This is a genomic window from Streptomyces sp. NPDC059851 (assembly GCF_042732005.1).
Classification (GTDB): Bacteria; Actinomycetota; Actinomycetes; order Streptomycetales; family Streptomycetaceae; genus Streptomyces.
In genome coordinates this window covers 1-53,911 of the sequence record NZ_JBHWJJ010000023.1, presented here as the reverse complement: position 1 = coordinate 53,911, position 53,911 = coordinate 1, and the positions used below count along the sequence as shown (strand labels likewise).

The window sequence follows — 53,911 nt, the reverse complement described above, 5'->3', positions numbered from 1 at the left end:
ACCGCCAACCAGGCACGAGCTCGTCAGGGCTTCTACGGCGTCAGGTCAGGCGCAGGTCGATCCAGGGCACGGTGTCGCCCTCGCGCAGCAGATAACGTTCGAATTCGACGAAGCCGTGCTGTTCTGCGAAGTGCAGGCCATCCGCATTGGAGGCCAGTACCACGGTCTCGATCACCTTGGCATCCAGCGCACGGGCCTGCCCCAGCGCACGCTCGTAGAGTTGGGTGCCGAGCCCGCGGCGACGGTACTCGCGGGCAGGACGCGGGCGATGACCGTGGCGGTGGCGCCGTTGTCCTTGATGGGCGGGCGTACGGTGGCGCAGCCGACCAGGACGTCGCCGAGGTAGGCGACCTCCATGCGGTTGCGACCTGTGCGCTCGCGCACGGCGTCGAGCGACAGCACCTCCTCCAGTAACAATCCGGAGCTCGTCAAGGTCTTTTGCCTATGGAGCCGTATCGCGCAGGTCGGGGCGGTTCCTTGGCAGTCCGAAGCCTGCCATCTCCTTCTCCTCGTAGGACAGGAAGCCCAGGCTCCGGTAGAACGCGTGGTTGCGCTTGCCCTCTGGTGACGACTCGTGGTCCGTGGACAGAAGGAAGAATCGGCAGTGGGAGTAGCGCCGCATCAAGTGCTCGACCAGTGCCCGGCCAACCCCCTGCCTGTGGTTCGCCGGATTGACCGCGACGTCCTGGACGTAACAGATGTGCTCGTCGTCGGAGATGGTCCGGGCCAGTCCGAGGAGCGTTCCCGATCCATCTCGTGCCGTGATGACGAGGTGAGAGTTCACGAGACCGCGACAGAGCTTGTCGACGTCGCTGGTGTAGCCCTCCCAGCCGACCGAGTCGTAGAGGTTCAGCATCTCAACAGGATCGAAAACGCCCTCTTCTGCTATGAACATGTCGATCCCCTATGCGCTGGTGCCACTTCTCACCGTCAACTCGACACCACACACATCGGGCACGTCAAGATCGACTACTGCCGGACCCGGCCGCCTGTCGCTGGCTCCCCGGCTCGTGGGCGGGTACTGGGGAGACGGACCGGACACGCGGCGGTCTCCTGAGACCCTCACAATCGAACGCTGGGATGACGCTCCGTGACGACTCCCCAAGATCTGTGCCAGAACCGAGTTATGAGAGCGCCTGCAGCTCAGCTGCGAGAGCACCCTCTTTCACGGGAGAGTGATGTCGCTGGGAGCGCCCGGATGCTTGCTTCGGGACCATGGCTGGGCTCTGGACAACGAGGGGGCCGGGGTCGTGTCCCGCCGCATGGTGTGGCCCGTGGCCATCTCGCGGGGTCCGGTACAGCACACACTGGCGAAGCGGCCCTTCGGGCACGCTCGGGTCCTCGAAGTCGTCGGCCGGGTCCCGGGTCATGCCGATCCGGCGCATCACTGCCTGGGAACGAACGTTGTCGACGGTCGTCGACGCAACGACCTCCGGCAGCCCGAGGACCTCGAAAGCGAAGGCCAGGGAGGCCAGGGCGGCCTCGGTGGCGTAACCGTGCCCCCACGCCGAACGGGTCAACCGCCACCCGATGTCCACCCCCGCGAACGGCATGTCCTCGTCCACCTCGTCCAAGCCGACGCGGCCGATGAACTCACCGGTCTCCCGTGCTTCGAGCGCCCACCACCCGAAGCCTCGCTCGTCGAACTCGGCCTGCATGAGTTCCACCGCGGCATCGCTCTGCTCCCGTGTCAGCAGTGCCCCCAGGTGTTCTCGGACTTCGGGGTCGGCGTTCATCGCCGCCCACGGTTCGAGGTCGGACTCCCGCCACCGGCGGAGCAGGAGACGATCGGTACGCAGTTCTGGCATGCCGGCCAGCTAACGCCATCACGATCAGGGTGTCGATCGGATATGTCGAACGCTACGGTGCTCGCCATCGCCAGCCCCCGCTACCAGTTCTTCACGGCCCCTACACCACTCGGCGGGATGCCATCCCGACCGGACTCACCGCTCTCAGGCGCTGCTACTTCTCATCGACATTCCTGGGCCTCTTGACAGCGAACCGATGCCAGGAACCACCGACATTCGCTCTTCGCTCTCACCTACGCAGCCAGTGCGGCGAGCTGGTAGAGGACGGCCTGCCGCGGCTGCCAGTGGTCAGTCGCGCTCCGGAACTCAGGGCTATGCTCACCGCCTTGCAGCCGGCGCGGGCGAGCACCGTACGGGCCTCTCGCACGAGATGCACGGGCTTCCATCGGTTGTCGGCGTCCATGCCCGTCTGTTCCCGCCGCTCGGCTTCGTGCCGCTCGGCTTCGGCCCGCCGCTCCCGCTCGGGATCTTTCCACGGCCGGGCCGGGCAGTTCTACCAGCGCTATCAGGACGGGATGGAGGACAAGATCGGCGCCCTCGGCCTGGTCCTCAACGCCCTGGTCCTCTTCAACACCCGGTACATGGATGCCGCCGTCGCCCAGCTCCGGGCCGACGGCTTCGACGTCCGCGAGGAGGACGTCGCCCGGCTCTCCCCGTTCGTGCGGCACCACGTCAACATGCTCGGCCGATACTCGTTCCAGCTGCCCGAACTGCCTGGCGGCTTGGGCCCCCTGCGCGAGCTGAGCGCCGCCGAGGAGACGTAATCGGGGGCGAGCAACCATCCTCTGTCCTCCCCGGGCCAGGTGGGTCCGTATCTTTGGCGCGAAGGCTGCTCATATGTTCGGGGGTTGGGTGCGCATCGCAGATCACGCCATGTGGGACCGGGGCTTCCCGGTGAAGTACCTCCTGGTTCAGGAGGACGAGGATGGCGTGGAACAGCTCTGGGGGAGGTGCGCGGGCGTCGAAGGATTTTTCGTCGACCCGGTCCCGCCGCCGCGGGAGGTCCTCACCCTCCGCGGATGCCGCCCCGACGGTCTCCTGAGCGAGGTACTGGCTGGGCCCGACGTCTCGCTACGGGGTCTGGGCGACGTGTGCGTCGAAGTCTGGGACGACGAGAAGCCCGTGCAGTGGTGGACTCTCGTCGATGCGGTCGTGCTGGCCCACCAGCCCCACTCAGCCGATCCGGAACGGTACGACATCGTGCTCGGCGCCGGCGTCAGGAACGAGGAGAGCTTCTTCGAACTACCTGCGACGCCGCGCTTCGAGCTCTTCGCGGGAACGACGGCTGCTGCGGCAAGTGCAGGCCAGTGCTCCGTCGTGGACGGCCTGTTCAAGGCGCGGGTGGACCCGGCCCCCGTTCCGATGGAGCTGATCGGCTGCGAGCCTGCGGAGCCCCTGCTCGCAGCGCTGCGGCGACCCAGTCGGTCGGAGCGGGACTGGGCCTACCTCCTGGTTCTGGATCGTCATGGCGCCGTGATGGCCTCCCGCTCCGTGGGCCTGGCCATCACCGGAGCACGACCGTCCGTGCTCGGCGGCGCCCTCGTCGACATCACCCTTACCGATGGTGGCGACGATCGGCCATCGCTGGCGGCCCGCCCGATCTGGGCCGAGTGGTATCAGGGCTCGCCCACCGAGCCCAACCTGTGGGCGCCGTACGACTCGCAGGGCAGGGCCGCGTGGCTCGACCTCACCACTCGTGCCTGGCGGGTGCCCGCGCCCCGGCCGGATCGGTCTGGCGGTGAGCACCATCTCGACGGCCGATTCGTCACGGACGTTGCCGGGCTGCACTGCGCAATCGCCGAGGCCCTGCTCGGGCCCGGCCGCTACTTCGGCCGGGAGTGGAACGCGTTCAAGGACTGCCTGGGCGGTGGATTCGGAGTGGCCCCGCCCTTCATCCTGATCTGGCACGACTCCGAGACCGCGCGCCGCGCGCTGGCAGACGTCGTGGAGAATCCGGAGGATGGGCTCTCCTACTTCGAGGACATCGTCCGGCTCCTCGAAAGGTGCGGCGTCACGGTCGTGCTCCGGTGAGTCGCAGGCGCCCGAGCGAATACGCCTCCGGGACAGGCTGAGCGGACTTCAGCGCCTGCTGTCGCCGGGCGCGAGCAGGCGTGACCTCGGCGATCGCTTCCGGAGACGGCTTGAAATAGCGGCGGACGTTCTCCGTCTTCTTGTGCCGCGACTTCGCCATCAGCATCAGCAGACTGGCCCCTGCCTCACCAAGGTGGGTCAGACCGGAATGGCCGTACTCGAGCAGGTCCCAGCCGGTGTCCGGCCCGCGCACCGCGGTGTGCTCGTCCAGCAGTGCGCGGGCCTGCCCGCAGGAGAGGCGGGCGAGCCCGGCGTCCGGGCAAACGTCGCGCGGGCTGACCACCTTGCCGGGGCCGGGACGGCGGTGGGCCACGAACACGGGCCCGCGGACGCGGCCCTTGAGTAGCCGGGGCAGCAGTCGGGCGGTACCGGCGTTCCAGTACACCCGCGGCCGGTCGGAGGCGCGCCGTGCTGGGCTACGAGTACACCTGCCACCAGCGGTCCGCCTCAGCGCGAGCCAGTTCGGCGTCGTACTGACCCGCATCGAAGTGGAGCTCCGGCGGCGGGTAGGGCATGGCTCTGTGGTCCTCCCAAGGAACCTCCCAGTCCGACCACTGCACGATCTCCCCAAACCGCTGCACGACGACGGCCGGGAAGCCGCAGCAGCCACCGGTGCAGTCGGGTTCCCCAGCTCCAAACGGCGTGCCTCACCCGTCGCCCGGAGAGGGCTGGGGCGGTCGGCCGGCAGCGCATGAGCCGCGTACGGTCCGCGGCCGCCGTCGCCGACCGCCGCTTCGACCACGTCCTCACCGTTGACCCAGAACCGCACCTGGGCAGGGAACAGGGGTCCCGGCGGCAACACCTTGATCTCCAAGCGATCGAACATCAGACCACACTACGGGGCGCGCTGACGTCGGCGCGCGGCCCAGCCGACGCCTACCTTCACTCGGCTGACGGGAGGGTCCACGAGGTGCCTCCCGTTCTCGTGAACATTGACCACGTCCCGGGCGGGGCGTCTGTGGTGAGGGCACGCTGAGTAACCGGTTGGGCACGGGAGTCCTGGTTGACTAGGCTCGCGGCATGAGTGGGTTGGCACACCCCGTCCCACCTACATCAATCCAGCGGCTCCGGGAACTTCTTCTCCATCCTCATCTCACTTTGAAGAGAAACGAGTCGGCGAGTTCGACCTGAACACGCCGAGACATGCGCCAAAGGGGCAACGAGTCGATCCTGAGGCCCAGTACCCAGCCCTCGGGCCGGACAGCCCATGACCTCGAACACCCTCAAAGTTCGCCTCCGCCACCTGGGCTTTCCCACCCTGCGAGGACGCACGGCAGCGATCCGCCACCTCGGCTTCAGGCGCCCGCACCCGTGGTTGCGCGCCCATTGCTCGGCTACCCGACAAGACCACCGCCCAGCTCGCCGCCGAGGCCGGAGGAGCCTGGCGCGATTATGCCCCCGGTGACCACTCACGGCAGGTCGCCAGTTCGGTTGCCAGATCACCCTTCTCTCAAGTGTCATGGCGTGACACAGATGGACCACCACCCGAGCAATAGGTTCAGCACTGTTGCTGAACTAGAAGGCGGCTGCGGCAACGCTGGCGAAGGCAGCGAAGTGCTCGGCCTTTCGTCGGCGCAGGGTTGCCCCTCTGCGACGTATAGTGCGTCGCGTGTTCAGCAAGTGGAGAGAGCCGGAAGCTCTGGAGAGCGCGAAGCCAGCGACCTACGAGAACGCGCGTGCCGAAATCCTGGTCTCGCTCGATTACGCCAACCTCGACATGGACTTCCCCCGCATCGTGCACTGGCTGAGGCAGCTGCCCGCGGATGACCGCGATCGCCTCCTGGGCGAACTGGAGGCAATCGCTGCGACTGATGCGATCCGCCGGGACGACGCGACATACCTGCTGGATGACCTGGGGCTGCGCCGCATCCCCTGGGAGCAGCCCTAAGGCGTCACCTCATGTGGCGAGTCTGCGGTAGCAGATGAGGGTGCAGGCGATGCTGGTGCAGGCGAGGAAGTGTTCGGTTTTGCGTTTGTAGCGTCGGTGGAGTTGGCGATAGCCGGCGAGTCAGGGCATGGTGCGTTCGATGGTTCAGCGGTGGTGGCCCAGTCGCTGCGAGGACTCGATGCCCCTGCGGGCGATGCGGTGTGTGATGCCGCGTTCGTGTAACCATTTCTGCAGGTGGGCGTAGTCGTTGCCTTTGTTGGCGTGGGGCTTGGCGGGCTTGCGTCGTCGGTGCCCGTGGCGGGTGCGGATGGGTGGTATTCCGCGGGCGAGGGGTTCGTGGGCCTTGCTGTCGTGCGGGTTCGCGCCCGAGATTCCGACGGAGAGGGGCAGACCGGTCCGCTCCGTGATCAAGTGGATCTTCGATCCGAACTTGCCCCTGTCGACAGGATTCGGGCCCGTCAGGTCCCCCTTTTCAGGGCCCGCATGTTCACCGAGTCGATCGCGAAGCGGGACCAGTCCAGTTCCCCACGGGCGCCGAGCTCGTCGAGGACCAGACGGTGCAGCTTGGCCCGCACCCTGGCCTTCGTCCACTCGGAGAAGCGTCGGTGGGTTGTCGCTCCCGATGGCCCGAACGATGGGGTAGCTGCTGCCAGGTACGGCCCGTGGTGGCGACGAACACGATCGCAGCGAGTGCCTCACGGTCGCCATGCCGACGCCGGCCGTCGCCCTGCGGCCGTGACGGCGCTTCCGGCACCACCCGCTGGAACTGCTCCCACAACTCATCCGGCTCCAGCCGCCCAACGATCCCCGCCCCGTTCGACGGCTACACAGGACGCCGAATGAGATGATGTTTAACTCCGACAGCAGGGAGCGTTTCCTCCGATGACCGCACAGCCCGCACGCCCTGAGCGCAGCGGTCCCGAGACCGCCTCGGTCATGGATGTCTCGCCGTTCAAGCCTTCTCTCGTCAAAGCGGTGTTCAGGGACGTGACTCCGATGCACGTCTCTCGGTCGGCCGCGTGGGCCGCCGCGTCGGTGACGCGGACAGTGCTGACGGAGATCATCGACGGCGCGAGGGGAGCGGCGGCGAAGGAGGCCCGGAAGAAGCTGATTCCCAGGGACCTACTTTCGGCGATCGACCGGAACGTCGAGCTCGAGGTGGGGGAGAAGTGGTACGATCACAGCCCGACGTTTCGAGGCCTGACCGGTGTCCTGTACGACGCCGAGGGTGTCATCGTGCCTTCTCGTAAGCGCAGCAGGTCACGCAAGCCGAGTGCAGTGGTCGGCGCCCACAGGTTCGAGGCCGGGGTCAAGAAGCTGCTGCGGAGCCAGGGGGCGACGGCCGTCCCGGCGATGGTCCGTGACCTGGACGGAATTGCGAGCGTGTTCCTGACGGACCTCGCCCGGGACGCGGCCATGGTCGTCCGCGAGGGCGGGGTCAAACGTTTCGGTACGGTCACCCTTGTGATGTCGGGCGAACCGGCCCCAACCCCCTTGCTCAAGGATTCCCTTCGGGCCTGGTCCGCCCGCACGGGGGACAGGCGGACCATCGGCACGGATGACATCCTGGCCGCCACCACGATTCAGTTGTTCGGCGGCAACCTCAGGCAGCGAGCCCTCGCCGAGGCACGCGAGGCGACACAGAACACTTCGGCCGGCTGAGCGGGTGCGACCAACATCGCCGCCTGCACCCTCGTCTGCTACCGCTGACTCGCCAAATGAGATGGCCTCTTGGGAGCGGCGGGTCCGTCGCGCGGCCCGTGCCCCCGGGCCGGGTGGGGGACCTCGGGGTGGGCGGGGTGGGCCACCGGCTGCCGGAACGGCGAGCGCGTCGGCGTCCGTTTCGGTGGACCACCCGGACGAGCACGGTCCGCCGGGCTGGCTCAGCCGCCGGGGCAGAAGCCGGTGCCGTGGAGGGAGGCGCCGGCCTGGCCGCTGTCGTAGGCGGCGAGGCTGGACCAGCCGCACACCTGCACGGCGGCCAGGTTGCCGGAGATCCGCAGGTAGTGCTTGCCGCGCAGGTCTATCCCTTTGCGGTCCTTGCCGCCCACGATGTTGACGTCGATCCAGGTCCTGTCGCCGGGGTTGTGGACCGCGCCCAGGCGGAAGGAGGTGAACGCCCCCTTGTTGCCGCTGCAGTGGGCCCGGCCGTTTCCGCTGGTGTCCGTCAGGAGGCAGTAGTCGGAGACGAACGCCGTCTCGCGTACGTCGATGCGGATGTTGTAGCTGCCGGCCGCGTGCGCGCTCGGTGCCGCCGCGGCCAGTAGGCCGATGGCCGCTCCCAAGGCGGCTGCCGTCGTTGCCGGCTTGTTGCGCAGAACCTTCATGGTGTGATGCTCCTTTGATCGGGGGGAGGGGACGAATCGTTTGCGGGGACGGGCCGTGTGCCCCGGCGGACGGGCCGGCGCCGGCCCGTACCGGCCGAGTCGGTCAGCCGGCGCCAACCACGACCCGGACGGAGGAGTGCTTGCGCCGGAGGGCTTTGAGGGGCTGGTAGGCGGGCGCATCCCAGAAGGCTTGGGCGGCGGCCCGGTCGGGGAACTCGTGGATGACGAGTGTCGACGGGCGCCAGTCGCCTTCCAGCACGACGGGAGCCCGGTCCACGACGAGGTTTCGGCCCCCCCGCCTCGCGCATCAGCGGTAACACGGCGTCGGCGTAACGCTGGAAGCTGTCGGGATCATGGATGTCGAGGTCGATCACGATGTACGCGCTCACGGGTGTCCTTTCTGGTTGTCCGTTGCGTTGCGGACTGCGCCCTGGCCGGGGCACGTCCGGAACCAGTACGCCTGCGGATCGCTGCGGCCGGTGTCTCAAGGCAGGGTCAGGACTCGCTTGCCGCGGGTGTGGCCCGATGCGCCGGCCTCGTGGGCCAGGGCGGCGTCCTCGAGCGGGTAGGTGGCGGCGACGGTGACGGTGAGCTTCCTCGAGGCAGCCTGGCGGGCCAGCGCGGCCAGGTCGGCGGGGTCGCGCAACTGCGGCCCGGACTCGAAGGCGACGCCGAGTGCCGAGGCGGTGAAGTCGGCGATGGTGACGATGCGGTCGGTGCCTCCCAGCAGCGTCACGGAGTCGGGCAGGGCGCCCTTCCCGGCGGCGTCGAAGACGGCGTGGAGGCCGCCGGGGGCGAGGGCGCGGACGCGCTCGACGAGGCCGGGCCCGTACCGGGTGGGGGTGGCGCCGAGGGAGGCGAGGTAGTCATGGTTGGCGGCTTTGGCAGTGCCGATCACGCGGACGCCCTGTTGGACGGCGAGTTGCACGGCCATCGTGCCCACCCCGCCGGTCGCCCCGTGGATGAGCAGGGTTTCACCCTCGGCGACGGCCAGCCGGCGCAGCACGCGCCGGGCGGCGTCCCCGGCCACGGGCAGCGAGGCGGCTTCCGGCCAGGACAGCTCGCGGGGCTTGGCGGCGTAGCGGGAGGCGAGGGCGAATTCGGCGTAGGCGCCGGTGTCGGCCCAGCCCAGCACCTCCTCGCCGACCGCCACGTCCTCGACGCCCTCGCCGAGGGCGTCGACGGTTCCGGCGAACTCCGAGCCCAGGACCGCGGGAAGGGGGGTGGGGAAGATGTGCTCCATTGCTCCGGAACGGATCTTTGCATCCACCGGGTTCACGCCGGCGGCACGGACGCGGACGCGGATCTGGCCGCGCCCGGGAGACGGGACGGGCTGTTCGGCTTCGTGCAGGACCTCGGGTCCGCCGAAGCGGTCGAAGACGACGGCGCGCATGGGTGTGCTCCTGAAGGGTCATGGTCGGTGGGTTCGCCCGGTGGGCCGGCCGGTGCCGGTGCCGGTGCCGGTGTCGGTGCCGCTGGTGGTGCCGGCGCGGTCGATTCCGTAGATGGACTGTTCGATGGCCACGGCCGTGGCGACGAAGGCTTCGACGGCGGCCGGGTCGAGTCCCTCGATGGCGGTGGCCTCGAGGGCGGCCCACATCCTTTCGATGGGACGCCTGAGAGCCCGCCCTTGGTCGGTGAGGTGGACGTTCATCACCCGGCGGTCGTGCTCGGACGGGGTGCGGGTCAGCAGTCCGGCTTCCTGCATGCGCTTGACCGACTTCGAGACGGTCGAGTGGTCCAGGCCGACGCTTTCGAGGAGCTCGGACTGGGATTGGCCGTCGCGGTCGAAGAGCTGCATCAGCAGCAGCTCCTGGCCGGGGTGGAGGCCGAGCTCGCGGAGCATGCCTGCGGCGTGGGCGCGGTGGGCGCGGGCAAGGGTGAAGATCGCGTAGCTGAGGCGTCCAGATCGTGCGGTGGACGGGACAGGCGGCCGGGCGGCGGCGGACATGGAAGCTCCTGGATCGGCGGTGCCAAGCGGCCATGGGGAGGCCGGAGACATACACCTAACACGCACTTAGGTGGCCGGCGAAGTATGAGCGGGGCGGATGGGACGCGCATGGGCTGCCGCGTCGCGGATGCAGGAGCACATCGGCGATTCGCCGTGGCGGCTTGCGAACGGACCGGGGTGGCATGGGGTGTGCGGTCACGGGGACACTCCGTGGCTGAGGGGGAACGAGATTTACGTTGCCAGCCACGTAAACGTACCACAAGAAAGGTGGTTGGCCACATAAATTCGCATGGTGCTGCGCGGCGGACGGCTCGGACGGGCGGCCCGGACGGGCCGTTCGCTGGCGGGCGGAGATCTTGCGGCACGGTGCAGGGATGCTTGCTTTGCCGTGGACGTCCCAGGCGCGGGCTGGAGCGCGAGGAGGGTGTTCGGGTGGTGGAGGTGTTGGCGGACAAAGATGGTGTGCGGGTGCTCAGGTGTGGGGACTTCGACCAGGACGTGCTGGCGCCGTTGGCCGCCGCGTGCGAAGCCGCGGTCGGCGACGGCGAAGTCGCCGAGGTGGTGGTGGACGTCTGCGAGGTCGGGTTCGCCGACTCCGCATCCTTGAACGAGCTGCTGCGGCTCCCGACGGCTCCCGACGGTACTCACGGGCCCGCTGCCCGCCCGGCTGCTGCGGTTGGGTGGAGCTGACCGGCGCCCTGGGCGTGTTCCCCGTCGCCGACGGAGTGGACGCCGCCCGGGCGAGGTAGGCGCGTCCATGGTGTGGCCTGGAAGACCGACGCGCGTGGCGCGGTAGGAGTGGTAGGCCCGGCCGCATGCAGGCGGCCGGCTGGCGTCGGCGCAGGAGGTGGCGGAATTGACCAGGGGCACCGTGAAGTGGTTCATCGCCGAGAAGGGCTCCGGATTCATCGCCCAGGACGGCGACGGCCCGGACGTCTTCGCCCACTATCGCGACATCGTCGGCACCGGCTACCGCGAACTCTGCGAAGGTGAGCGGGTCGTCTTCGACATCAGCCAGTCCCCGCGCGGTCTGCAGGCGCAGAACATCACCCGTCACTGACGCCGGCCACCGCTCCGAAGGGGACAAGGCAGAGCAGCGCAGTCGGCCCGCCTTCCAAGTCCGCCCCCACCTAGGGTCTGCTGCGAAAGTAGATCTTGGTCCTGAGTGAACACGTTCTGTGGGACGTGGCCATCTGACGGGCGGCCAATGGGCCCGGCTGGAGCCGCTGCTGCCGCGGGGCATCAAGCCGGGCCGCCCGCCAGTGGTGGCGCGGCGGCAGCTGATAGACGGCATACGGTGGCGGACCCGGACCGGCGGCCCCGTGGCGGGACGTGCCCGAAAGGTACGGGCCGTGGGACCGGGTCTACGACCACACTCCGGCGCTGGCAGCGGAACGGCACTTTGGCCCGGATCGTCACTCAGCTCCAGGCCGAGGCGAAACGCGAAGGGTCTGATCACCTGGGACGTGAACGTCGACTCGACGGTTTGCCGGGCTCACCAGCATGCCGCCGGGGCGGCGAAAAGGCGGATCTCCACAACGAGCCGCCCGGCGGGATCTTCGTCGAGCCGGCCGACCACGGACTCGGCCGGTCCCGAGGCGGGCTGACCACCAAGATCCACCTGGCGGTCGAGCAGGGGCAGAAGCCGCTGTCGGTGGTGATCACGCCCGGTCAGTGGGGTGATTCCCCGCAGTTCGAAAGAGTTCCGGAAGCGATCAGGGTGCCGAGGCTGGGCCTGGGGCGGCCGCGCATCAGACCGGACCGTGTGGGGGCTGACAAGGCGTACGACTCTCGCAGGAACCGCTCCTACCTGCGCCGACGAGGCATCAAGGCGACGATCCCAGTCCCTGCGGACCGCCTTCGCAACCGGCAGAAGCTCGGAGCTCGAGGGGGTCGGCCGCCGAAGTTCGACAAGACCGACTACCGCGAGCGCCACGCGGTCGAGTCCGGTATCAACCGCCTCAACCGCCTCAACCGCCACCGGGCGGTACCCACGCGGTACGACAAGCTTGCCGTCCGCTACGGGGCGACCGCGCTGGTCGCAGTGCTCAACGAGCCTTACGGCGTGCCCGGCAGGGTGTGGCCGGGGTAGTGATCGGCTGCGGTGCCCTGTGGTCAAATCGTCGATCTCCCCCGCCGAGATGATGCCGGACTGGCCGAGGACGGCCAGGGTCGGGCACGTCACCTTCGACCACTCGTCCCAGAAGGACCGCTGGGCAATCTCCGCCAGCGACCCGACCATCACGTCCCGGTCGAAGCGCGGCCACCAGCCGCCGTCGCGTGCCACCAGGCCGGCCGCCCAGCCTTCGCCGACCGGACCACCGCCGAGAAACTCGACGGCGGCCTCCCGTGAAGGGAACGGTCTGGGCCAGGCATATAGCCACGTCGGTCGCTGGTGTCGGCTCCGACGCGGATTCCGGTGCGCAGTCGAGCCGGTAGGTCAGACGTCCGGATTTACAGTCCTGTGTACTCATGCTTCGTGGTGCCGTGGATCCGGCCCGCCGGACGCGAGGTCCGTAAGGCCGTCGACGGCCAGGGCGTCGAGCACGGCGTGGCGGGTTTCCCGGCGGCGCAGCAAGTCGATGGGGGAGCAGGCGATCTCGATCTGCTTCCAGGACGCGGCGTCGCGCCGATAGGCGGGCGGCTCCTCACCGGCGGCGCCGCCTCGACGGGTGGGCGGACGGGCCGACGTGACGTGGAGGACGTGGCCGGGCCACGTCCGCGCTTCGCATTCACGTGCGGCCACCAGATGGTGCAGCCAGTCCGTGTGCGGCACGATCAGCTGGTCGACGACTTCGGAGGCTTCGTCGGGGGTCAGGGACATGTCCCACGCGGCCACGTCGGCGGCTTCACGCAGCCGAACGGTCATCTGCGCGACGTACCGGCCGGGGTTCTCCTCCAAGAGCTGATGCAGGTGGGGCCCGTACCAGCCGGCGGCATGGTTTCCCGCGAACGCCGTGAGCGCCTCGCGGCCGCCGTCGCCGTCATCTCGGCACTGACCTGGCTGGGGGTGATGGCCCTGGCCGGCACCATCAGTTCCGATGGCCACAGCCACGACCACGGCTCCACGACGGGCACACCCGCAAAGCCGGACCAGGCTCCCGCTGAGTCGGCCTCTCCGACCACGGCACCCGCCAAGCCGGCACAAGATGGCCATGCCCACAGCCACTGACCCCGACCCGGCCCCCTTGTAGCCGTCAGCGGGCTCAGCGTGGGTCACGCTGAGCCCGCTGAGCTGTGCTCCAGGTGCCAGTGGCGGCCCCTACCCTGCCGGTCATGACACGGCCTGAGTTTCAGTTCGTCAGCCGCTGTTCACGGATGTCCAGCGACTGCGTGGGGAGGGCGCCTACCAGCAGCTGCCGGCGCCGCAGCCGTCGAGCAGCCTGGCAACGGACGACGCGCCCTTGGCCATGTACGCGGCGTCGACGCTTATACGCACCTCGTACAGCGCCGGAGTGGCACACGCCGACGCGCTCCGCGGGCTGGTTGAGGCCGGCGAAGTGGATCCACAGAGCCCGTGGACGCTGATGCGCGGCGCACTGGAGAACTTCGCCACGGCGCTTTGGCTGCCGGGCGGCCACGATCGCACCGAGCGCCGACGCCGTGGGGAACATCTCGGCAAGCGTCTTGGTGGCGTTGTTGGCCCAGTCGCTGTGGTGGACCTGGTTGCCCTTGACGAAGCCGTAGGCACCCGAGCGGTGGACGTAGGCGGCGTCCAGCCACGTGGCGACGCTCAGGCCGGTTCGCGGAAGTGCTTCAGGAGCCTTTGCTGGAGCCCTTGGAGGACCGGGCTGGGTTGTTTGAGCATCGCGAGGCGCCTCACCGCGGTGGCCGCGTACTCCGCGCCCTCGTTCACTGCCGCCGCGACCACGTACCCGTCGAGTGCGTCCATGCTCGACGCCGCGCCGAATTCCTGACCCGTCGGCAGCAGGCAGCGGTCCAGCGGAGCCGAGTCGCTGGTGATCGCGTTCACGACCACCGAAGGCTGCCACTTCTCGGCATTGGTGAGGGAGTGGTGCGTGTCGAACCGGACCGTGACCGTCTCGCCCTCGCCCACTGCCACGACGTACCGGCCCTCTTCGTCGGTGAAGACGTGATCGACCTCCGACAGGTCACTGCGGTAGACACTGACCTTGATCATGAAAATCGGACTGCTGTCAGAAACTGATCGCACCTGTCCGAACACCTCAAGTCTCCTCCCGGTCGGACCGCGGCTGGAGGCCACCCCCGGTCCAGTCTGTGGGCGCCCCGCCTCCGCCGCCAGCGGTGCGCGACCCGTCCTCGCCGCGGTTCCCGGCCGCCCGGGGCGGTGCCGGCAGGCCGCGCGGGGCCGGTCGTCGTATGGTCGGGGCGTCAGGAGCCTGCCGGGGAGCCGACGAAGTGAGGCGGATGCCTTGAGCGTGCTTCAGATCGCACTCCAGGAGGACTTCCAGGGCGAGCACGTCGTGGTCAGCGTGGACGGAACCGTCGTCCTGGACGACCCCTCGGTGCACACCAGACGGCAGATCGGACTGGCCCGCTCCGTTGAGGTTCCGGTACGGGACGGCCAGGTCACGGTGGACGTCTCGATCCTGGGAGGGCCACGCGAGAGCGTGGCAATCGACACCACCGTGACCAGGGCGGTCCTGGTCGACCTCGGTGCCGACGGCGCCCTCGCCGTCCGCGCCCGCGGAGACCTCCCCGGCTACGTGTGCCCCGGTCGTCCGGCGACGGGGACGCCCCACGGCCGGTCTCGGTCGGCGAGGCACGCCCGGAGAGGGGCGGCCGGACTGCCCGACCGGCCGGCCCGAACGGACGCGGTCGAATTGCGACGCGGGGCCGCCGGACTTCCACTCGAAGGGTCCGGCTTCCAACGGCAGGGGTGTGCGCTCGGCGGCGCAACCGCTGCCTCCTGGGAGTTCGAGACCCTGCTGGGCCTGGGGCCGGACCGGCTCGACGCCATGGCCAAGCACGGGCACCCCACCCGCGAGTACGTCGTCTTCGGCACCGAGTGGTGGCTCTACGTCTGCAACCGACTCGCTGAAGACCCCCAACGACTCCTGCACGCCGTCCTCGACGCCGCCACCCCCACGCGGCACTGACACCGCGTACACCAGAAGCCGGCCGCAGCACCACAGCGGCCGACGACGGAAGCCGACCGCGGCTCCCCCTCCGAGCCAGCGCGGCGCGGCGGCCCTCCGCCGCCCCCGCACGCATGTCGGCGTGCGGCCGCCGCCGGATACGGTGGCCCGCACCCACCGTGTGAGAAGAGGACTTCCGTACCCGCCGTCCCGCCCGCCCTCCTGGCCGTTCCTATCGAAGCCAGGGAGCCCTTCGGCCGCCGCCTGGCACTCGTCGACGGCGCGGGACGGCTCGTGCGCCGCCACCCCCGGACCTCTCCGCTGTCGGCCCGTTCCACCAAGGCGGCCACGGCCGGCTGATCGCCCCCGCTGCGGACGCCCAGGGGCGGTGGGGCTCCCTGGACCACTTCGGCCAGTGGCTGGCCCCACCCAGCCTCGAATACGCCGGGGCCTTCGACGATGCCAGACTCTCACCCTTCAAGCACGCCGGCCTGTGGGGATACGCAGACGCCTCCGGCAACCACCGGGTTCCCGCCCGGTTCACCCAGGCCGCCCCGTGCCACCACGGGCTCGCCATGGTGCGCACCGACCAAGGCGCCGCCTACGCCGACACCACCGGCACGATCGTCATCGCTGGCCCCTTCGCGGCCGCCGGGCCCTTCGGCCCGGTGGGCTTGGGCAGCGTACGGCTGCAGAGCACAGGACTGTGCGGCTACGTGGACCGGCACGGCCGCCTCGCCGTCCCCGCACGCTTCGACGGAACCCACCCCTGCGGCGCCCGGTACGGGTGGGGGGACCTGTGGGGCCTGGTGGACACCGCCGGCCACTCTTCGTGGACTCCTCCGGCCGCATAGTCGTGGCCCACGAGCGGGGAGATGAACACACAATGGCGCAGCGGGCTGCTCAAAGCAGGCGACGGATACCTGCGCGGCCACCTCGATCCGACCGGCGCATGGGCGATCATCCCCCAGTACTCCTGGACCGACTGCTTCGACGCAGCAGGAGCCGCGGTCGCCCGCCACCACGCCACGTCGTCCTGGAAGTACTGCGCGCCGACGGCTCCTTCCTCCCAACACCCCACCCCGAAACGGTCACCGACGAGGAAGGCTGGGTCATCGGTGCCGCGCACGGTGTCGCTCCCTTGACGACGTGAACGTCCAGGTCGTCAAGAGCATCGTGACCCACTCGACCAGGGCGTGCGGGAGGCCGAGTGCGGCAGGATATGGAGCCAACAGGGCTTCTGTGCCGATGGGTTGAGACTTCGAACACCTCCCTCAACGGCACGGGAGCCATGTGCGTTGCGAACCCCTCCCTCACCCCGGCCCCGTCACCCGATCAGTGGCCACGCTGAAAACGCTCAATAGAAGTTTCCCACGAGACCGTTTCCGCCCTCCGCACACGCGAACGTGCCTGAACAGCACTCCTCCCAGCCGGTGGATGCTCCGAAGAGCACCAGCTGCGACCACCGATCGAGGGCCACTGGCCGCTCGCGCAGCCACAAACCCATCGGCTCCACCACGCCCGGATCCGCGATCGCTGGGCCCCACAGGCTACCGAAGGATCATCGCCAGGAGAGGGAGCGAAGTGCTCTCCAGGCGGTCAACAGAGCCACCGCGAACACGGTGATGTTGCCGATGCTGTGGGGATATTCACCTCGGGTGACATGCACGACCGCGCCGCCGGCCATGACGCAGGCAAGGCCCGCCGCGGCGGCCGGGGTGAGTACCGGGGCGATGTTCGTGGCGCGGGGAAGGATCAGCCCCACCGCACCAAGTACCTCCAGTACTCCGATCGCTTTGATCGTCTCGGGACGGAAGTCCACGACCCACGGCATGAGCGGGACCATGTCATCCGGGGACATGACCAGCTTCATCCCGCCGGCGGCGGTGAACAGTACGGCGAGGAGGGCCTGGGCGACCCACAGGACGATGGGCACGGCACACTCATTCCATAAGTGAAGGGGACCCTGCGGTTTGGTGTGAGGCCCAAGCTACCAGAACCGCAGGAGTACCTTCACTTGTAGGATTCAGGCCATGGGATCCGAGCAGAGCCGAAGGCTGCGCAGGGACGCCGAAGACAACCGGCAACGCCTCATGGCGGCTGCCCGCACGGTGTTCGCCGAGCGCGGGCTGAGTGCGCCCCTGGAGGACGTCGCGCGAAAGGCGGAGGTCAACATCGCCACGCTCTACCGGCGTTTCCCCGAGCGGGAAGCCCTGATCGAAGCGGTGCTGGCCGACCGCATGACCGATCTGGCCCGCCTCGCCGAGGAGGCGATGCACACCCCCGACCCCTGGGAAGGCTTCAAGGGCTTCGTCGAGCGCATCTGCGCCATGCAGGCCGCCGACCTCGCCGTCACCGAAGCCTTCACCACCTGCTTCCCCGACTCACCGGCGATGGAAGAACCACGTTCCCGCGCCATAGAAGCTCTTGACGCCCTGATCCGGCGCGCGCAGCAGCAGCACCGCCTGCGCCCCGAGATCACCAGCAGCGACGTCATCCTGTTCCTGATGGCCAACACCGGCGTGCTGTCCTCCACCCGCCACGCCGCCCCCGGCGCCTGGCAGCGCCTGGTCTCCCTGCTGCTCGACTCCTGCCGCCCCGACGGGCCCACGTCGCCGCTGCCGCCCGTTCCCGGCCCCGAGGAACTTCACGACGCGATGCTCGCAGCACGCCCGCGTCGCTGATCGAAGACCGTTACGCCCCGGCCGGGCGGTCCCGTGCTGCGCGCGCAGGCCCTGCTTGCCGCCTGTGGGGGCGTCCGGCCGGGGCCGGAGGCCAGCGGCCCTCGGCCGGGCCTGACTGTCTATTCTCCGGCCGGCCTTCAGCAGGCGGTGTCCTTCACCGGTTACCGGGTCCTGGGCAGCATTCCTGACGAGGAAGAGCGGTTCGCCGCGATCAAGAAACCGCCTGCGGGGAAGAGCCGGTGGACGGTCGACGAGGCCCACCGGCTGGTTGGGCGCCAGGTCGAGCACCCGGAGACGCCGCAGGAGAAGATCACCGGGATCCGCTCCCTGGCCCGGGACGAGGAAGTGGCCGCCGCGGTGACCTCGGACTTTTTGAAGCGGCCCACGGTCCCGACAGGGGTGCCCGAGAGCGAGAAGGTCCGGGTGGTGGAGGAGTTCACCCGCGATGAGGCGGTGGCGAGCACAGCGGTCACCGGCCTGCTGCGGCAGCCGGACGTCGCCTCGAGGACGCGCGGCAGATGGACGTGCAGGTGCTCGATGACGACCTCGCGGCCGCGGCCGCGGAGTTCGCGGCCGAGGAGTTCGGTGAGTCCGGATGCCCTTTTCCGGACTAGGAAGCCGCCGCTGTACCTGGGCCTCTAGGCTCGCCCGCCGTATGCCGTCAACGGCCCGTCAGCCTCGGCGGCGGTTCTGCTCGCTGCGGGCCGACCGTCGGCGGCGCCAGGACGTCCACACCACACCGAACACGGCCACGGCACCACCGGCGATGATGTCGGACGGCAGGTTTGCCAGCAGGCCGTCAAGAATGAGGCCGAGCGACTGATCGGCGGGTGCTCCTAGAACGACGAGTGGTTGAGTGTCGGAGACCCCAAGGTGCACGTGCACCACATGACGTCCATGGACGAGGGCGGGCTGCTGCACCTGCTGGACCTGCACCGGCGCGCAGAGCTGATGGGCCTGTGCGTCCTGGTGGTGGGCTGGCAGCCCCAGCCCCAGCAACTCATGGCCGGCGTCGCCGGCATTCCCTGGCCCGGAACCGCCACCGCCACCGCCACCGGGGAACGGTTCGCGCTGGCGGGCTTTCGCCGCCTCATCGAGCAGCGGGCCCAGCGCGCACGGGACCTCTCCGACTTCACGGCCGGATGGCTGCCACAACCCTGGAGGGCCCCGCCCAGGACACCCTCGTCACCCCGCGCCGCCACACACCGCCACGCCCTGGGGGGCCTTGCTCCTACCACCGGAGTGCACAGCCCCATTTCCTCCCCGTCCCAGGTCACGACGGCCGCTGCAAGTGTGCGAGTCACGGCCGAAGCCGGACACCGGCCCATGCTGAGCCCGGGGAAGTAGGGGGACGGCTTCCCCGGCCGGCGTCGCGCGGAGTCGCTGGAGGTGCTCTACTCGTACCAGCGCCTGCGCGAGGAGGGGTACGAGGTGCACGTCGCGGCTCCCGCGGTGAAGCGGCTGCGGTTCGTGGTGCACGACTTCGAGGAGGGCTTCGACACCTGCAGGGAGAAGCCCGGCTACACCTGGCCCGCCGACGTGGCGTTCGCCGACGTGGCGTTCGCAGACGTGGACCCGCAGGAGTGCGCGGCCGTGGTCGTTCCGGGCGGCAGGGCCCCCGAGTACCTGCGCAACGACCCCGAGGTGCAGCGGATCCTGGCCGCCTTCCCCGCCTCCGACAAGCCGGTCGCCCAGATCTGCCACGGTCCGCTGATCACCGCCGCGGCGGCGAAGCTGGACGGCCGGCGGGTGACCGCGTACCCCGGCCCTGGAGCCGGACATGAAGGCGGTGGGGGCGGCCTTCGAGGACTCCGAGGCCGTGGTCGACGGCACCCTCGTCTCGGCCCGGGCCCGGCCCGACCACCCGGCCTGGATGCGGGAGTTCCTCAAGGTGCTGGCCGACAAGGCGCCGCTGACCTGACCCGGGCGCGGCAAGGGGGTTTCCGGTTCTCCCTTGCCGCCGCCCCGGGCGCCGTCAGCTGCCCGCGGAGGTGACGTGCGGGGCGGGCTCGTGCTTGAAGTTGGACTGGCCGAAGTTCTTCTTCACGGCCGCGTCCCAGGAGCCGTCCTGGACCATCTTCTTGAGGGCGGCATTGATCTTGGCGTGCAGATCCTTGTTGCCCTTCTTGATCCCGATGCCGTAGCTCTCGTTGCTCAGGCTCAGCCCGACGAGCCGGAACTTGCCCGCGTTGCCCTTCTGGGCGGCGTACCCGGCCAGGATCGCGTTGTCCGTGGTCATGGCGTCGACCACGCCGTCCTGGAGGGCGATCACGCACTCCGAGTAGCCGTCGAGCTCCAGCACGCTGGCCTTCGGCGCCAGGTTCTGCTTGACGTTCTGCGCCGAGGTGGAGCCGGCGGTGGAGCAGAGCGTCTTGTTGTTGAGGTCCTCGGCCTTGGTGATTGTGGCGTCGTTGGCGCGGACGAGCAGGTCCTGGTGGGCCGTGAAGTACGGGCCCGCGAAGTCGACCTTCTCCCGGCGCTTGTCGTTGATCGAGTAGGTCGCGGCGACGAACTTGACCTCGTTGTACTGGAGCAGCAGCTCGCGTTCGGAGCTGTCGACCTTCTTGAACTCGATCTGCTCAGGCTTGTAGCCGAGCTCCTTGGCGATGTACCTGGAGACGTCCACGTCGAAGCCGGAGAAGGTGCCCCCCGCCTCGCGCAGGCCGACACCGGGCTGGTCAAAGGATATGCCGATGGAGAGGGTCCCCTTGGGTCCTTCGTCGCCGCCGCAGCCGGTGGCGGTCAGGGCGAGGCCGATCACAGCGGCCATCGCACCAGCCTTGGGGACCTTCATGTTGCAACTCTTTCCTCGGGGACGCGGGACGCGGAGCGGGATCGCCGGTGCGCGTGGAACCGCGGGAACGTAGAAGCGTCAAGACGCGTGTAAGAGGAAGCTAAGAAGGCTGCCGCCGCCGTGTCACTGGATCTGGGCGAAACTTGAGGTAACGATCCGGCTCGACCGGCGTTTCTGCGGCGATTATGGCTTCGAACGGGATGAAAGGGGACGTCCACGATGACCGGTACGGGTCGATGGAAAGGCACTGTTCCTTGGTGAAGGGGTATAGATCCGTTTTATCCGGACGTTGCGGCTGCCGGAGTCCGGCACCCACGCCCTGCCCCCGGGCCTGGGGGAGTTCCCGCTGCGCGCCGGGTCGAGGACTACCCGGACACCGTGCCGCCCGAGTGGCTGGCCAAGGGCGAGGTACGGCGGCGGCCGGGCCCTCTCCGCGCGAGCGGAGGTGTCCCGGCCGCTGAGCGGGACCGACTCAACCCAGGTTCTCCGGCAGCTCCACGCCGTCCACGCCGTCCCGCAGGAGTGGGAGTTTCACGCCCTGGCCGAGGACCACGACGGTTGCCGGATCGCCTTCCTGCGCGGCCACCGAGGCCAGCAGGGCCGCCAGTTCTGCGGGCCGGTCGCCCATGGTCAGGACCACAACCCCGATCTTCGGCATTGCGCTGTCTGTTCCTCTCACGCCTTGTTCCTCAGCAGTTCGGTGCGCGCTGGTACAGGCTTGCCGCGCCGGCCACACCGCGCTTGCGGTACCGGGCCGCCGCTGCCCGGCCACCGATCGCCCCAGGTTGGCCATGGTTAGCCCGTGCTTGAGCTGGTATGTGCCCGGTGTGCGGCCTGTCAGGGCCCGCCGGTAGTGCCGTTCGGCCGCCGTGTGGTCTTTCATCGCGGTCAAGGTCTTGCCCATGTGTGAGGGGACCGTGGCCGCTACGGGCCCCGAGGCGGCGGCGTAGGCGGGCGACCGACCACTGCCTTTGTGCCTCCTGCGTAGTGAGCGGAGGGTGGGGTGGATTTTCCTCCGCTGTCGAGGAGCTCCGTCGCGCTATAGCTGGGTCGGCAGTGGCCGTCCTCTAGCGGGCGAGCAGGTCTCCGTGTTCGATGGCGTCGCGCAGGACGGTGGAGATCTCTTCAGGGAGCAGGTTCAGGTTGGTGATGGCCTCGGTGGTGAGGGGGATCTCTTCGAGGATGTACTCGCCACGGTCGTCCCGCGCGAACTCGGGGCCGGTGCGATTGGCGAAGTTCCAGGTGCGGACGCGGGCGAGGTAGAAGAGCTCCTTCTCTCCCTTGGCGTTCTCCATTTCGTGGAGCAGGCGGATGATTTCGGCGTCGCCGGCGATCTCTTCGCGGACTTCGCGCAGGAGGGCGTCCTCCCGGGTGGCGTCGGTCTCCTCTACGCCTCCGCCAACGATCACCCAGTAGGGGTCGGAGCCGGGACGGACGCGCTTCATGAGGAGCGTGGTGTCTTTCGGGGTGATCAGGACGGCGCGGACGCGCTGCTTCATGGGGTTCCTTTTCCGTGAGGAGCTTCGAGACGCGGTCAGTGGAGCTGCCAGCCGCCGTCGATGTGCAACGACTGGCCGGTGATGAACGATGCGGACGGGCTGGCAAGGAAGGCGATGGCGGCTGCTACGTCTTCGGGCTGGCGCGGCGTGGGACCTCGACGCCCGCCCAGGCCACCTCAGCTACTCCGGCTTCCGCCCCTCGCCAGGCCTGGGCCGTCCTGGTCTGGTGACGCATTCGACCGCCGGGTTCACGCCTCGATCACGCTGTGGCCCATCGTGAAGATCGGGCGGCTGTGCCGGCTCAGCTCGGCCGCCGAGTTCCCGTACGGGAGCGAGCGGTACGGGTCGCGGGACCAGGACCAGCGCGGCCCGTCGGCATCACGCTGCTCCTTCCTGAGCATCGCCCGCAGCGGCGGCGTCTTCGTCGCCGGCGGGGTGGACGCCCTCGACTGCAAGAACATCCACCTCGTGAACGTGGAATTCTACACCGGTGTTGGCACCACGCTGGAGATGCCGGTCATGCTGGCGCCGGTGCCGGACGCGATCGACTTTTCCGACAGTCCTGATCGCCGACGACGTCGCCGACACCGGCAAGACCCTCCGTGCTGCAGTTGCAGCAAGCACGGCGATGAGAGCCACCGCCCCTATCGGCGAAGTCTTCCGACAGGGGCAGGCGTGATCACCTTGATGCGTTGCCGCGGTCGTCTTCATTGGCCTGTGCGGCGTTGGGACCGAGCTGTCGAGCGCCGTGCCGGATCAGCCTTCGGCAGACCGTCACCGCGGTCTCTTCGGGCCCGAACCCGGTGTGGATCGCGTCGATCAGTACGCGGCCGTCAGGGGAGAATGCGGCGGCGCGGACGGTGATTTGCCCGTCGTCGCCGACGGTGGCGTAGCCGGCCAGCGGGGCGTTGCAGAAGCCGCCCAGCTGGCGCAGGACGGTGCGTTCGGCGGTGGCCTGCCGTTGCGCGACGGGGTCGTTGAGGCTGGCCGCGATCTCCAGGGGGCCTCGTCGTCCTTGCGGCACTGGAGGACGATGGCGGCGGCTCCCAGTGGCGGGCAGATCAGGTGCGGGGAGATGCGCTGGCTGATGCCGTGGGCCAGGCCGAGCCGATCCATCCCGGAGGTGCCGAGGATCAGGCCGTCGAGCCTCCCGGCGTCCAGTGCCGCCAGCCTCTCGTCCGCCGGTCCCCGCAGGGCCACCACCTCCAGGTCCGGCCGCAGTCGGCGTAGGTATGCTCGCCGCCGGATTGCAGCGGTGCCGATGCGGGCGCCTGAGGGAAGGGTGTCCAGGGCCCCGCCCGCTCTCGCCTCTCTGCGCGCCGAGGTTGTGCTGCTGTGCGCGACGTCCACCGCGGAACCCTCACCCACAAGCCCGCGCCGCAGCGCCGCCTACCGCTGATCGTCCTCGACCACAAGAAGGACGGGATCGAGCCGCGGACCCTGCCCTACCGTGAGCGCCGCGCCTGCCTGGAGGCCTGTTCGCCGACCATGCCCTGACGGCTCCGTGGAACCTGTGCCCCGTGACCACCCATCCGGCCAAGGCCCATAGGGGCACCCCTGATGCTGCTGGCCGATCCCGGCACGCCTCCGTCCGCTCCCTGGAGCGGTACGCCGCCCCGGCGTCGACGCGGCCGTCCGGCACGTCGCTGGGCGTGACCCCGCTGCACGGCGCCGGCGCTGAAGCGGGTACCTCGGCGGGCGGAACGTCGTTGAGGTGGGACCGCACCCATCGCCCTTGATGCAGAGCGAAGCGGCCAAGTCGCGCCCGAACCAGTGAAAGTGTGGTGTGCGCCCTCGTCGGCGGGGACATACACCATATGACCGAGGAAGCACCCTCTGCCCCGGATCCGGGACAGCGACGCAGTATGCGGGAAATCGACTCCACCCTTCGGGCCATGGCCACCGCGGCCGTGGGGGGAACGCTTGTCATCTGGTGGCCTGCCTTCACGCTGGGTGCGTACAACGCCGTCTTCTTCACCAATGTGCTGGCCCTTTGGGCAGTGGCCACCGCAGTACTGCTGTCGGGCGTGGTGCTCCGGAACAGGGGCGCGCTGCCTTGGGGCGGCTGGATCGCGTTGTTGCTTCCTTCGGTCTGGATTCTCCTGGCCATCGTGACACCGAAGGCCCATGGGTTTCCGTACCTTCATTACATCGAAGCACTGCTCACCCTCGTGGGCGCCCCGATGCTGACTTGGCTGCTCTCGAGGATCCTTGTGCCTGACTATGCCGCACTCCCCGTGTTCCAACGCCTGGTAGCGGTTGCCGCCACGCTCGCCGTTGGAGTCCTGGCTTTCCTACTCGGCAAGTTCAATTACTTGTTTCTCACGTGCGCTGACTTTGACGTGAGTGGAAATAATTCCCCTGCTCACTGTGCCCACGGGGGACCTTTCCACCGCCGCTGAAAGGAGCGTCGCCGACAACTCGAGGAAGCGGTGAGCCGGACATGTGGGTTCACATACGGATGACCACCAAGGCGGTGTCATCAGTGGCCCCGCTGGGCGGGAGCAAATCCGTGAGCAGGCCGGTGGCCAGGACTTCGGGGTCTGTTCCGCGGTAGCTGGCGAGACCGTGGGCGAGGCGGGCCAGGCTGGTGTCGATGTCCTCGTGGCGGCGCTCGACAAGACCGTCGGTGTAGAGGGCGAGCGTGGCCCCTTCGGTGAAGCCTGTGCTCGCCTGGGGGTGGGGGGTCTGGTCCGGGAGGGCGCCGAGCGGGGGGTCGGTGGCCTGGTCGAGGAACTCGACCGAGCCGTCGGGGTGCACGAGCGCGGGCGGGGGGTGACCGGCGCTGCTGTAGGTGATGGTGCGGGCGTTGAAGTCGATGAAAGTGCTGACCACGGTGGTGGATTCCGCGCCGTCGACGGAGCGCGCGTACAGTCCGAGCACGTCCAGGGCAGCCGCCGGACCGTCGGCGACACGGGTGGCGGCGCTGAGGGCGCTGCGGAGCTGTCCCATCACGCAGGCGGCGGGCAGGCCGTGGCCTACGACATCGCCGACGGCCACGGCGACGCGGTCGCCGGGCAGCTCGACGAGGTCGTACCAGTCGCCGCACACATTCAGGGCGTTGGTGGCCGGCCGGTAGCGTACGGCGGTTTGAAGACGGGTGAGCGGTCGAGGCTCGGGCAGCATGGCCTTCTGCAGGGTCAGGGCCACCTCGCGCTCCTGGGCATGGGCCTGACGCAGACGCTCGTTGACCTCCTGGAGCTCCCGGGCACGGGTGTAGAGCTCGGCTTCGAGTGCCAGCGTGCGCTCGGTTGCGTGCTGGCCGCGTCCGCGGGCGTGGATGAGTTCCGTGACCTCCTCCACGCGGTGCACGACCAGCGCAACGTGCCCGTCGGGTCCGAGAACAGGGGCGAGGACCGGGCTCCAGTACCGTGCCCGCCATTCGCCCGGCCGCTCGGGGTCCGCGAGGTCGTAGCGCTGCAGTGCCATGGAGTCCGGCTCTCTGGTGGACAGCACGCGCTGCAGCGACGACTTGAGGTCACGCGCTGGGGTCGTGTCCGGGTCATGCGGGTTGACGGGAAAGACTTCGAACGCATGGCGCCCGATGATCTGCTCCGAAGCGAGCCCCGAGCGGCGGACGTAGGCATCGTTGGCGTCGACGTACATCAGATCGGGGGTGAGAAGCGCCACCGCGCCGGGCAGGGCCCTGAAGACGGCCGCGTAGTCGATCTGAGATGTGACCATGGTGGGTACCCGCCTGCGCGCTGCCCTTGGGGGATCTTGCAGCTCACGATAGGCGCGGGCTGGTGCTGCAGTGGTGACCGACGCCCTGACACGCAGTGTCGCACCGCAGGCGATGCATCCGAGCTGCAGACAATGGCTCGGTGACGGCGCGTCGGGTATCTGTGAAGGACATGGTTCCGCTGCTCGGGCAGCTGCGGCACTATTCGGCGCGACGGGGGTGCGGCGATGTCGTGGCCGGGTTCGCGATCGCGGTGACGCTGGTGCCGCAGGGCCTGGGCTACGGGCAGGTGGCGGGCCTGGACCCGGTCTCCGGTCTGTACACCGCGGTGGGGGCCATGGTCGTCTTCGCCCTGGTGACCTCCACACGCCTGGTGGCCGTCGGCCCGTCGTCGACCATGGCGATCATGACGTTCGCAGCGGTGAGCGGCCGGGACGGCGGCGACGCCCATCGTGCGGCGGCGCTGGCGGCGTGCCTGGCGCTGATGACGGGGGTCCTGCTACTGCTCCCCGGGCGTTTGCGGGGCCTGGCCACTTTCATGTCGGGGCCGGTGGTGCTCGGATACCTGGCCGGGACGGCCGTGCAGGTCATGGCCAGCCAGGCGGGCACGCTGCTGGGCGTGCCGACCCAGAGCGACCGTCCGATGGTGAAGCTGTGGGAGGTGCTCACCCAGCTGGACCAGATGCAGGTCGTGACGGCAGTCGTGGGCGTGTCCTCTCTGGTCGCGCTCGTCGTGCTCCAGAAGGTCCTCCACGCCGTCCCTTCCCTGCGCGCGGTGCCCGCCACGCCCGTGGTGTGCGTGCTGGCGATCATCGTGTCGGCCGCAGCGGATCTGGCCGCCCATGGTGTGGCGATGACCGGCGCCATCTCCGGCGGTCTGCCGGCACCGGCCTGGCCGGACGTGACCGCGGGGGACGTGTGGGACCTGCTGCCGACCGCGGCCGGCATGGCCATGATCGCCTCGATCGAGGGGGTGGCGGCCCTGCGCCGGACAGCGGCCTTCAAGGGACAGGTCTCCTTGGCCCGGGAGTCGGTCGCCGCGGGCGCGGCCGGCGCGGGCGCGGGCTTCCTCGGCGGCTTCGCGCCGATGGCGAGTACCCAGCGGAGCCTGTCCGCCCGGGGGGCGGGAGCCCACTCGCAGCTGTTCCAACTGGCAGGCGCGGGCTTCGTGGTGGTCGGCCTGCTCACCACCGGCCCGGTGATCGAACTGCTGCCGAAGACGGTGCTGGCCGCGGTCGTCATCGTGTCCGCTTCACACCTGATCGACGTCACAGGATTCAAGGAACTGTGGCACGGCTGGCGTACCGAGGCCCTGCTCGCAGCCGCCACCATGGTCGCTGTGCTGGGTCTCGGCGTGCTGCACGGGTTGTTGGTCGCCGTCATCCTCGCGCTGCTGCAGCTGCTCCGCCGCGTCGCCTGGCCCCACGACGCCGTGCTCGCCGTCACCGATGACGGGACGCCCCACGCAGTGGCCCCCGGCGAGTCCGCCGACACGGACGCCCTGATCTACCGCGTGGACGCCCCGCTGTTCTTCGCCAACGCGGGCCGCATCCACCACAGGATCCTGACCCTGGCGGCGGCCCGATCGCCGTACCCCCGGTACGTGGTCCTGGACGCCGAGGCCGTGTTCCACGTGGACGCCTCCGCGGCGGAAGTCCTGGCCCAGCTCGCCGTCGACCTGCGGGCGCGCGACTGCGAGCTGGTTCTCGCGCGCCCGAGCGAACAGGTCCTGGCCATCCTGCGCGCCAACCCCTACCAGGACGGCGCCACCCGGGCCCTGCGCGCGTTCCCCACCGTGCGGGAGGCGTACGCCGCCCTGCGTACCCGCTGACCACCGCCGCTGCGCCCGGGGTGAGGCGGCCGTGTCGTCGCCTGCCCGCGGTCACTCGCTGCCCCAGAATCGCGTGCAGCGATCCCGTTCCCTGTGGAGGCTGGACCATGTCCGATGGCGAGGTGCGTTCCGGCTGCTGCGGCCCTGCACATCCGTCCCCTGCGGCGGCGGCAGCGGTGGCCGAGCCGGCGCCTCACGTCACGCGTGCATCCGCCGCAGGCACCGGTCCCGGCCGGGAGGGCATGGTACGGCTGGGAGCGGCGGTCTTCCTGATGGGTTCCCAGGACCGGTGGTCGGTCCCGGGCGACGGAGAGGGGCCGGTCCACGAGGTGTCGCTCGATCCGTACTGGATCGACCGCTGCGCGGTCTCCAACGCCGACTTCGGTGCTTTCGTGGCCGCGACCGGGTACGTGACGGAGGCCCAACGGTACGGCTGGTCGTTCGTCTTCGCCGGACTGCTGCCGCCCGACTTCCCCCACACCCGCGCTGTTGCCGCGGCTCCCTGGTGGCGTCAGGTCCACGGTGCCTGCTGGCGGCATCCGGAAGGCCCCGGCTCCGACCTCGCCGGCCGCGCGGACCATCCGGTGGTGCACGTCTCATGGAAGGACGCATCCACCTACGCGGCATGGGCGGGCAAGCGGCTGCCGACCGAGGCGGAGTGGGAGTACGCCGCCCGCGGCGGCCTGGAACAGGCGGCCTTCCCGTGGGGCGATGACCTGGAGCCGAACGGCGAGCGCCGGATGAACGTGTGGCAGGGCCGCTTCCCCGACCACCACACCCGCCCGGACGGCTGGTACGGAACGGCCCCGGTGACCGCGTACCCGCCCGGTGGCCACGGCCTCTACAACGTGTGCGGCAACGTCTGGGAGTGGTGTGCCGACTGGTACGCGCCGAACTCCTACGCATGCAGCCCCCGCGAGAACCCCGCGGGCCCCGCGTTCGGAACGGCCCGGGTGATCCGTGGCGGCTCGTACCTGTGCCATGCCTCCTACTGCCGCCGCTACCGGGTGGCCGCCCGCAGCTCCAGCACCCCCGACAGCAGCACCGGCCACCAGGGCTTCCGCTGCGCCGCGGATGCCGTCCCTGCCGACGTGCGGTGACGGAGGGCGGTACCGGCCGCCGGCCCGGCAGCTGCCACACGGCCGCCCGGGTGGGCGTGACCGCCGACCGGGCGCGCCACCCGGCCCGAGGACACGGGCCCGGTGGCGCGACAGCCGGCTTCGGAGTGCGGTGTCAGTCGCGGTGGAACATGCCGATGAGCTCCTTCTCCACATCGGCGAAGGCTTCTCCGGAGACGTCCACCACCACCTGCCGGATCGTGCCGCCGAGGAAGGCGAAAGGAGTTTCGTAGTCGCTGGAGACCGGCTGGCTGCTGTCCTTGCCGACCGCGAAGCCCTCCCCGACCAGGGAGAAGTTCCCCGGCTGGGTCTTGATGTCGGCCTGAGCGACCTGGCGGTCGCCCACGTGCAGAGCGACGCTCCCATGCGTACTGCCCTGCTCGTCACGCTCGCGCGCCCGGAACACCACCGAGAAGGTGAGGTCGCCGGTGCCGACCCGCTCCGGTGAGCTGACCTTCTGCTCCATCCGCCCGAGCCAGTTGTAGACGTAGTGCAGGCGCCCGTCCATCAGGTACAGGCTGTGGCCGCCGAAACGCCCGCCGTGCGAGAAGAGCACGCCACGGGCCTCCGGCGTGTCCAGCTGCGTCTCGGCCACGATCGTGTAGGACCGGCCGCGGATGTTCACCGCCACCGCCTCGGGCACCTCCGCACAGCCCGGGTAATAGACGTACCGGTCGCGGGGCTTGGAGAGCTGTGGCCGGGGCGTGGCCAGGATCTCCACCGGGCTGCGGTCGTCCAGCGGCAAGCCGTTGTACTTGGCGGCCTCTGCCGCCCACAGGCGCTTGAGCTCTTCGAGCTTCTCCGGGTGCTCGGCGGCCAGGTCCCGGTTCTCGGAACGGTCCTCGCGCAGGTTGTACAGCTCCCAGACGTCCTGTTCGAAGTGGCTCCAGTTGGAGGGTGCCGGGGGGTGCGCGGTGGCGGCGTGCCACCCGTCGTGCCAGATCCCGCGCGTGCCGAGCATGGTGTAGAACTGCGTCTGCCGCGCTTCAGGGGCCTCGACGTCCTCGATCACCTTGCGGAAGCTGGCGCCCTCGATCGGATTCTGCGCCACGCCGCCCACCACGTCCGGCGGCTGGATGCCGAGCAGGTCGTAGACGGTCGGCACGATGTCGATGGCGTGCACGTACTGGTGCCGGACCTCGCCCTTCTGCTTGATGCCCTTGGGCCAGGCGATGATCATCGGGTCGGCGATGCCGCCCTCGTACGACACCCAGCGCTTCCAGTACTTGAACGGGGCGTTGAAGGCCCACGCCCAGCCGGTCGGGTAGTGGTTGTAGGTCTTCGGGCTGCCCAGGTCGTCGAGGTGGCGCAGGTTCTCGGCGATGTCGTCGGGTACGCCGTTGAAGAAGTTGTTCTCGTTCATCGAGCCGTTCGGGCCGCCCTCGGCGCTGGCGCCGTTGTCCGAGACCGCGACGATGATGGTGTTCTCCAGCTGCCCGGACTCCTCCAGGTAGTCCAGCAGGCGCCCGATCTGCGCGTCGGTGTAGGAGACGAAGCCGGCGAAGACCTCCGCCATGCGGGCGAACAGGCGCTTCTCGTCCGCGCTCAGCGAGTCCCACGGGCGGACGAAGTCCGTGCCCGGCCACGGCTGCCCCTGGGGCCCGGTGGCCTCCGGCTCGCCGTGCGGATTGATCGGGGTGAGCTCCGTGCCCTCGGGCAGGACGCCCAGCTCGATCTGGCGCTGCAGCGTCATGCGGCGGTAGGCCTCGTAGCCGTCGTCGAACTTCCCCGCGTACTGGTCCGCCCACTCCTTGAAGATGTGGTGCGGCGCATGGCCCGCCCCGGGGCAGAAGTACGTGAACCAGGGCTTCTCAGGCGCGATCACCTTGGCGTCGCGAATGAACTGGATCGTCCGGTCCACCAGGTCCTTCGACAGGTGGTACCCCTGCTCGGGGGTGGACGGCGGCTCGACCGGGTGGTTGTCGTAGACCAGGTCGGGGTAGTACTGGTCGGCCTCACCGCCCAGGAAACCGTAGAACCGTTCGAAACCGCGGCCCAGCGGCCAGTGTCGCTTCGAGGACGCCATGTTGGCCTCGTCGGACGGGACCAGGTGCCACTTGCCCAGCGCGTACGTGTTCCAGCCCTGTTTGACCAGCACCTCCGCCAGGCTCGCGTTCTCGAACGGGATGCGCCCGTTGGAAGCCGGGAAGCCGCTCGTCATCTCGGCGACACAGGCCATGCCGTTGCTGGTCGCGTTCCGCCCGGTCAGCAGACACGAACGCGTCGGCGAGCACAGCGCGGTGGTGTGGAAGTTGGTGAACTTCACCCCCATCTCGGCCAGCCGCCGCATCGCCGGGACCTCCACCAGCCCGCCGAAGACGTCGAACGTGCCGAAGCCGACGTCGTCCCACACCACATACAGCACGTTCGGCGCACCATCGGGGGCCTGCGGCTGCTTGTAGGGCTCCCAGTCCGGCACCGACTGCCGGATGTCCTCTTGGATCACGCCCTTGTACGGAATACCCATCCTTCGGTCCCCTCAGCACTTCACTTCACAGCAGCGGCCTCTGCTGAAGGGAACGTCCCCCGGCCGCGACGGCAGATAGACCGGGACGGACATCAGGTCATCCGATCAGCCGCACCAGTGCTGAGAGCTGCCCGGCACCGGGCGAGGATGACTACGGCGCACACGCCCCGCCGAACGGCCCCGGTCCCGCCCGGGGGCCGGCCGAGCCGCCACGGGAAGGGTCCGAGACACCGTGAAGCACGAGCTGCGTCCCGTATACCTCGGATTCACCGAGCGCGCCCCCTTCCGGCGCACCTGCACCCGAGAACTGAATGCCCCAGCCGACGCAGTCTTCGACCAGCTTGCCGGACACCCGGAGAACTGGCCCCGCTGGTTCGCCCCGGCCAACGACGTCCACTACGAGGGTCCGCCCCCGTACGGCGTGGGCACCATGCGCTTCTTCCGCCTGTACCGCCTCATCCGGGCCCGCGAGCAGGTCATCGCCTGGGACCCCGGCGAACGCTTCGCCTACCGCGTCCACGAAACCAACGCGCCCGGCGTCACGGCCATGACTGAGCAGTGGGACCTGGCCCGCTCCGCGGACACGAGGACCACCGTCACGTGGACGCTGGCCGTGGACGCCAAACCGCCCGTCGACCGGTTGCTACGGGCGGGCCGCCGCCACATCGACAAGCTCTTCCGCGAGGGGACGCAGCGACTGGAAGACCTGTGCCGACAGCCCCGCTGATAGCCCCGGCCAGCGGCGCCCCTGTGTCGAGCCACCTCAGGCGCCGAGCGGGGCGCCACGGACGACGCGCTGCCGCGCCGAGCCGAAGTGGGCGAACAGGCTGAGCGTCGAGGACCGGCGCGGCCTGACCGAGCTGTTCTGGTCGAACATTAACCCGTACGGTACTTTCCGGCTCGACATGGACAAGCGGCTCGACCTCGCGCTGACCGCAGAGTTGCCCCGTCCCCGCACCCCGGTGCAGCCCGCCCCGACGGACTTCTCGCCGGGCGATCAGCCGGTCTGCGTGGCGATTGGGTGATGCGAGTCCCAGGGCCGTGATCAATCCGGATTCGGCACGTTCCTGAGTGTGCAGGCGTCCCCGTGAGCGTGCTGCCCGACCTCGCCGGCGGCCACGCGGACCGCACCTGGGAGAAACGGATCCGCGAACTCGTCCGCCCCGACGTCCTCATCCTCGACGACTTCGCCATGCGACAGCTGTCCGCGGCCCAGGCCGATGACCTCTACGAACTCGTCTCCGAGCGGCAGGGACGCTCGCTGATCATCACCAGCAACCGGGCACCCAGCGACTGGTATCCCCTCTTCCCCAACCCCGTCGTCGCCGAGTCCCTCCTGGACCGGCTCATCAACACCAGCCATCAGGTGATCATGAACGGCCCCAGCTACCGCCCCAACAAGCGACCCAGGACTCCTGCTGCCAAACCGTCGACCAGCTAGGCCAGGCCGCTCGCGGCATATGAGAAGGTCATCCGCATGGCCGAGTCCTGGATCTTCAGCGATGGCACCGTCCCAGCGTCGCCCGCAGCGGCGCTGGCGGTGCTTCGGGAGCGAATCGACGCCGGGCAGCTGGAGACATGGCTGACCAGTTCGCATGGTCGCTCTCTGGCCGTCATCACGAACGCCAAGCGCGCGATGGTGATGCTGCTCGATGACGAGGACGATCCCGGCGAGCACGCTGTCACACCGGAAGCCGCTGGCCGGAGCAAGGGCTTCATCCTGGCCAACGGCCAGCACGACGAGTACCTCGACGAGGACACAGTGCCGCTACCCGACGCACTGCGGATCGTCGACCACATCCTCACGGCAGGCACCCCACCGGGCGACACAACGTGGTCGGTCGACAGATAGAAGACGCCAGCACCTGGGGAATTACGCACTCGTCCACACGATGTGCTGTGCGGCGGCTCTCCTCCGCTCGCGCGGATAAGACGACCACACCCACGTGATCCTGCCCGGCACTGCCGGGACACCTCCGCTCGCGCGGAGAAGACGCCTAAAGCGGCCTGTTGCCCGACAACTGGGACGTCGGCGGGCGGGTATGTGTCTGGCGTGGGGGATTGCGACGTGGGACCCGCGGCCGCTACTTGCGGTGGCGCACGGGCTTCCGGTTCGGCCGGACGTGCTGATGGTCGGGCCGGGCTGGCCGTGATTGGGCCTGTGCTCGATGCCGCTGAGCACCTTGCTTCCGAAACGGGTGCTGGTTTGCGGGCAATCCCTCAGATCCGGTCTGGTCGAAGGTCGATGCCAGGGTGTTTCTTGAAGCCGGTCAGCAGGCGTCGCGCGTGCAGGCTGTTCTCGCTGCAGCGTTTGCCCTGCCCGCCGCTTCCCGGATCGCTGTGGGAACTTCACAGGTCCGCTCGTATTTGCCGGATCTGGGGTATGGGCGGGCCTGGGAGGATGTCTACAAGGTGAAGCCGTCGCGGCTGACGTGCGGGGGGCTGCGGGTGGTTGAGCAGGGACAGGCGGGCGATGTCCTCGCTCCGGATCTGCGAACGTCCCGTACGCCTCGGCCTGCGAAACTCCACCGGCACGGGCCTCCGGCGCCGGAGGTGACCTACCAGGGCCTGTGCCCCGGCTGCGCCCGCTCCTGAACGGGGCGGGTCGACTACCCTGGCCGCGGTTGTCGGGTGGGGCGACGGGGCGTTACCTCACGCGGTAACCATCGTGAGGGACCGACCGCTCGTTGAAATCGGTGAAGTCCTCGATCCACTGCTCGACTTCGTCGGGCGCATCGTCGAAGAACGACATGAGATCGGAGATTACGTCCTTGCTCGCCGCCAGGCGCAAGCGTGATGCGATGAAGCCCGCCTCCTCGCCGCTGACGTGCCAGTTCGAATTCGACAGGAACTTCTCCATGTCCACTGTCCGCCCGGTGGGTTCCAGTCCCGGCGTACGCAACACCTGCTCCAAACCCTGTCCGGCTGCGGCACCGGCCTCCCGCATGGCTTCCCGGACGAATCCCATCTGCCAGTTGTTCAAGGAGAACGTGTCGCCAGGGGCCGGCCGCTCGAACGTAAACGCATATCCCATGGGCGTAGCGTAATCGTTCACGTCCTTGTCATGGTCGAGTCAGGGCACCTGAAAGAGTGTTGTTCACGGCAAAGGTGTTCGGCTGTCAAGGGTGGCAGTCCGGGGCATGGCCGCCGGGACGCCAGAATCGCGGCTCTGAGCACCTTGCGAAGCTCCGCCGCGTACGCGCTCCAGGCCGAGCCTCCCGACGACGGCCGGGCAGCGAAGACGAGTTTCCGTGGCCGCCGCTACCTTGCACCCTGGGTCAGGGATAGGAGACCAGGGCCAACTCAGCGGTCCGATGTGACCTGTCAGCGTTCCGCCGACAACACGCGTACACCCTGCCAGTCGTGTCCATCACTGCTTAGATGGGAGTTCTGACGGGAGGTCATGCACAGGGCCAAGCCTGCGACCGGGACACATCGGCGGGCTTGGGCGGTGGGTTTGCGCGGTGGGGTGCGCCCACCGACGACACGCTAGCCCCTGTCCGGCCGCACCGACGCGGAGCGACCGCACGACGCCCCGGCCACCGCGCGGCAGCAGCTGCTCCCCCTCAGCCCTGGCCGGAGTGCGGTCTCCTCGCGTAGCCGCGGTGCTGACGGCGGGAGTACGGCGGCCAGCCCGACTCCACCGCGGCGGACGGCGGCCGGGTCCCGGGCCACCCGCCCTGCTTCACCGCCGCGCACGAAGGTCTCCTGCCCGAAGTCCTCGTGGCAGTCGAGAAAGAGGCCGTCGCGGGTGAACTGCCAGCAGAAGTTGTCGCCGGTGAGGTCGGTCGCGGCCAGGACGTAGCGCGGTAAGGGCATGGGGTTCCCCCTCGGTTCGGCCGGGCCGGGGTGGCGTCGGCGTCCGATGAACACCTAGCTTGATCTTTAACCTGTGCGGCGGGGCGTGGGTTGGTCGACTTCTTGTTCCGGGACGTCGTGGTGCCGGTCTAGCGGGGTGTGTGGACGTCGTGGCGTGGGGTGAGCCGGGTGTTCTTTCGCCCGGGAGGTCGTCCGGGTCCGGGGTGGGTGGGTTTCGGCGCTCTGGCCGGGCAGGCGGTCTTGGGACGGATGTGCCGAAAGTCGCGGCGGACACGTGTGGGGGTGAGCCTGTCCGGCGAAACGGGCCTCTCCCAAGGACGATGCCGGTCGGCTGCCAGCGGCCGGGCCAGTCTCAGCTGGGTGTAGGCGGCGAGGATGAGCCAGGTCCAGCGGTCCGCCGCCTCGGGAGTGCGGATCTTCGGACAGGTCCAGCCGAGAGTCTGCTTGAACAGGCGGAAGGTGTGCTCGATGTCGAAACGCCGCAGGTATGCCTGCCACAGACGGTTCGTGTCCGCTGCGGTGGCGTCGGTGCCTGACCACCACAGCCAGACCGGCTTCGGGGTGGCTCCGCTGGGCAGGTGGCCGATGTCCAGGCGGATCACGGTCCCCTCGGTGATCGGGAGCGTGGCGTCGGCCGCGGCCCAGGACGAGCGGTGGGTGAGCTTGGGGTGGAGCCGGTCCCAGGACCGTACGGTGGCGGTGTCGTAGAGGCGTGTGTCGGTGACGGTGGCGGTGTCTGGGGTGCCCCAGGTGTCGGGCTGCCCGAAGACGAACTCCCCGCCATGCCGGGGAGGCCGGCCCATGGTGCGGGGCTGCCGGGGCGGCACGGGCCTGCGCAGGACACGGTCCGAGCGCATGCGGGCCAGGACCTGGACCGGCAGGTCCCGCAGGAGGTGGGCCAGCCGGGGTGCGTCGTATCCGGCGTCCGCGATGACGAGGACGTCCGGATCGCCTTCCTGCCACTGACCTGCGGCGATCAGCCGCTCGACCAGGTCGCGCAGCTGCCGGGCGGTGACGGTCGCGGTGTCGTCCCCAGGCGCCAGACGCAACGCGTCCAGCGGCGCGGTCCACGAGCTGCGGCCGGGTTCCAGCGCGCAGACGATCGAGTAGGGCCAGCCGGGAACGGGGATGTGCTGGTCCTTGCCCCGGCCGTGGGTGTGACACAGGATCCTCTGCGGTGAGGTGTGGGCGTCCGGCCGCAGCCAGCAGGTGACGTCGACGGCCAGGACCAGTCGGCCGTCCGCCGAGCGGGGCAGCGGCACCGAGGCCAGGACTCGTCGCATCCTGTCCGCGTCGACCCGGCCCTGGGCGAGGGCGGCGTAGAGCCCTCCGTGACCACGGCGGTGCTCGCCCACCAGTGACAGCTCGGCCAGCGACCTCACCGGCCCGTCCCCGCACAAAACCGCGTCAGCCAGCTCGAACAGAGCGTCCGAACGGGCGGTGAGACAGGAGTAGAACTCGCCCCGGAAGCGTGACAGTTCGGTCAGCGGCTCTTGCCGGGCATCGTGATGCTGCAGGCTCATCCTCACGGCCTTCGTGCTGGACGTGTGTGTTCCTTGGTCGGAGCACATGTGCAGACGAAGGCCGCTTCCGTGTACGGCGGATACCAAACCGAGTGATCAAGTACGACGCACCGTTCGAGGAGCGGCTTCTACCGGCGGCGTAGAGATCCGGGCCCGCAACGAGTGGACCAGTCGCCGACCGGCGACAGCCGTTCTCCACTGGCCCGCACGACGACAAGCCTGCCGCCTTCGAAAACGACTCGATCACCGGCAGCCAGGAAGAGCGGGCTCGCCAGCTCGAAGGCATATCCGTCGTCAGTCTCGAGGTCCTTCACCAGTACCAACCGCGAGGTCGGCGTGGCTCCGTCAGCTACCAGGCGCATGCCGAAATGGTCCCACGCAGCCTTGAGGCCGCCTCGCCCCTATCCGACAGCTGAGCAACGGCCAGACGTTACAGATCAAGCTAGTACTTCAGTGTGACTTCGCGATCTACGCGCTGGAGGGGGCGGAGAGCCGCTGCCGGTAGTGGCTGCCACGTGCCGAGGCTTGGTGGCTTCTGCGCCAGTTCGACCAGTGCAGGAGGGGCGTTCAGGCTGTGATCGGCGGGCTGAACAGTGCGCCGATCAGGCGGCGGATCTCCGGGACGGTCAGGTCGACCTCCGTTGGCTGTTATGTGGCGCCTATGTCACACCAGTGCCGCGCCGCCGTCTATCGCGAGCGTGGTGCCGGTGACGTAGGCGTTGGACAAGACGAAGAGATAGGCCGCCGCGGCTTCCTCGGCAGTGCCGACACGCCGCGTGAGCAGCTCGGACCCGGCGCCCTGGAGGAAAGCCTCCGGGTCCGGGACACTGCCGTCCCACAGCTCGGTGCTGATCACACCGGGCTGGATCACGTTGACGCGCACAGGGGCGAGTTCGACGGCGAGTGCCCGGGACAGGGCCTCGATCCCGCCGGTGATACCTGCTGTGAGCGCGGTTCCGGACAGTGGGCGGATCGCGAGGACGCCGGAGCTGAAAGTGATCGAGCCGCCGTCGCGCAGTCGCGGTGCAGCGTATTTTGCGGAGAGGAACGCGCCCCAGAACCGGCGCTCGAAGACGGCCCTGGCCTCCTGCGGGGTGGTGTCGACCAAGGGCTTGATCAGCAGAGATTCGCCCGCGGTGTAGACGAGGTGGTCGAACTCCCCGACCTGCTCGAAGAACGCGGCGATGGCGTTGCCGTCGGCGACGTCCAGGCGGCGGCCTTCGGCCGGCTCGCCCAACCGCTTCGTCGCGGCGTCCACGCGGTCCTGATTGCTAGAGGCGACCACGACGTCCGCGCCAGCCGCCGCGGCCTGTTGGGCTACCGCAAAGCCGATGCCGGAGGTTCCACCGATGATCACGATCTTCTTGCCAGCCAGGGACATGGGATCCATTCCTTCGTCGATGCAGTGCCGGGGTTCGGCAACCGCCATGGCAAGAACGTACGCCTCCACATCGAGACGGTGAATGACTTAAGATCTCGATTCCCTGTCATATCGTCTCGCCATACAGGCACTAGAGTGGCGCTATGGACATCCTGAGCGACACCCTCGAAGTGCTGCGCACGGGACGCCCGATGGTGACTCGCACCGACGCGCACGCCCCGTGGGCCCTGAAGTTCCAACCCATCTCAGGAGCCGGATTCCACGTGGTCGTGGAAGGGCACTGCCACCTGCTGCCACCGCACGGCCAACCGCTCGCGCTCGGACCCGGCGACATCGTGTTCCTGCAGCGCGGCAGCGGACACACCCTGTGCGACGTGCCGGACCGCGATCCGGTGGACTTCGTACCGGAGCGCGTGGACCGTTCCTCGCCCATCGGCCAGGTCACCGTGGACGGACCAGGGCCGCACACGGTGCTGGTGTGCGGCGCGTACGCGATCGACGTTGATCGCCCGCATCCGCTGTTCAGTGACCTACCGGAGGTCATCCACCTCCCCGCGGTTCCCGGCCGCCACCCGGTGCTGCGCTCGGCGGTCGATCAGCTGTGCGCCGAGTTCCACGCGCCGCAGCCGGGCTCGGACGCGGTCGTCACGGCGCTCATCGATCTGCTGCTGCTGTACATCCTCCGGTCGTGGTACGCCGAACTACCGAAGGAGCGGACACGGGGTTGGGCGGCCGCCCTGACCGACCCGGCAGTCGCCCCGGCCCTGAAGGCGATCCACGACGATCCCGGCCATCCCTGGACCGTGGAGTCTCTGGGGACCCGAGCCGGACTGTCCCGCGCGGCGTTCGCCCGCCGCTTCGCCTCGGTGGTCGGCGAGCCGCCGTTGACCTACCTGACCAACTGGCGGATGGCCACCGCGGCGCGGTTGCTGCACCAATCGCCGACCCCGCTGAGCACAATCGCGCAGCACACGGGGTACACGTCGGAGTTCGCCTTCGCCAAAGCCTTCAAACGACACTTCGGGTCACCGCCGGGAGCCTACCGCAAGCAGGCCAAGACGGCAGGCGACGAACCAGGCGGATACAACTGACGGTGAGGGCCAGGACATCACCGCAGCGGATTGGGAAGCGGTGGTCGCTGCTGATCCGGGCCTCGCGGTGGCCCCGATGTGGTGGAGCGCCGGGCGGATCGTGTCCAAGAACCCAGCGATGCGGTGATCGCGACGATGCGCGAGGCGGCGGAGGTTCTGGAGGCGAAGGTCCAGGTTGACGACGGCGATTACTACGACGCCTGATGCGTGCGGCCACCGCGAGATGATCAAGGGTTTGTGTGGACTCTTGAAGATCGTGCGGTGGCCGCGGGCCGTAGCGTAGACCCTGCTCGATGGCAGGCGTTGCTCGACCAGGCCTTGGCTCGGATTGAGGGCCTGTTCGGTCGAGTGGAGCCTCGGGCCGCGGCCCGCGCCTATCTGCTCGGGTTGCTGTCCGGGACCGAGCGCAAGAACTGCTGGCAGCTGGCGGAGCACGCCGGCCTTAGCCGTCCCGGTCCGATGCAGCGGCTGCTGCGGTCCGCCTGTTGGGACGCGGGTGCGGCGCGCGACGAGGTCCGCCGCTACGTCGTGGACCATCTCGGTGCCGGTGACGGTGTTTTGACCGTGGATGAGACGGGCTTCCTGAAGAAGGGTCGTGGTTCGGCGGGTGTCCAGCGGCAGTACACCGGAACCGCCGGGCGGATCGAGAACAGCCAAATGGGCGTTTTCCTCGCCTACGCCTCCAGTAGAGGGCGGGCGTTGATCGACCGCCGTCTCTACCTGCCCGAACACACATGGAGCCGGGACTCCGAGCGGCGCCGCAGGGCCGGAGTACCCGAGGACGTCGTCTTCACGACCAAGCCCCGTCTCGCCCTGCAGATGATCGAGCAGGCGTTGGATGCCGGAGTGAGCACGTCGTGGGTGACCGGCGACGAGGCCTACCGTCAGGACCCCGGCCTGCGGGCCGGGCTGGAGGCCCGCGGGGTCGGCTACGTGCTGGCGGTGTCCTGCGCGACCAGAGTGCGGATCAACCAGGGCCGCACGGCGATCCGCGCGGACGAGGCCGCCTTTCGCCTGCCCGCCTCGGCCTGGCACCGGCAGAGCGCCGGCTCCGGGGCGAAGGGGCCCCGCTACTACGACTGGGCCTGGGTGCACATCGGCACTGACGAGCACCGCCACCTGCTGATTCGCCGCAATCCCGCCACCGGCGAGCTCGCCTTCTACCTGTGCTGGTCGCCCCGGATCGTGCCGCTGTCGGAGCTCGTGCGCGTCGCCGGTACTCGCTGGTGCATCGAAGAGTGCTTCCAGGCGGCCAAGGGTCAGGTCGGCCTGGACCACTACCAGGTCCGCTACTGGACAGCCTGGCACCGGCACGTCACTCTGGCCATGCTCGCACTCGCGTTCCTTGCCGCGGCAGTCGACGACGCGAGGCCGACCAGGCGTGCGGATCCGAGCCGCCCGGCCCGAAGCGGAGACCCGGTCGACCTGACCGTCCCGGAGATCCGCCGCCTGATCGGCGCACTGTTCAGCCCGCCGATCACAGCCCTGAACGCCCCTCCTGCACTGGTCGAACTGGCGCAGAAGCCACCAAGCCTCGGCACGTCGCAGCCATTACAGGCAGCGGCTCTCCGCCCCCTCCAGCGCGTAGATCGCGAAGTCACACTGGAGTACTAGGGGGTGTTTGATGAGGGCCCCGGCACTGGTGCGACCGGTTCCAGCCGGGGCCTCTCGTCAGCAGCGGTAGCCGTTAGGGACCTGAAGCAGAGCCACGAAGATCCAAACCATGACTGCGGCGCCGGCCGTGCCACCCAGGAGGGCGACCGTGATGTTCCAGCGTCCTACGTACCCGATGAGCACCCCCCACCACACCGCTGCCGTGATCGCGAGCAGAGCTCCGTAGAAGATCAGGGCGAGCCCGTTGGCCGCGCCGTTTACCCCTACATCGCACGCCCTCCAGGCGGCTGCCAGCAGCATCGACCCGAGCACACCGGTGGCCAGACCGGCCAGCGGTGCGACCACACAGCCCCATTGCCCCCGGGTCACTTCCGTGTCCTGACCTGCGGAACGTTCTCGCCGTTGCGCTGTGCTTGCTCCATCTGGTCCATCGCGTCGTTGATTCCTTGCCGGAGCTGTTCCTCGGTCAGGTTGTCGCCGTATTTGTTGTAGAGGTCGATGCCGACGCGCATCGTGATCTGATCGCCTTGGTCGTCGTCCCCGGTGATCAGCGTTTCGCCAAGGGAGGCGCCTTTGATCAGAGTGTCCGCATCGAATCCGGCTGCTCGGCCGACGTAGCCGTAGTGGACGTTGGAGTAGATGTCGTAGAAGACTTCGCGGTTCGCTCCGGGCTGTTTGAAGTAGTAGTCGTCAAGCGTTTGGAGGTTGTATCGCTCCTGTAGTTGCGGCTTGTGATCCCAGTCTTGCCCCGGCGCGACCTTGACGCCCCACATAGTCAGCGCCGTGTTGATATCGGAACCGTAGTTGCGCCCGAATTCGTACCACTCGGGTTTGTCCAGCAGGGATCGTATCTGTTCGACCGTGTCCGACTTCGCGTTCCGCTTCATCTCCTCGAAGATCCACTTCTCGGCGTCAGTGAACTTCTGCTCACTCCGCGCCGATCCTGTAGGCGGGATGCCGGGACTGGCCGAGGCGTTGAAACCGCCGGTGGTGCCGTCGAGGATGTTCCCGTCCACGACCACGGCTTCGAGTGCCTGTTTGACGGCCTTGTCGAACTCGTCCATGGCCCTCACCGCCGCAGCGATGTGTGCGGTCCAGGATTCCTCCACGTTCTTCAGGTCGGGGTCGCGTCGCAGGGTCCGAGCCTGTGCAGGGTCCTCTACTCGAGTGAAGTCGAAGGTCGCGCGTCCGGCTGCGGAGACCGCCATGCCTGCGGCGACTGCGTCGTCCCGCGCCGATTCGACCTTCTTCTTCAGGTCCGCGAAGCCGGTGTGCGCGTCTGTCAGAATCTTGGCTATCGCCTTAGCCTCGGTCTGCGCCGACTTGTACTCGCGCCGAGTCGTTGCAAATTTTGTCTGTGCCGTTTCAACGCTCAACCCGAGCCAGTTCTGGCCCAAGGTGATTTTTTGGACCGTATCCCCGTAACGCTCCTCCACCTTCGACAGGTCAGCGGCCATGGATTGCCACTTTTCGGCAGCTGCTTTAAGGACGCTTAGGTCGGTCGTCATGATTTCCTGGTATGTCAACATGCGCCGGATCCCCTTACAGTCCTTCGAGCTTGGATTTTGGGCCCAGCGCGCGGAGCTCGTCGCCCGTGCGTACGTCGTTTCGTACGAACAGGCCCGAGGTACTGCGCAGGGATGCCTTTTCGGCGCTTAAGCGCCCCATTAACGCCTTCGCCTGCTGGTCCCAGGTCTCCGCCACCTTTTTCAGGCCGGAAGCCGTAGCCCAGCCATCGAGGCTCTGTGCTGCCGCGCTCGTGTTCTCTTTCGCGCTGTCCGTGGCCTTCTTGGTGTTGGGCTCTAGCTCGGTCTCGATGGTGTTCGCGGCAGTATTCTTCTCCGCCGGCGTCGAACCGAATATGCTTCCGCCGCCCGGAGCCGGGGGGCTGGCCGGTGCACCATCTACGCCGTTCAGCTTTGTTGCTGTGTGATCGGCGTCTCCTGACATGCTCATCCTCCCCTGTTCCCCTTGTTTGATCATATGCGGCAGCCCATGCGCCTCAGCCAGGATTACGGTCAGAAGTGTCCGTAAATAGCCGTTGCGCGCGTGGCACGCTGTAGCTGCTGGAGAGTCAGGGTGGAGCCCCCACTGAGTGGATGCCGCCACCGCACCCGGTGTGCATCCACTACGTGGTGGCGCGGCTACCAGTGCGCGGCGGGTCCGGAGTGCACCGCGTGGGCCGGCACCGGGCGCTCGTCGCGCATCGCCTCCAGGGTGTCGGCGGTGTCCACAGTGCCGGGGTACGGGATGACGTGAGGCTGATCCTTTGGAGTGGACACCCTGACAATGGATCTTGATGGTCCAGGGAGGGATGTCCAGGTGGGACGCAGGTCTCCGTATCCGGAGGAGTTCAGGAAGGACGCAATCGCTCTCTACCGTGCCGCTGCCGGGAAGAGGACCTACGCGGTCGTGGCCGCGGATCTCGGCATCACCGCAGAGTCGCTGCGGATGTGGGTGCGCAAGGACGAGTCCCAGGCCGTGCCCGGACGCTGTGACACGGGCGGCGAGGCGGATGAGCTGGCCCGGCTTCGGGCGGAGAACGCCCGGCTGCTGAAGGCCGAGAAAGAGTGGCACCTCGAGCGGGAGATCCTGCGCCAGGCAGCCGCCTATTTCGCACGGGAGGTGAAGTGAGCCCTCACCGCTGGAATTCATCTCTGACAACCGCGCCGACTTCGGCGTCAAGCGGATCTGTCGGGTGCTCGGAGCCTCCCGCGCCGGCTTCTACCGCCATCTGGCCACCGGGCAGGCCCGCGCCGAGCGCCAGGCCGAGGAGAAGCGGACTGTGAGCGGAACCGAACCATCCACGCCGAGCACGATGGCGCCTATGGTGCCCCGCGCGTCCACGCTGAGCTGCGGGCGAGGGGGCAGCGGATCAACCGCAAGCGTGTGACCCGGCTGATGCGGGTCAACCACATCGTCGGCCGGCACCTGCGGAAGACGAAGCGGACGACGATCCCGGACAAGACCGCGCCGCCCGTGCCGGACCTGGTGATGCGCGATCTCACCGCGGACACGCTGAACACCAGGTGGTGCGGCGACATCACCTACATAGCCGTCGGCGCGGGCTGGCTCTACCTCGCCACCGTGATCGACATCTGCTCGCGAAAGGTGGTGGGCTGGTCGATCGCCGATCACATGCGCACCTCGCTGGTCACCGACGCGATCGAGATGGCCGTGGCCGCCCGCGGCGGTCGGGTGGACGGCGTCGTTTTCCACACCGACAGGGGCGCGCAGTACAGCGCGGCCGCCTTCGCCGACGTCTGCCGCCGGCACGGCATCCTCCGCAGCATGGGCCGCGTCGGCTCGAGCTACGACAACGCCCTCGCTGAGTCGTTCTTCCAGGGCCTCAAACGAGAACTGCTTCACGGAAGACGCTGGACCTCGAAGGCGCAGACACGGCTCGAGGTGTTCCGCTGGCTGTCGTACTACAACCGGCGCCGTCGGCACTCCGCCCTCGGCTACCTCACACCAGCCGAGTTCGAACAGCAGCTGATCACATCACGTACGCTGTCACTCGCCGCATGAGACCCGGTGTCCACTCCCCGGGATCAACCTCATGGTGGAGATGCCCTGGTCCGCCAACTCACCAGCCGCCATCACCGTGCTGTCCACAGCGGCGGGGTGGCCTCCGGCAGTCAGGGGCAGATCAAGGGCTACTCACGCCAAGATCGCCGTGTGCGCCCTTCAGGGTCGTCGCAGCGCGGATCCAGCCCAGGCGGGATGTCGGCCGTCAGCCTCGTCGTCCAGAGCGTCGTTGATGTCGCTCCGGGTCGAGCGCAGCGCGATGTGGCCGATCGCGGCGCCGAAGGGGATACAGAGAAGCAAGCTCTGCACTCGGCCGCCGCGATGGGCCGTCTGTTCGGCCGGCGCGGGGCGGAGTCGGAGGTGTGTGCGCCTGTGGGGCACCTCAATGAGTGCAGGTCTTTCGATTGTCATGTTTTTGTCACAGCTTGCTGTCTCATGTATGGCTACAGCAAGGCAAGTTGATCAAAACGTGCACACTTTCGATCATTCGTGGATGTGGGCGTGCGAGTGGTGAAGTTCGACATGGGGTCGACTGTCCTGACGACCCTGATGTCGGGGTCGAGGGTTTCGAGTACGGATCTGGGGACGCTGGTCCGGCTGCTGGTGCAGGCGGCGCAGCCGTTGGAGGGGAAGTTCAACGGTCAGGGCAAGGTGGCGTTCGACTCGTTCAAGGTGCGGGCGGGCGGTCGGCATCGCGAAGGAGCTGAACGCGTCGCTGGCGGCGATCCTCGGTGGTCAGTCGGGGATGGAGAGGGCGTTCTCCTCGGGTGACCAGGAGCAGGGTCAGAACGCGAAGACGTAGATGGCGTCGGCGAACTTCGACGCGGCCCGCTTCCGCGGCCGCTGATCTAACGCAACTACAACGGGGAGTGTGACTGTCATGGGTGCTGGTCAGGACCGTCGTTCGTACGACCCTGGTGCGTCGTCGGAGGCGCAGGGGAACATCCAGGGGGTGATCGACCAGCTGGAGTCGGTGATCGCCGCGCGGGACGCGCAGGTGAAGGCCGCGATGTCGGATTTCGAGGCGAACGGCGTCTTGGGGGAGTACACGCCAAGGAGCAGCGTTGGCACAACGCCTCCGAGGAACTGAAGAACATCATCCGGCTGCCGCGCTCGACGCTGGAGAAGAACGACGCGACGGCGCGCCAGACGCAGACGCGCGCGGAGGCAGCGGTCGACAACATCGGCTGAGCGGGCCGGGTGCGAACAGTAGGGGTTGCAGGGAACACAGATGACATCGTGGGATATCAAGCCGCAGGGTGTGCAGGGGCAGCTGAGGACTGTCGGGGGTAGCGCCGGTGCAGAAGGCTTTGGAGGCTTTGATCGCTTCTATGGGGCGTGCGGCTCAGTTCGCGGGCACGGCCGTGCCCGGGTCGGCGGCAGAGGTTGGGTCGCAGGGGCCGGTGGCGCCGGGTGTGTCGGCGTCTCCGTATCTGGGTCGGAAGGTGACGGGTCCGGTGGGGGCCGCTTTGGGGGAGTACCTGGAGAAGCGGCAGAAGGACATGACGTCGGTGGCCGAGCGGATCGAGGCCTGCGTTCTGGGTGCGGCGAAGGCGACGAACGAGTACCTCGAAGGGGACCTGGACCAGGCCAAGCAGGCCCAGGACGCGGCCAGGGCTGTCAACCTGCAGGTCCTGCGTGAGCAGCCGGGCGGCGCGAAGTGAGCGACAACGCGCCGGTCGATCCGGCGGAGGTGCCCGTCTTCACGGGCGACCTCGGGGAGTTGGACAAGGAGATCAAGGCGATCTCGTCGGGCGGGGCGGCGGTCTCGACGAAGGCGGGCGATGTCCACACGGGCTTCGGCGGCCTCCAGGCGTTCTATCAGGCTCCAGAGGCGGACCAGCTGTTCGCGACGACCAAGCCCGTCTCCGATTTCGGTCTGAAGATGAGCTCGGACATGTGCACCATCGCGGGTGCGCTGGGCACGTACGCCCGCGATGCCGAGCCGCTGGTGAACCGGCTGAAGACGCTGAAGAAGGAAGCAGAATCGTTTCGCGCGAAGGTTGCGGGAGACGACAAGTGGAACGAGGACGGCGATCTGACCGACGAGAACCTCGAGCGCCGCAACGCGATCGCCGAGGTCTGGTCCCAGTTCCACGACGTGGAGCGGGCTGCCCACGCCAAAATCGTCGCCCTTGTCGGCGGGCATGCGCGATCAAGGACGACGGCTCCCACGGCGAAGGCATGTACGGCTACGACGCCGAGGCCCTCAAGCAGGCGAAGTCCCTGCCGTGGGGCGACGCGGTGGAGGAGTCCGTTCCTGCCTGGCAGGTGTGGGAGCACATCTGGGACTTCGGCAAGGGCATCGTCGTCGATGGCGTCGGCGGCACCCTCAAGGGCTTGGGTGGCCTCGTCGGGCTCGACGGACTCGAAACGTTCAAGGCCTCGTGGACGGGCCTGGCCAAGCTGTCCACCGCTTCCGCGATCACCTCGATACCTGGTGTGGGCCCGCTGTTCCTCGCAGCCCCGGCCGACAAGCTGCCCTCGTGGCTGCGGGAGTCCCGCACGGCCATGAAGGAGACCGGCAAGGCGATGCTGGCCTGGGACCAGTGGAGTTCGAACCCTTCACGAGCCGCGGGCGCCGTCGTCTTCAACGTGATCACCACCGTCTGTACGGGTGGCAGTGGCGGTGCGGTCTCGGGCGCGGGCAAGGCCGGCGCGGTCGCCAGGGCGCTGTCCTTCGCCGGCAAGGCGGGCAAGGTTATCGACCCGATGACGTACGTCTTCAAGGGCGCGGGCGCGGGCATCTCCAAGATCGGCGATGTGATGAACACCCTGCGCGGCATGGGCAAGGTCGAGGCCCCGCAGATCAACATCGACGGCGCGCTCGCCCTCCCCGACGGCGCGAAGATGCTGCCGGACGGCACGATCCGCCTCCCCTCGGGCGCGGCGGTCCCGGACGGCGCGGTCAAGATCCCGGACGGCAGCATCAAACTTCCCGAGGGCACCACGACGTTCCCAGAAGGCACCATCAAATTGCCCAAGGCCGGCGCCGCGCAGTTCATGGACCCCGAAGGCAACCTCTACGACGCCAAGGGCAACATCACCCAACACGCCAACCAGGCCAGCACCGACATCGTCGGCACCCCGAAGGCCGGTGCCCCGAAGGCCGACACCCAGGCCACGGTCAAGACCCCCGACCGCGTCCTGACCGGCGTGGGCGGCCGGGCCGACAACGCCATCCGCCTCGGCAGCGACATATCCGACCCGGTCCACGCCGCCGACCACGCCCCCACCGGCCACGCGGACACCACCCCGGGCGGCAACGCCCACGACTTTGGCAAGGATCCCTCCGCGAGCCACGACGCCCCGGCCGGCAGCGGCCGCACGGAGGGCCCCGGCGGCAGCAGCTCTGAGACCACCTCTGGCGGCTACAGTGGGGATGCTGATGCCTCGCCCGCTCATCCTGGCGACGGCACGGGCCGGTTCGGCAACGGCGGAAACCACTCTGGTGCGGGTGCAGGATCAGACGGTGTCGGGAGTGACAGCCATCCTCCGGCCAACCGCCCGGATGGAGCCTCCGAGTCGCCGAATGGACCTACTCCCGCGCTGACTCCGGAAGAGCAGGCTGCGCACGCCCGGCACCTGGAAGACATCGAGCAGAGGCATACAGACGACTTCGACGAGTTGAAGCAGGATCCCGACCACAAGGGAAAGGTGAAGCCATCCGAGATGGACGAGGCTCGCCTTGCCCTCGACATGCGTGAGCAGGGCAAACTTCCGGCCGACATTCAGCGACCGCCGGGGGCGAACCAGGGCGATCTCTATTCGCCTGGCTCAGGTGAATTCTATGACATCAAGGGTGTGCACTCCGACTGGCCACCCCTTAACAATGTTCGCGACAAGTCGATGCCGTTCAAGGGTGCATACAATCCGGCAGACAATCAAGGATGGGTCCGGAAGCTGAAGGATCAAATCGAAGTTAGGCGTCGCATCGTTATTCTCGACATGCGAAACGCTAATCAGGCCGCTATTGATGACCTCGAAGCCATAGTGAAGCAGAACGGTTGGAGTGATCGCATTGTCTGGTATCCGTAACGGTGGACGAATCGTGAAGGCGCTCCCAGCCGATGCTCACGCAACTGCCGTCTTGAATGAGTGGGCAGCAGACAGTGAGTCTTTGTTGGACGTGGCTGGGCTCGATCTGAGTGGAGCCGACATCTCGGGCGCCGACCTCGCCAACGGACTATTCACGGAGTCCGTCCTTCGCGGTGTAAATTTGTCTGGCGCTGATCTGTATCGTTCTCACATGGAGGGGGCCGAACTCAGTGAGGCAGATCTTTCCGGAGCCACGCTCGTGAAGACTGTGCTGGATGAATCTTCGCTGATTCGTGCAAATTTGGACCGAGCTGACCTCGGAAGTTCGGAAATGTGGTCAGTTGATGCTCGAGAAGCATCCTTCCGACACGCGAAACTTGATGGGGCCGGACTGCTCAATGTGAAACTTCAGGGCGCGGACCTATCGAATGCAAGCGTTCAGCAAACTTCATTCCAGGTCGTCATGGATGAACAGACAGTAGTGCTGGGACTGGCAGGGACGGTGTTCGGTCCAGCTTCGGTTGTTGAAGGAGACGAATTGCGGGAGCTCGCCGGAGTCGATCTCGAAGTCTGGCTTAACAGCCGCGGTGCACACGTTCAAGTCCTGTCTCCTCAAGGGCCGCAAGGACAGTGAACCTCTTTCATCCTGTGTTTTCGCAGGTGAGGAGGGTGTGGATCGCAGCAACGATGCGGCTGATGCGGTTGGTGGAGTAACGGGCCCGGCGGAGGACGCGCCAGGCTTGCAGCAGTGCGAAGGCGCGTTCGCCCGGTGCTCGGAGGTGATGCGGCGGGTCATGAGGGTGATGGCGGCCCAGGTGATGAGGGCTTCGCTGTGTTGAACGAGTCGTTCGTAGTCTCTTGCATGGGGGCGGGCGTGCATCAGCCAGGCCAATGTGCGTTCGACGACCCACCTGCGGGGCAGGACGACGAATCCGGTGGCGTCCTATCCGGCTGACGGTCTTGATGGTGAGGCGGAGGTACTTCCTAGCCCAGTCGACGAGCTGTCCGGCGTAGGCGGAATCGGCCCAGACGATGGTGATCTCGGGGTGCATACTGACTTCGGCTCGTCAGGGTGACGCTGGGTCGTTGAGGGTCAGGCCGGTGCCGGCTATGAAGCCGTCGAGGGTGTCGGGCGGTACTGAAGGCGTTTGAGTCGGTTGCGGACGAGGGTTTCGAGTCGCTCGAGGGCCATGACGGCGAGGTTGGCCAAGGCTGCGTTTGACGTGTGCCCAGATGCCTTCGACCGGGTTCAGGTCAGGCGAGTAGGCGGGCAGCAGGAACACGGTCAGCCACGACCTCTCGGCGACGAGGTCCCGCATCCTGCGGGAAACGTGGGTGTTCAGCCGATCCCAGATCAGCACGATCGGCGCCCTGACCAGTTGATGGACGCCGTCGACCAGTGCGATGAAGTCCCGCTCGCTCATGCTGCGGCGCTTGCCCTTGCCCACGGGGTGGGTCCGCAGACGATGGCGCAGCCGGGTCCGGGAACCTGGCCGCATGGCGATCAGCCCGGCCACCGACAACCGTCCCGAGCGGCGCCCGCTCACCGTCACGACCGGCGTGATACCGCGACGGCCCCAGGTCCGTCCCCGGGGCGGCCGTCGGGTGAAGCCCGCTTCGTCCTCGAAACACACGTAGCCCCCGCAGGCCGCCCTGGCCCTTTTACCTCCGCCCAGGTCGCCTCCTTCCACACGCTCACGGCCTGCTCGTCACGCTCGGCGACCCGCCGCGCGGGCACCTGTGGGCTGAACCCGAGCCGGTGCATCAAGCGGGTGGCACCCGAGACGCTGTGGGAGACGTGGAACTTCCGGCCGATCAGCGTGGCCACCAGGGCGGCGGTCCACACCTGGTCCTCCACCCGGCCGTGCGCGGCCGACCCCTCCTCCCAAAACCCCGCCAGCTTCTCCAGGCAGTACGGCGACAGCCGACACCGCGATCCACTCGGTCCACGCGAGGCCAAAGCCGCAGCCCCGCCATCCCGCCATCCGGCCCCAACTGGTGCCACCGATACGCCGACTTGCGGCTCACCCGCAGACGCTGAGCGACCTCCGGCGGCTTGACCTCCTGCTCTAACAGCTCGGCCGCCTGCATTCGTACCGATTCACGGCGCTGACGCCCCGCGGCGGTCACCCGCCCCCATCCGCGTACCTCACACACCACGGATACAGCCACAGCGCCGGGCCCAGCACGGACTTCACGAAGAATCACCCCGACGAGCCGAAGTCAGTAAGCGGGCCACCCGGCACAAGCCGAGCACCGAACTCGTGCTCGTCCGCACGACGGCCTGCTGAATCATCCACCAGCCGAACACCCAGGCCGGCACGGCCCGACACCAATCGCGGGGCAACCCGTAAGCCCCACCATGACGCCGATAGTGCTATTGTCATTAGCATCATGCTGTTGAGACTGGACACCACGGACAGCCGCCCTCTTCACGAACAGGTGGCAGGAGCGATCCGGCGCGCCATCGCCGAGGGTGAATGCGCGCCAGGCGACCGGCTACCTCCCGCGCGGGACCTGTCCCGGGCGCTGGGGGTGAACGCAAACACTGTTTTGCGTGGCCTGCGCGCTCTACGGGACGAGGGAGTGCTGGAGTTCCGGCGCGGCCGCGGCGTCACCGTTGCCGAGGCCGCCGACCAGCGGTCGCAGCTGCTCGAGCGGGCGCGGCAGTTGGTGGCCGACGCGGCACACCTGGGATACAGCAAGAACGATCTCATCGAGATGATCAGGGGGCTTTCGTGACTGACCGTACGAAGACCAACGGCGCCCGGTGGGGCGCAGCTACATGGGGCGTTGGCGTGCTGGCCGTCCTGGCTGCTCTTCCCCCCGCCGCAAGCGGGCGCTTGCCGGATCGGCTCGCCACTCACTGGGACGGCGGGTCTCCAGACAGCTCGATGCCCCTGTGGGCAGTGGCGCTGTTCCCTGCACTGGCCTGGGCTGTTCTGGTGCTGTCCATCGCTTTCGCCGGCCGACGTGGGGGATCCCCCTCGGGGGCGTGGGCGGGCGCTTCGCTGCTGTTCGGCGGGGTTTTCCTCGCAGGCGCCCAGGCGTCGATCGTGCGGGCAAATCTGGACCGGACCGACTGGAAGGACGCCGCTTCGGTTGGCGGGGGAGTGGCGATCACGGCTGTCGTTGCGGTGGCAGCTGGCGCACTCGGCTGGCTGGCTGGCCGACGCGCGCTCCCCACTGCGCCGATCCGGCTCGCCGCGGGTGACGTCATGGAGATCCCGGCGGGCGAGCGTCGCGTCTGGCTCTCCCGCACCTCGAATCTCTGGTTCCACCTCATCGGCGCGATGACGGGCTTGGTGGCCGCGGCCGGCACGGTGGCGGCCGCGGGTGGCCTGCTCGGTGTGCAGTGGGCGCTGATCGCTCCGTTCGCAATCGCCTCGCTCGCGATGTTCGCCTTCGCCTCGGTGCAAGCGCGGGTGACGGAGGCTGGGTTGGAGGTGGCTTTCGGCCCCCTGGGCTGGCCGGCGCGCCGTTGGGCGGCCGGTGACATCGTCTCGGCGCGCGTGGAGAACCGTGGGCCGGCGCATGTAGGCGGTTGGGGCTACCGGCTCAGCGGGCTTGGAACCACCGTCATGCTCCGGGCTGGCGAGTGTCTGGTCATTCACCCCCGTAAGGGCCCCGAGTTCGCTGTGAGCGTCGATGATGCCGAACGCGGCGCCGCACTCCTCAACGCCCTGTCCTCGAAGCAGCAAACAGGCGCATGAGCCGGACTTCCGCGGCCCCGGACTTCGCAGCTCGAGCCCGACGCGGCGTCTTCTCAAACTTTGGGCGTAGTCGTAGCCCTTGTCGGCGTGGAGCTTGGCGGGCTTGCGCCGTCGGCGCCCGCGGCGGGAGCGGATGGGCGGTATCCCGCGGACGAGGGGTTCGAGGGCCTTGCTGTCGTGCAGGTTCGCGCCCGAGATTCCCACGGAGAGAGGCAAACCGGTCCGCTCCGTGATTAAGTGGATCTTCGATCCGCACTTGCCCCGGTCGACAGGATTCGGACCTGTCAGGTCCCCTTTTCAGGGCCCGCATGTTCACCGAGTCGATCGCGCAGCGGGACCAGTCCAGCTCGCCGCGGGCACCGAGCTCGTCGAGCGCCACGCGGTGAAGCTTGGCCCACACCCGGGCCTTCGACCATTCGCTGAACCGCCGGTGGGCCGTCGCCCCTGACAGCCCGAAGGACGCTGTCGGCAGTTGCTGCCACGTGCAGCCCGATGTGGCCACGAACTCGATCGCCGCAGCACTTCCCGGTCACCATGCCGGCGCCGAGTTCCCACAGCTCATCCGGCACCAGCCGCTCGACAATCCGCACGAGCTGTCGCGTACGACTTGCTTGAGCAGTCGGCCTCGGTCCAGGTCGCCTGGAGGTCCCGGCAGATAATGGTGAGGGTGCCGCCCCAGCAGGCGATCTCGTGGCTGCAGCCGTCCCTGTGGGGCAGGATCTCGTCGAGAATCACAGTCCCGAGGTCCGTTCCGCGGTCCTCGTCGGCGGGATCGATGACGAAGCTGGATACTCCTGCGTAGCGGATCAGCAGGTCCTGGTCGTGCTTCCAGCAGTTGTGCTGGAACTCGACCGCCATCTCCTCACCGCCGACGCTCCGGACGGCATGAAGCGTCAGGTCCTTCACACATCGTCTGCTGCGGAAGTCGTAGTGATCCGCGTCAGTGGCGAAGGCCCGGGCGCCCGGCGGCAGGTCACCGGAGATCGAGAGCAGGTAGCTCAGGTAGTGAGACGGGTCCAAGGCCCCTGACAGGTCGCCGACCTGCGCATCGAGATTGACGTACTCCATCGACCTTCGCCCCCACTCACGGCTACCTACTGGCCGACGAATCGTCGCACAGACTCGCCAAATGGATGACGTCTAAGCGATGATCAAATCGAGGCCCTCGTGCCGGAGATGGCCGGCGATCTGGCGGCGGACCGCGGGGACCGACAGCCCGGCAGTCTTAGCCTGGGGGGGTGACCAGTTCGGGCTGGGCATCGGCCCGGATATCGGCGGCGACGTCGAGCAGGGCCGGGGGGACCTGGCCCGGTCCGTAGGTGCGGATCACTGTGTGCGTGCTGTGCAGGGAGTGGTCACCTCGTCCTCCTAGCTGCTGGCCGTGGTGGTACGGGCTCTGGCACAACTCCGTGCGCGGGACTGGATGCAGGCGACCCAACGGTCAACGAAACGCCCGAAGGGCGATATTCCGCCCCCATCTGGAGAACTCGCCGCCAGAAAAGAGAAGGAGGCGTCTTCGCCAGGAAGACACCTCCTCTCAGCCGTTGCCGGATGGGACCGCGAGTCACGCCCTGCCCAGCACCTCCGCGTACCCGGTGAGCGGACCTTCCTGGCCCCAGATCAAGTACCGGCTCCTCAAATCAGCGCGCTGTGTTGACCACCTCGGGCGTGAGTTCGCGGCTACCCGCCGCCGGGCGGACGCCGGTCAGCTCGGCCAGCACGGCGACCGGTAGGCCGAGCAGCGCGGCGAAGCCGCCGAGCATCTCTGCATCGAGCGGCTTGGCGCCTCACCCCCGCCGCGCCGATCGTCGAAGCCGCCTTACAGGCACCGGACAGCGTTGCGGTATGCCGACACCCTGTCCACTTTTCGACGGCTCACCGCCCCGCTACGGCCCGACACACCGCCGTGTCGTGGCGGTGAACGCCTTGCGCGCACCGGCGCCCCCGTGCGCCGCCGTCCTGCCGATCCCCCCGACCAGGGGGGCGGGGGACGCACGACACATA

The 53,911-nt window shown here is 68.4% G+C and carries 53 protein-coding genes and 18 pseudogenes; 35 read left to right on the top strand and 36 right to left on the bottom strand.

Going from position 1 to position 53,911, the window contains the following annotated elements:
• Positions 1-40: 40 nt before the first annotated feature.
• From ACFV7Q_RS11170 to ACFV7Q_RS11160, 3 genes and pseudogenes are all read right to left on the bottom strand, one after another.
• Positions 41-432 (bottom strand): annotated as a pseudogene (locus ACFV7Q_RS11170) (GNAT family N-acetyltransferase).
• A gap of 10 nt (positions 433-442) precedes the next feature.
• Positions 443-895 (bottom strand): GNAT family N-acetyltransferase, encoded by a 453-nt coding sequence (locus ACFV7Q_RS11165; protein ID WP_385426654.1) that lies wholly within the window; start codon positions 893-895, stop codon positions 443-445.
• 388 nt (positions 896-1,283) lie between these two features.
• A pseudogene (locus ACFV7Q_RS11160) lies at positions 1,284-1,808 on the bottom strand (GNAT family N-acetyltransferase); the annotation flags it as partial.
• A gap of 470 nt (positions 1,809-2,278) precedes the next feature.
• Here ACFV7Q_RS11160 and ACFV7Q_RS11155 point away from each other — a divergent pair.
• Positions 2,279-2,572, top strand: a pseudogene (locus ACFV7Q_RS11155) (Tn3 family transposase); the annotation flags it as partial.
• An 88-nt stretch (positions 2,573-2,660) separates the two neighbouring features.
• Positions 2,661-3,839 (top strand): barstar family protein, encoded by a 1,179-nt coding sequence (locus tag ACFV7Q_RS11150; protein WP_385426652.1) that lies wholly within the window; start codon positions 2,661-2,663, stop codon positions 3,837-3,839.
• 48 nt (positions 3,840-3,887) lie between these two features.
• On the opposite strand, the pseudogene ACFV7Q_RS11145 reads toward ACFV7Q_RS11150, so the two are convergent.
• Positions 3,888-4,287: pseudogene (locus tag ACFV7Q_RS11145) on the bottom strand (site-specific integrase); the annotation flags it as partial.
• A gap of 1,221 nt (positions 4,288-5,508) precedes the next feature.
• Here ACFV7Q_RS11145 and ACFV7Q_RS11140 point away from each other — a divergent pair.
• On the top strand, positions 5,509-5,787 hold the full coding sequence (locus tag ACFV7Q_RS11140; protein WP_385426649.1) for a hypothetical protein: 279 nt from the start codon (positions 5,509-5,511) through the stop codon (positions 5,785-5,787).
• A 9-nt stretch (positions 5,788-5,796) separates the two neighbouring features.
• Here ACFV7Q_RS11140 and ACFV7Q_RS11135 read toward each other — a convergent pair.
• Positions 5,797-6,592 (bottom strand): annotated as a pseudogene (locus ACFV7Q_RS11135) (IS5 family transposase).
• Positions 6,593-6,669: 77 nt separating this feature from the next.
• On the opposite strand from ACFV7Q_RS11135, the gene ACFV7Q_RS11130 reads away from it, so the two are divergent.
• Positions 6,670-7,449, top strand: a complete 780-nt coding sequence (locus ACFV7Q_RS11130; protein ID WP_385426646.1) for a hypothetical protein — start codon at positions 6,670-6,672, stop codon at positions 7,447-7,449.
• A gap of 221 nt (positions 7,450-7,670) precedes the next feature.
• Here ACFV7Q_RS11130 and ACFV7Q_RS11125 read toward each other — a convergent pair whose 3' ends face one another.
• The 4 genes and pseudogenes from ACFV7Q_RS11125 to ACFV7Q_RS11110 form a co-directional block, all read right to left on the bottom strand.
• The gene (locus ACFV7Q_RS11125; RefSeq protein ID WP_385426643.1) at positions 7,671-8,114 is read right to left on the bottom strand and encodes a hypothetical protein; all 444 of its coding nucleotides are present in this window, start codon (positions 8,112-8,114) and stop codon (positions 7,671-7,673) included.
• Between the two features lie 103 nt (positions 8,115-8,217).
• Positions 8,218-8,406: pseudogene (locus ACFV7Q_RS11120) on the bottom strand (DUF1330 domain-containing protein); the annotation flags it as partial.
• A gap of 192 nt (positions 8,407-8,598) precedes the next feature.
• On the bottom strand, positions 8,599-9,507 hold the full coding sequence (locus tag ACFV7Q_RS11115; RefSeq protein WP_385426640.1) for an NADP-dependent oxidoreductase: 909 nt from the start codon (positions 9,505-9,507) through the stop codon (positions 8,599-8,601).
• A gap of 18 nt (positions 9,508-9,525) precedes the next feature.
• The gene (locus ACFV7Q_RS11110; protein WP_385426637.1) at positions 9,526-10,065 is read right to left on the bottom strand and encodes a MarR family winged helix-turn-helix transcriptional regulator; all 540 of its coding nucleotides are present in this window, start codon (positions 10,063-10,065) and stop codon (positions 9,526-9,528) included.
• Between the two features lie 468 nt (positions 10,066-10,533).
• Here ACFV7Q_RS11110 and ACFV7Q_RS11105 point away from each other — a divergent pair, with 468 nt between their 5' ends.
• The 4 genes and pseudogenes from ACFV7Q_RS11105 (at position 10,534) to ACFV7Q_RS11090 (ending at position 12,157) form a co-directional block, all read left to right on the top strand.
• Positions 10,534-10,755: a hypothetical protein gene (locus ACFV7Q_RS11105; RefSeq protein WP_385426634.1), complete on the top strand. Its 222-nt coding sequence runs from the start codon at positions 10,534-10,536 to the stop codon at positions 10,753-10,755.
• Positions 10,756-10,921: 166 nt separating this feature from the next.
• Positions 10,922-11,125: a cold-shock protein gene (locus ACFV7Q_RS11100; protein WP_385426632.1), complete on the top strand. Its 204-nt coding sequence runs from the start codon at positions 10,922-10,924 to the stop codon at positions 11,123-11,125.
• A gap of 118 nt (positions 11,126-11,243) precedes the next feature.
• Positions 11,244-11,327 (top strand): annotated as a pseudogene (locus ACFV7Q_RS11095) (hypothetical protein); the annotation flags it as partial.
• 35 nt (positions 11,328-11,362) lie between these two features.
• Positions 11,363-12,157: an IS5 family transposase gene (locus ACFV7Q_RS11090; protein WP_385426629.1), complete on the top strand. Its 795-nt coding sequence runs from the start codon at positions 11,363-11,365 to the stop codon at positions 12,155-12,157.
• Positions 12,158-12,535: 378 nt separating this feature from the next.
• Here ACFV7Q_RS11090 and ACFV7Q_RS11085 read toward each other — a convergent pair whose 3' ends face one another.
• Positions 12,536-12,967, bottom strand: a complete 432-nt coding sequence (locus ACFV7Q_RS11085; protein WP_385426627.1) for a hypothetical protein — start codon at positions 12,965-12,967, stop codon at positions 12,536-12,538.
• Positions 12,968-13,003: 36 nt separating this feature from the next.
• Between ACFV7Q_RS11085 and ACFV7Q_RS11080 the strand changes: the two genes are divergently transcribed.
• Positions 13,004-13,237 carry a hypothetical protein gene (locus ACFV7Q_RS11080; protein WP_385426624.1) on the top strand — a complete coding sequence of 78 codons (234 nt, stop codon included), beginning with the start codon at positions 13,004-13,006 and terminating at the stop codon, positions 13,235-13,237.
• Positions 13,238-13,798: 561 nt separating this feature from the next.
• Here ACFV7Q_RS11080 and ACFV7Q_RS11075 read toward each other — a convergent pair.
• The gene (locus ACFV7Q_RS11075) at positions 13,799-14,206 is read right to left on the bottom strand and encodes a carboxypeptidase regulatory-like domain-containing protein (protein ID WP_385426621.1); all 408 of its coding nucleotides are present in this window, start codon (positions 14,204-14,206) and stop codon (positions 13,799-13,801) included.
• A gap of 253 nt (positions 14,207-14,459) precedes the next feature.
• Here ACFV7Q_RS11075 and ACFV7Q_RS11070 point away from each other — a divergent pair, with 253 nt between their 5' ends.
• From ACFV7Q_RS11070 to ACFV7Q_RS11060, 3 genes are all read left to right on the top strand, one after another.
• On the top strand, positions 14,460-15,146 hold the full coding sequence (locus ACFV7Q_RS11070) for a hypothetical protein (RefSeq protein ID WP_385426618.1): 687 nt from the start codon (positions 14,460-14,462) through the stop codon (positions 15,144-15,146).
• A 335-nt stretch (positions 15,147-15,481) separates the two neighbouring features.
• A complete protein-coding gene (locus ACFV7Q_RS11065) occupies positions 15,482-15,979 on the top strand; it encodes a WG repeat-containing protein (protein WP_385426723.1) in 498 nt (165 codons plus the stop codon).
• Between the two features lie 21 nt (positions 15,980-16,000).
• A complete protein-coding gene (locus ACFV7Q_RS11060) occupies positions 16,001-16,270 on the top strand; it encodes a hypothetical protein (protein WP_385426733.1) in 270 nt (89 codons plus the stop codon).
• Between the two features lie 416 nt (positions 16,271-16,686).
• Here ACFV7Q_RS11060 and ACFV7Q_RS11055 read toward each other — a convergent pair whose 3' ends face one another.
• A complete protein-coding gene (locus ACFV7Q_RS11055) occupies positions 16,687-17,061 on the bottom strand; it encodes a DoxX family protein (protein WP_385426615.1) in 375 nt (124 codons plus the stop codon).
• 97 nt (positions 17,062-17,158) lie between these two features.
• Between ACFV7Q_RS11055 and ACFV7Q_RS11050 the strand changes: the two genes are divergently transcribed.
• Together ACFV7Q_RS11050 and ACFV7Q_RS11045 are read left to right on the top strand one after the other, a co-directional pair.
• On the top strand, positions 17,159-17,809 hold the full coding sequence (locus ACFV7Q_RS11050) for a TetR/AcrR family transcriptional regulator (RefSeq protein ID WP_385426612.1): 651 nt from the start codon (positions 17,159-17,161) through the stop codon (positions 17,807-17,809).
• A gap of 147 nt (positions 17,810-17,956) precedes the next feature.
• The gene (locus tag ACFV7Q_RS11045) at positions 17,957-18,451 is read left to right on the top strand and encodes a DUF6192 family protein (protein WP_385426610.1); all 495 of its coding nucleotides are present in this window, start codon (positions 17,957-17,959) and stop codon (positions 18,449-18,451) included.
• A 30-nt stretch (positions 18,452-18,481) separates the two neighbouring features.
• Here the strand turns inward: ACFV7Q_RS11045 and ACFV7Q_RS11040 are convergent, their stop codons facing one another.
• Positions 18,482-18,697, bottom strand: coding sequence for a hypothetical protein (locus ACFV7Q_RS11040; protein ID WP_385426607.1), 216 nt, complete (start codon positions 18,695-18,697; stop codon positions 18,482-18,484).
• Here ACFV7Q_RS11040 and ACFV7Q_RS11035 point away from each other — a divergent pair, their 5' ends adjacent.
• Both ACFV7Q_RS11035 and ACFV7Q_RS11030 read left to right on the top strand, forming a co-directional pair.
• Complete coding sequence (locus ACFV7Q_RS11035) at positions 18,698-19,156, top strand: hypothetical protein (protein WP_385426604.1); 459 nt, start codon at positions 18,698-18,700, stop codon at positions 19,154-19,156.
• 36 nt (positions 19,157-19,192) lie between these two features.
• A pseudogene (locus tag ACFV7Q_RS11030) lies at positions 19,193-19,730 on the top strand (DJ-1/PfpI family protein).
• A 54-nt stretch (positions 19,731-19,784) separates the two neighbouring features.
• On the opposite strand, the gene ACFV7Q_RS11025 reads toward ACFV7Q_RS11030, so the two are convergent.
• From ACFV7Q_RS11025 to ACFV7Q_RS11005, 5 genes and pseudogenes are all read right to left on the bottom strand, one after another.
• On the bottom strand, positions 19,785-20,603 hold the full coding sequence (locus ACFV7Q_RS11025) for a glutamate ABC transporter substrate-binding protein (RefSeq protein ID WP_385426601.1): 819 nt from the start codon (positions 20,601-20,603) through the stop codon (positions 19,785-19,787).
• A gap of 475 nt (positions 20,604-21,078) precedes the next feature.
• Positions 21,079-21,261, bottom strand: a pseudogene (locus tag ACFV7Q_RS11020) (glycosyltransferase family 2 protein); the annotation flags it as partial.
• 409 nt (positions 21,262-21,670) lie between these two features.
• A complete protein-coding gene (locus ACFV7Q_RS11015) occupies positions 21,671-22,102 on the bottom strand; it encodes an NUDIX domain-containing protein (protein ID WP_385426598.1) in 432 nt (143 codons plus the stop codon).
• Between the two features lie 35 nt (positions 22,103-22,137).
• A pseudogene (locus ACFV7Q_RS11010) lies at positions 22,138-22,242 on the bottom strand (SDR family oxidoreductase); the annotation flags it as partial.
• Positions 22,243-22,350: 108 nt separating this feature from the next.
• A complete protein-coding gene (locus ACFV7Q_RS11005) occupies positions 22,351-22,557 on the bottom strand; it encodes a hypothetical protein (RefSeq protein ID WP_385426730.1) in 207 nt (68 codons plus the stop codon).
• Between ACFV7Q_RS11005 and ACFV7Q_RS11000 the strand changes: the two are divergent.
• Positions 22,496-22,706, top strand: a pseudogene (locus ACFV7Q_RS11000) (phosphoribosyltransferase); the annotation flags it as partial. The gene ACFV7Q_RS11005 and the pseudogene ACFV7Q_RS11000 overlap by 62 nt on opposite strands.
• Positions 22,707-22,781: 75 nt before the next feature.
• Here the strand turns inward: ACFV7Q_RS11000 and ACFV7Q_RS10995 are convergent.
• Complete coding sequence (locus tag ACFV7Q_RS10995; RefSeq protein WP_385426596.1) at positions 22,782-23,126, bottom strand: hypothetical protein; 345 nt, start codon at positions 23,124-23,126, stop codon at positions 22,782-22,784.
• Positions 23,127-23,167: 41 nt separating this feature from the next.
• Positions 23,168-23,452 (bottom strand): annotated as a pseudogene (locus ACFV7Q_RS10990) (hypothetical protein); the annotation flags it as partial.
• Between ACFV7Q_RS10990 and ACFV7Q_RS10985 the strand changes: the two are divergent.
• Together ACFV7Q_RS10985 and ACFV7Q_RS10980 are read left to right on the top strand one after the other, a co-directional pair.
• Positions 23,438-23,599 carry a hypothetical protein gene (locus tag ACFV7Q_RS10985; protein ID WP_385426593.1) on the top strand — a complete coding sequence of 54 codons (162 nt, stop codon included), beginning with the start codon at positions 23,438-23,440 and terminating at the stop codon, positions 23,597-23,599. The pseudogene ACFV7Q_RS10990 and the gene ACFV7Q_RS10985 overlap by 15 nt on opposite strands.
• 398 nt (positions 23,600-23,997) lie before the next feature.
• Positions 23,998-24,504 carry a hypothetical protein gene (locus ACFV7Q_RS10980; RefSeq protein ID WP_385426591.1) on the top strand — a complete coding sequence of 169 codons (507 nt, stop codon included), beginning with the start codon at positions 23,998-24,000 and terminating at the stop codon, positions 24,502-24,504.
• Between the two features lie 49 nt (positions 24,505-24,553).
• Here the strand turns inward: ACFV7Q_RS10980 and ACFV7Q_RS10975 are convergent, their stop codons facing one another.
• Positions 24,554-25,786, bottom strand: a complete 1,233-nt coding sequence (locus tag ACFV7Q_RS10975; protein WP_385426588.1) for a PP2C family protein-serine/threonine phosphatase — start codon at positions 25,784-25,786, stop codon at positions 24,554-24,556.
• A 230-nt stretch (positions 25,787-26,016) separates the two neighbouring features.
• Between ACFV7Q_RS10975 and ACFV7Q_RS10970 the strand changes: the two genes are divergently transcribed.
• Positions 26,017-27,615, top strand: coding sequence for a SulP family inorganic anion transporter (locus tag ACFV7Q_RS10970; protein WP_385426586.1), 1,599 nt, complete (start codon positions 26,017-26,019; stop codon positions 27,613-27,615).
• Positions 27,616-27,857: 242 nt separating this feature from the next.
• Positions 27,858-28,715, top strand: a complete 858-nt coding sequence (locus tag ACFV7Q_RS10965) for a formylglycine-generating enzyme family protein (protein ID WP_385426583.1) — start codon at positions 27,858-27,860, stop codon at positions 28,713-28,715.
• 133 nt (positions 28,716-28,848) lie between these two features.
• Here the strand turns inward: ACFV7Q_RS10965 and ACFV7Q_RS10960 are convergent, their stop codons facing one another.
• Positions 28,849-31,200, bottom strand: a complete 2,352-nt coding sequence (locus ACFV7Q_RS10960; protein WP_385426580.1) for an arylsulfatase — start codon at positions 31,198-31,200, stop codon at positions 28,849-28,851.
• Positions 31,201-31,432: 232 nt separating this feature from the next.
• Here ACFV7Q_RS10960 and ACFV7Q_RS10955 point away from each other — a divergent pair, with 232 nt between their 5' ends.
• The 3 genes from ACFV7Q_RS10955 to ACFV7Q_RS10945 all read left to right on the top strand — a co-directional run bounded on the left by ACFV7Q_RS10955 (position 31,433) and on the right by ACFV7Q_RS10945 (position 33,052).
• On the top strand, positions 31,433-31,927 hold the full coding sequence (locus tag ACFV7Q_RS10955) for an SRPBCC family protein (protein WP_385426578.1): 495 nt from the start codon (positions 31,433-31,435) through the stop codon (positions 31,925-31,927).
• Between the two features lie 360 nt (positions 31,928-32,287).
• The gene (locus tag ACFV7Q_RS10950) at positions 32,288-32,641 is read left to right on the top strand and encodes an ATP-binding protein (protein ID WP_385426575.1); all 354 of its coding nucleotides are present in this window, start codon (positions 32,288-32,290) and stop codon (positions 32,639-32,641) included.
• Positions 32,642-32,677: 36 nt separating this feature from the next.
• Positions 32,678-33,052 carry a hypothetical protein gene (locus ACFV7Q_RS10945; RefSeq protein WP_385426572.1) on the top strand — a complete coding sequence of 125 codons (375 nt, stop codon included), beginning with the start codon at positions 32,678-32,680 and terminating at the stop codon, positions 33,050-33,052.
• Between the two features lie 795 nt (positions 33,053-33,847).
• Here the strand turns inward: ACFV7Q_RS10945 and ACFV7Q_RS10940 are convergent.
• The 4 genes from ACFV7Q_RS10940 to ACFV7Q_RS10925 form a co-directional block, all read right to left on the bottom strand.
• Positions 33,848-34,234: a hypothetical protein gene (locus ACFV7Q_RS10940; RefSeq protein WP_385426570.1), complete on the bottom strand. Its 387-nt coding sequence runs from the start codon at positions 34,232-34,234 to the stop codon at positions 33,848-33,850.
• Between the two features lie 455 nt (positions 34,235-34,689).
• The gene (locus ACFV7Q_RS10935; RefSeq protein ID WP_385426568.1) at positions 34,690-35,019 is read right to left on the bottom strand and encodes a hypothetical protein; all 330 of its coding nucleotides are present in this window, start codon (positions 35,017-35,019) and stop codon (positions 34,690-34,692) included.
• 128 nt (positions 35,020-35,147) lie between these two features.
• Positions 35,148-36,542 (bottom strand): NF041680 family putative transposase, encoded by a 1,395-nt coding sequence (locus ACFV7Q_RS10930; protein ID WP_385426565.1) that lies wholly within the window; start codon positions 36,540-36,542, stop codon positions 35,148-35,150.
• A 664-nt stretch (positions 36,543-37,206) separates the two neighbouring features.
• Positions 37,207-37,992 (bottom strand): SDR family oxidoreductase, encoded by a 786-nt coding sequence (locus ACFV7Q_RS10925; RefSeq protein ID WP_385426562.1) that lies wholly within the window; start codon positions 37,990-37,992, stop codon positions 37,207-37,209.
• A gap of 74 nt (positions 37,993-38,066) precedes the next feature.
• On the opposite strand from ACFV7Q_RS10925, the gene ACFV7Q_RS10920 reads away from it, so the two are divergent.
• The 3 genes and pseudogenes from ACFV7Q_RS10920 to ACFV7Q_RS10910 all read left to right on the top strand — a co-directional run bounded on the left by ACFV7Q_RS10920 (position 38,067) and on the right by ACFV7Q_RS10910 (position 40,602).
• A complete protein-coding gene (locus tag ACFV7Q_RS10920; protein WP_385426559.1) occupies positions 38,067-39,014 on the top strand; it encodes an AraC family transcriptional regulator in 948 nt (315 codons plus the stop codon).
• 78 nt (positions 39,015-39,092) lie between these two features.
• Positions 39,093-39,218: a hypothetical protein gene (locus tag ACFV7Q_RS10915; RefSeq protein WP_385426556.1), complete on the top strand. Its 126-nt coding sequence runs from the start codon at positions 39,093-39,095 to the stop codon at positions 39,216-39,218.
• Positions 39,219-39,332: 114 nt separating this feature from the next.
• Positions 39,333-40,602, top strand: a pseudogene (locus ACFV7Q_RS10910) (IS701 family transposase).
• 83 nt (positions 40,603-40,685) lie between these two features.
• On the opposite strand, the gene ACFV7Q_RS10905 reads toward ACFV7Q_RS10910, so the two are convergent.
• The 3 genes from ACFV7Q_RS10905 to ACFV7Q_RS10895 are packed head-to-tail and all read right to left on the bottom strand — an operon-like array spanning position 40,686 to position 42,578.
• Complete coding sequence (locus ACFV7Q_RS10905) at positions 40,686-40,997, bottom strand: hypothetical protein (protein ID WP_385426554.1); 312 nt, start codon at positions 40,995-40,997, stop codon at positions 40,686-40,688.
• On the bottom strand, positions 40,994-42,136 hold the full coding sequence (locus tag ACFV7Q_RS10900) for a polymorphic toxin type 44 domain-containing protein (protein ID WP_385426551.1): 1,143 nt from the start codon (positions 42,134-42,136) through the stop codon (positions 40,994-40,996). The genes ACFV7Q_RS10905 and ACFV7Q_RS10900 overlap by 4 nt, the downstream gene beginning before the upstream one ends.
• 34 nt (positions 42,137-42,170) lie before the next feature.
• Positions 42,171-42,578, bottom strand: a complete 408-nt coding sequence (locus tag ACFV7Q_RS10895; protein WP_385426548.1) for a hypothetical protein — start codon at positions 42,576-42,578, stop codon at positions 42,171-42,173.
• 372 nt (positions 42,579-42,950) lie between these two features.
• On the opposite strand from ACFV7Q_RS10895, the pseudogene ACFV7Q_RS10890 reads away from it, so the two are divergent.
• The 6 genes and pseudogenes from ACFV7Q_RS10890 to ACFV7Q_RS10865 all read left to right on the top strand — a co-directional run bounded on the left by ACFV7Q_RS10890 (position 42,951) and on the right by ACFV7Q_RS10865 (position 48,828).
• Positions 42,951-44,156, top strand: a pseudogene (locus tag ACFV7Q_RS10890) (IS3 family transposase).
• A gap of 510 nt (positions 44,157-44,666) precedes the next feature.
• Positions 44,667-44,958, top strand: a pseudogene (locus tag ACFV7Q_RS10885) (hypothetical protein).
• Positions 44,959-45,036: 78 nt separating this feature from the next.
• Positions 45,037-45,347 (top strand): annotated as a pseudogene (locus ACFV7Q_RS10880) (pore-forming ESAT-6 family protein).
• A gap of 140 nt (positions 45,348-45,487) precedes the next feature.
• Entirely contained in the window at positions 45,488-45,820 is a 333-nt protein-coding gene (locus tag ACFV7Q_RS10875) for a DUF6507 family protein (RefSeq protein ID WP_385426721.1), read from the top strand.
• Positions 45,821-46,340: 520 nt separating this feature from the next.
• A complete protein-coding gene (locus ACFV7Q_RS10870; protein WP_385426545.1) occupies positions 46,341-48,194 on the top strand; it encodes a hypothetical protein in 1,854 nt (617 codons plus the stop codon).
• Positions 48,169-48,828, top strand: a complete 660-nt coding sequence (locus ACFV7Q_RS10865) for a pentapeptide repeat-containing protein (protein WP_385426542.1) — start codon at positions 48,169-48,171, stop codon at positions 48,826-48,828. The genes ACFV7Q_RS10870 and ACFV7Q_RS10865 overlap by 26 nt, the downstream gene beginning before the upstream one ends.
• A 144-nt stretch (positions 48,829-48,972) precedes the next feature.
• Here ACFV7Q_RS10865 and ACFV7Q_RS10860 read toward each other — a convergent pair.
• The 4 genes and pseudogenes from ACFV7Q_RS10860 to ACFV7Q_RS10845 form a co-directional block, all read right to left on the bottom strand.
• Positions 48,973-49,243: pseudogene (locus ACFV7Q_RS10860) on the bottom strand (transposase); the annotation flags it as partial.
• 18 nt (positions 49,244-49,261) lie between these two features.
• Positions 49,262-49,828 carry a transposase gene (locus ACFV7Q_RS10855; protein ID WP_385426540.1) on the bottom strand — a complete coding sequence of 189 codons (567 nt, stop codon included), beginning with the start codon at positions 49,826-49,828 and terminating at the stop codon, positions 49,262-49,264.
• Positions 49,744-50,022 carry a winged helix-turn-helix domain-containing protein gene (locus ACFV7Q_RS10850; RefSeq protein ID WP_385426538.1) on the bottom strand — a complete coding sequence of 93 codons (279 nt, stop codon included), beginning with the start codon at positions 50,020-50,022 and terminating at the stop codon, positions 49,744-49,746. Before ACFV7Q_RS10850 ends, ACFV7Q_RS10855 begins: the two co-directional genes overlap by 85 nt.
• Complete coding sequence (locus ACFV7Q_RS10845) at positions 50,010-50,285, bottom strand: helix-turn-helix domain-containing protein (protein ID WP_385426718.1); 276 nt, start codon at positions 50,283-50,285, stop codon at positions 50,010-50,012. Before ACFV7Q_RS10845 ends, ACFV7Q_RS10850 begins: the two co-directional genes overlap by 13 nt.
• A gap of 303 nt (positions 50,286-50,588) precedes the next feature.
• Between ACFV7Q_RS10845 and ACFV7Q_RS10840 the strand changes: the two genes are divergently transcribed.
• Together ACFV7Q_RS10840 and ACFV7Q_RS10835 are read left to right on the top strand one after the other, a co-directional pair.
• Positions 50,589-50,936 (top strand): GntR family transcriptional regulator, encoded by a 348-nt coding sequence (locus tag ACFV7Q_RS10840; RefSeq protein ID WP_385426535.1) that lies wholly within the window; start codon positions 50,589-50,591, stop codon positions 50,934-50,936.
• The gene (locus ACFV7Q_RS10835; protein WP_385426533.1) at positions 50,933-51,907 is read left to right on the top strand and encodes a DUF1648 domain-containing protein; all 975 of its coding nucleotides are present in this window, start codon (positions 50,933-50,935) and stop codon (positions 51,905-51,907) included. Before ACFV7Q_RS10840 ends, ACFV7Q_RS10835 begins: the two co-directional genes overlap by 4 nt.
• Before the next feature lie 48 nt (positions 51,908-51,955).
• On the opposite strand, the pseudogene ACFV7Q_RS10830 reads toward ACFV7Q_RS10835, so the two are convergent.
• The 3 genes and pseudogenes from ACFV7Q_RS10830 to ACFV7Q_RS10820 form a co-directional block, all read right to left on the bottom strand.
• Positions 51,956-52,459 (bottom strand): annotated as a pseudogene (locus ACFV7Q_RS10830) (IS5 family transposase); the annotation flags it as partial.
• Between the two features lie 6 nt (positions 52,460-52,465).
• Entirely contained in the window at positions 52,466-52,975 is a 510-nt protein-coding gene (locus ACFV7Q_RS10825) for a hypothetical protein (RefSeq protein WP_385426530.1), read from the bottom strand.
• 572 nt (positions 52,976-53,547) lie between these two features.
• Entirely contained in the window at positions 53,548-53,670 is a 123-nt protein-coding gene (locus tag ACFV7Q_RS10820; protein ID WP_385426527.1) for a hypothetical protein, read from the bottom strand.
• Between the last annotated feature and the right edge of the window lie 241 nt (positions 53,671-53,911).

What these genes read in the sequence shown, in the direction of transcription:
- ACFV7Q_RS10920 (WP_385426559.1), top strand. Translation starts at nt 38,067, where the DNA reads ATGGACATCCTGAGCGACACCCTCGAAGTGCTGCGCACGGGACGCCCG.
- ACFV7Q_RS10935 (WP_385426568.1), bottom strand. Translation starts at nt 35,019, where the DNA reads ATGCCCTTACCGCGCTACGTCCTGGCCGCGACCGACCTCACCGGCGAC.
- ACFV7Q_RS10845 (WP_385426718.1), bottom strand. Translation starts at nt 50,285, where the DNA reads ATGCAGGCGGCCGAGCTGTTAGAGCAGGAGGTCAAGCCGCCGGAGGTC.
- ACFV7Q_RS11025 (WP_385426601.1), bottom strand. Translation starts at nt 20,603, where the DNA reads ATGAAGGTCCCCAAGGCTGGTGCGATGGCCGCTGTGATCGGCCTCGCC.
- ACFV7Q_RS11075 (WP_385426621.1), bottom strand. Translation starts at nt 14,206, where the DNA reads ATGATCAAGGTCAGTGTCTACCGCAGTGACCTGTCGGAGGTCGATCAC.
- ACFV7Q_RS10965 (WP_385426583.1), top strand. Translation starts at nt 27,858, where the DNA reads ATGGTACGGCTGGGAGCGGCGGTCTTCCTGATGGGTTCCCAGGACCGG.
- ACFV7Q_RS10945 (WP_385426572.1), top strand. Translation starts at nt 32,678, where the DNA reads ATGGCCGAGTCCTGGATCTTCAGCGATGGCACCGTCCCAGCGTCGCCC.
- ACFV7Q_RS11035 (WP_385426604.1), top strand. Translation starts at nt 18,698, where the DNA reads ATGACGTCCATGGACGAGGGCGGGCTGCTGCACCTGCTGGACCTGCAC.
- ACFV7Q_RS10960 (WP_385426580.1), bottom strand. Translation starts at nt 31,200, where the DNA reads ATGGGTATTCCGTACAAGGGCGTGATCCAAGAGGACATCCGGCAGTCG.
- ACFV7Q_RS11165 (WP_385426654.1), bottom strand. Translation starts at nt 895, where the DNA reads ATGTTCATAGCAGAAGAGGGCGTTTTCGATCCTGTTGAGATGCTGAAC.
- ACFV7Q_RS10930 (WP_385426565.1), bottom strand. Translation starts at nt 36,542, where the DNA reads ATGAGCCTGCAGCATCACGATGCCCGGCAAGAGCCGCTGACCGAACTG.
- ACFV7Q_RS11130 (WP_385426646.1), top strand. Translation starts at nt 6,670, where the DNA reads ATGACCGCACAGCCCGCACGCCCTGAGCGCAGCGGTCCCGAGACCGCC.
- ACFV7Q_RS11080 (WP_385426624.1), top strand. Translation starts at nt 13,004, where the DNA reads ATGGTTTCCCGCGAACGCCGTGAGCGCCTCGCGGCCGCCGTCGCCGTC.
- ACFV7Q_RS11115 (WP_385426640.1), bottom strand. Translation starts at nt 9,507, where the DNA reads ATGCGCGCCGTCGTCTTCGACCGCTTCGGCGGACCCGAGGTCCTGCAC.
- ACFV7Q_RS10975 (WP_385426588.1), bottom strand. Translation starts at nt 25,786, where the DNA reads ATGGTCACATCTCAGATCGACTACGCGGCCGTCTTCAGGGCCCTGCCC.
- ACFV7Q_RS10900 (WP_385426551.1), bottom strand. Translation starts at nt 42,136, where the DNA reads ATGACGACCGACCTAAGCGTCCTTAAAGCAGCTGCCGAAAAGTGGCAA.
- ACFV7Q_RS11050 (WP_385426612.1), top strand. Translation starts at nt 17,159, where the DNA reads ATGGGATCCGAGCAGAGCCGAAGGCTGCGCAGGGACGCCGAAGACAAC.
- ACFV7Q_RS10820 (WP_385426527.1), bottom strand. Translation starts at nt 53,670, where the DNA reads ATGCTCGGCGGCTTCGCCGCGCTGCTCGGCCTACCGGTCGCCGTGCTG.
- ACFV7Q_RS10825 (WP_385426530.1), bottom strand. Translation starts at nt 52,975, where the DNA reads ATGGAGTACGTCAATCTCGATGCGCAGGTCGGCGACCTGTCAGGGGCC.
- ACFV7Q_RS11060 (WP_385426733.1), top strand. Translation starts at nt 16,001, where the DNA reads ATGAACACACAATGGCGCAGCGGGCTGCTCAAAGCAGGCGACGGATAC.
- ACFV7Q_RS10875 (WP_385426721.1), top strand. Translation starts at nt 45,488, where the DNA reads ATGGGGCGTGCGGCTCAGTTCGCGGGCACGGCCGTGCCCGGGTCGGCG.
- ACFV7Q_RS11110 (WP_385426637.1), bottom strand. Translation starts at nt 10,065, where the DNA reads ATGTCCGCCGCCGCCCGGCCGCCTGTCCCGTCCACCGCACGATCTGGA.
- ACFV7Q_RS10840 (WP_385426535.1), top strand. Translation starts at nt 50,589, where the DNA reads ATGCTGTTGAGACTGGACACCACGGACAGCCGCCCTCTTCACGAACAG.
- ACFV7Q_RS11125 (WP_385426643.1), bottom strand. Translation starts at nt 8,114, where the DNA reads ATGAAGGTTCTGCGCAACAAGCCGGCAACGACGGCAGCCGCCTTGGGA.
- ACFV7Q_RS11015 (WP_385426598.1), bottom strand. Translation starts at nt 22,102, where the DNA reads ATGAAGCAGCGCGTCCGCGCCGTCCTGATCACCCCGAAAGACACCACG.
- ACFV7Q_RS10895 (WP_385426548.1), bottom strand. Translation starts at nt 42,578, where the DNA reads ATGTCAGGAGACGCCGATCACACAGCAACAAAGCTGAACGGCGTAGAT.
- ACFV7Q_RS10870 (WP_385426545.1), top strand. Translation starts at nt 46,341, where the DNA reads ATGTACGGCTACGACGCCGAGGCCCTCAAGCAGGCGAAGTCCCTGCCG.
- ACFV7Q_RS10980 (WP_385426591.1), top strand. Translation starts at nt 23,998, where the DNA reads ATGGCCACCGCGGCCGTGGGGGGAACGCTTGTCATCTGGTGGCCTGCC.
- ACFV7Q_RS10940 (WP_385426570.1), bottom strand. Translation starts at nt 34,234, where the DNA reads ATGGGATATGCGTTTACGTTCGAGCGGCCGGCCCCTGGCGACACGTTC.